41 protein-coding genes (1 of these 41 running past the window's edge) are annotated in these 57,671 nt (G+C 54.9%); 24 read left to right on the forward strand and 17 right to left on the reverse strand.

Annotated features, from left to right (window positions below; translation table 11 throughout):
• Positions 1-83 precede the first annotated feature (83 nt).
• Both DSD30_RS10770 and DSD30_RS10775 read right to left on the reverse strand, forming a co-directional pair.
• Positions 84-974, reverse strand: a complete 891-nt coding sequence (locus tag DSD30_RS10770) for a hypothetical protein (protein ID WP_198662909.1) — start codon at positions 972-974, stop codon at positions 84-86.
• Positions 975-1,495: 521 nt separating this feature from the next.
• Positions 1,496-2,827, reverse strand: coding sequence for a tyrosine-type recombinase/integrase (locus DSD30_RS10775; RefSeq protein WP_114009723.1), 1,332 nt, complete (start codon positions 2,825-2,827; stop codon positions 1,496-1,498).
• Between the two features lie 207 nt (positions 2,828-3,034).
• On the opposite strand from DSD30_RS10775, the gene DSD30_RS10780 reads away from it, so the two are divergent.
• Positions 3,035-3,337 carry a DUF6538 domain-containing protein gene (locus DSD30_RS10780; protein ID WP_114009724.1) on the forward strand — a complete coding sequence of 101 codons (303 nt, stop codon included), beginning with the start codon at positions 3,035-3,037 and terminating at the stop codon, positions 3,335-3,337.
• A 526-nt stretch (positions 3,338-3,863) separates the two neighbouring features.
• On the opposite strand, the gene DSD30_RS10785 is transcribed toward DSD30_RS10780, so the two are convergent.
• Together DSD30_RS10785 and DSD30_RS10795 are read right to left on the reverse strand one after the other, a co-directional pair.
• Positions 3,864-5,606, reverse strand: a complete 1,743-nt coding sequence (locus DSD30_RS10785; RefSeq protein WP_114009725.1) for an ATP-dependent nuclease — start codon at positions 5,604-5,606, stop codon at positions 3,864-3,866.
• 904 nt (positions 5,607-6,510) lie between these two features.
• On the reverse strand, positions 6,511-7,431 hold the full coding sequence (locus DSD30_RS10795; protein ID WP_114009726.1) for a LysR family transcriptional regulator: 921 nt from the start codon (positions 7,429-7,431) through the stop codon (positions 6,511-6,513).
• Positions 7,432-8,021: 590 nt separating this feature from the next.
• On the opposite strand from DSD30_RS10795, the gene DSD30_RS10800 reads away from it, so the two are divergent.
• The 5 genes from DSD30_RS10800 to DSD30_RS10820 all read left to right on the forward strand — a co-directional run bounded on the left by DSD30_RS10800 (position 8,022) and on the right by DSD30_RS10820 (position 16,634).
• A complete protein-coding gene (locus DSD30_RS10800; RefSeq protein WP_198662910.1) occupies positions 8,022-9,425 on the forward strand; it encodes a tetratricopeptide repeat-containing sulfotransferase family protein in 1,404 nt (467 codons plus the stop codon).
• A 270-nt stretch (positions 9,426-9,695) separates the two neighbouring features.
• A complete protein-coding gene (locus tag DSD30_RS10805) occupies positions 9,696-10,388 on the forward strand; it encodes a Crp/Fnr family transcriptional regulator (RefSeq protein WP_198662911.1) in 693 nt (230 codons plus the stop codon).
• 397 nt (positions 10,389-10,785) lie between these two features.
• The gene (locus tag DSD30_RS10810) at positions 10,786-12,339 is read left to right on the forward strand and encodes a multiheme c-type cytochrome (protein WP_198662912.1); all 1,554 of its coding nucleotides are present in this window, start codon (positions 10,786-10,788) and stop codon (positions 12,337-12,339) included.
• 150 nt (positions 12,340-12,489) lie between these two features.
• Complete coding sequence (locus tag DSD30_RS10815) at positions 12,490-14,586, forward strand: cytochrome b/b6 domain-containing protein (RefSeq protein ID WP_114009728.1); 2,097 nt, start codon at positions 12,490-12,492, stop codon at positions 14,584-14,586.
• 335 nt (positions 14,587-14,921) lie between these two features.
• A complete protein-coding gene (locus DSD30_RS10820; protein ID WP_198662913.1) occupies positions 14,922-16,634 on the forward strand; it encodes a methyl-accepting chemotaxis protein in 1,713 nt (570 codons plus the stop codon).
• A gap of 72 nt (positions 16,635-16,706) precedes the next feature.
• Here the strand turns inward: DSD30_RS10820 and DSD30_RS10825 are convergent, their stop codons facing one another.
• The 3 genes from DSD30_RS10825 to DSD30_RS10835 form a co-directional block, all read right to left on the reverse strand.
• Positions 16,707-18,719, reverse strand: coding sequence for a glycosyltransferase family 39 protein (locus tag DSD30_RS10825; RefSeq protein ID WP_114009730.1), 2,013 nt, complete (start codon positions 18,717-18,719; stop codon positions 16,707-16,709).
• Complete coding sequence (locus tag DSD30_RS10830) at positions 18,716-19,741, reverse strand: glycosyltransferase family 2 protein (RefSeq protein WP_245418446.1); 1,026 nt, start codon at positions 19,739-19,741, stop codon at positions 18,716-18,718. The genes DSD30_RS10825 and DSD30_RS10830 overlap by 4 nt, the downstream gene beginning before the upstream one ends.
• Before the next feature lie 174 nt (positions 19,742-19,915).
• Positions 19,916-20,605, reverse strand: a complete 690-nt coding sequence (locus DSD30_RS10835; protein WP_114009731.1) for an SOS response-associated peptidase — start codon at positions 20,603-20,605, stop codon at positions 19,916-19,918.
• A 194-nt stretch (positions 20,606-20,799) separates the two neighbouring features.
• On the opposite strand from DSD30_RS10835, the gene DSD30_RS10840 reads away from it, so the two are divergent.
• Together DSD30_RS10840 and DSD30_RS10845 are read left to right on the forward strand one after the other, a co-directional pair.
• Positions 20,800-21,339: an acyl-CoA thioesterase gene (locus tag DSD30_RS10840; RefSeq protein ID WP_114009732.1), complete on the forward strand. Its 540-nt coding sequence runs from the start codon at positions 20,800-20,802 to the stop codon at positions 21,337-21,339.
• Positions 21,340-22,231: 892 nt separating this feature from the next.
• Positions 22,232-23,626: an MFS transporter gene (locus DSD30_RS10845; protein WP_114009733.1), complete on the forward strand. Its 1,395-nt coding sequence runs from the start codon at positions 22,232-22,234 to the stop codon at positions 23,624-23,626.
• Here the strand turns inward: DSD30_RS10845 and DSD30_RS10850 are convergent.
• On the reverse strand, positions 23,619-26,525 hold the full coding sequence (locus DSD30_RS10850; protein ID WP_198662914.1) for a sensor domain-containing protein: 2,907 nt from the start codon (positions 26,523-26,525) through the stop codon (positions 23,619-23,621). The genes DSD30_RS10845 and DSD30_RS10850 overlap by 8 nt on opposite strands.
• A 280-nt stretch (positions 26,526-26,805) precedes the next feature.
• Positions 26,806-28,548 carry a methyl-accepting chemotaxis protein gene (locus tag DSD30_RS10855; RefSeq protein WP_114009735.1) on the reverse strand — a complete coding sequence of 581 codons (1,743 nt, stop codon included), beginning with the start codon at positions 28,546-28,548 and terminating at the stop codon, positions 26,806-26,808.
• 640 nt (positions 28,549-29,188) lie between these two features.
• On the opposite strand from DSD30_RS10855, the gene DSD30_RS10860 reads away from it, so the two are divergent.
• The 5 genes from DSD30_RS10860 (at position 29,189) to DSD30_RS10880 (ending at position 35,799) form a co-directional block, all read left to right on the forward strand.
• Positions 29,189-30,463, forward strand: a complete 1,275-nt coding sequence (locus DSD30_RS10860; protein ID WP_114009736.1) for a multidrug effflux MFS transporter — start codon at positions 29,189-29,191, stop codon at positions 30,461-30,463.
• Positions 30,464-30,607: 144 nt separating this feature from the next.
• Positions 30,608-31,651, forward strand: a complete 1,044-nt coding sequence (locus tag DSD30_RS10865; protein ID WP_157967653.1) for a DUF2157 domain-containing protein — start codon at positions 30,608-30,610, stop codon at positions 31,649-31,651.
• Positions 31,644-32,891 (forward strand): DUF4401 domain-containing protein, encoded by a 1,248-nt coding sequence (locus tag DSD30_RS10870; RefSeq protein WP_157967654.1) that lies wholly within the window; start codon positions 31,644-31,646, stop codon positions 32,889-32,891. Before DSD30_RS10865 ends, DSD30_RS10870 begins: the two co-directional genes overlap by 8 nt.
• Complete coding sequence (locus tag DSD30_RS10875) at positions 32,884-33,399, forward strand: GDYXXLXY domain-containing protein (RefSeq protein ID WP_114009739.1); 516 nt, start codon at positions 32,884-32,886, stop codon at positions 33,397-33,399. Before DSD30_RS10870 ends, DSD30_RS10875 begins: the two co-directional genes overlap by 8 nt.
• Positions 33,400-33,609: 210 nt before the next feature.
• Positions 33,610-35,799, forward strand: a complete 2,190-nt coding sequence (locus DSD30_RS10880; RefSeq protein WP_114009740.1) for an ATP-binding protein — start codon at positions 33,610-33,612, stop codon at positions 35,797-35,799.
• An 81-nt stretch (positions 35,800-35,880) separates the two neighbouring features.
• On the opposite strand, the gene DSD30_RS10885 is transcribed toward DSD30_RS10880, so the two are convergent.
• Positions 35,881-37,683, reverse strand: a complete 1,803-nt coding sequence (locus DSD30_RS10885) for a P-loop nucleotide/nucleoside kinase family protein (RefSeq protein WP_114009741.1) — start codon at positions 37,681-37,683, stop codon at positions 35,881-35,883.
• Between the two features lie 368 nt (positions 37,684-38,051).
• Here DSD30_RS10885 and DSD30_RS10890 point away from each other — a divergent pair, with 368 nt between their 5' ends.
• A complete protein-coding gene (locus DSD30_RS10890; protein WP_114009742.1) occupies positions 38,052-38,429 on the forward strand; it encodes a hypothetical protein in 378 nt (125 codons plus the stop codon).
• Between the two features lie 280 nt (positions 38,430-38,709).
• Here the strand turns inward: DSD30_RS10890 and DSD30_RS10895 are convergent, their stop codons facing one another.
• The 4 genes from DSD30_RS10895 to DSD30_RS10915 all read right to left on the reverse strand — a co-directional run bounded on the left by DSD30_RS10895 (position 38,710) and on the right by DSD30_RS10915 (position 45,848).
• On the reverse strand, positions 38,710-41,424 hold the full coding sequence (locus DSD30_RS10895; protein ID WP_114009743.1) for a bifunctional acetate--CoA ligase family protein/GNAT family N-acetyltransferase: 2,715 nt from the start codon (positions 41,422-41,424) through the stop codon (positions 38,710-38,712).
• Positions 41,425-41,782: 358 nt separating this feature from the next.
• Positions 41,783-42,619 (reverse strand): universal stress protein, encoded by an 837-nt coding sequence (locus tag DSD30_RS10900; protein ID WP_114009744.1) that lies wholly within the window; start codon positions 42,617-42,619, stop codon positions 41,783-41,785.
• Positions 42,620-43,185: 566 nt separating this feature from the next.
• A complete protein-coding gene (rsmD, locus tag DSD30_RS10910) occupies positions 43,186-43,815 on the reverse strand; it encodes a 16S rRNA (guanine(966)-N(2))-methyltransferase RsmD (protein WP_280955312.1) in 630 nt (209 codons plus the stop codon).
• 29 nt (positions 43,816-43,844) lie between these two features.
• Complete coding sequence (locus tag DSD30_RS10915) at positions 43,845-45,848, reverse strand: pseudouridine synthase (protein WP_114009747.1); 2,004 nt, start codon at positions 45,846-45,848, stop codon at positions 43,845-43,847.
• Between the two features lie 60 nt (positions 45,849-45,908).
• Between DSD30_RS10915 and DSD30_RS10920 the strand changes: the two genes are divergently transcribed.
• Positions 45,909-46,391 carry a nucleoside deaminase gene (locus tag DSD30_RS10920; RefSeq protein ID WP_198662915.1) on the forward strand — a complete coding sequence of 161 codons (483 nt, stop codon included), beginning with the start codon at positions 45,909-45,911 and terminating at the stop codon, positions 46,389-46,391.
• A gap of 23 nt (positions 46,392-46,414) precedes the next feature.
• Here the strand turns inward: DSD30_RS10920 and DSD30_RS10925 are convergent, their stop codons facing one another.
• Complete coding sequence (locus DSD30_RS10925) at positions 46,415-46,633, reverse strand: helix-turn-helix domain-containing protein (RefSeq protein WP_114009748.1); 219 nt, start codon at positions 46,631-46,633, stop codon at positions 46,415-46,417.
• A gap of 132 nt (positions 46,634-46,765) precedes the next feature.
• Entirely contained in the window at positions 46,766-47,341 is a 576-nt protein-coding gene (locus tag DSD30_RS10930; RefSeq protein WP_114009749.1) for a DUF2975 domain-containing protein, read from the reverse strand.
• A gap of 308 nt (positions 47,342-47,649) precedes the next feature.
• On the opposite strand from DSD30_RS10930, the gene DSD30_RS10935 reads away from it, so the two are divergent.
• From DSD30_RS10935 to DSD30_RS10960, 6 genes are all read left to right on the forward strand, one after another.
• Positions 47,650-48,327, forward strand: a complete 678-nt coding sequence (locus tag DSD30_RS10935) for an outer membrane protein (protein WP_114009750.1) — start codon at positions 47,650-47,652, stop codon at positions 48,325-48,327.
• 364 nt (positions 48,328-48,691) lie between these two features.
• On the forward strand, positions 48,692-49,663 hold the full coding sequence (locus DSD30_RS10940; protein WP_245418447.1) for an alpha/beta fold hydrolase: 972 nt from the start codon (positions 48,692-48,694) through the stop codon (positions 49,661-49,663).
• Between the two features lie 141 nt (positions 49,664-49,804).
• A complete protein-coding gene (gene mutL / locus DSD30_RS10945) occupies positions 49,805-51,778 on the forward strand; it encodes a DNA mismatch repair endonuclease MutL (RefSeq protein WP_114010387.1) in 1,974 nt (657 codons plus the stop codon).
• Positions 51,779-51,951: 173 nt separating this feature from the next.
• Positions 51,952-52,302 (forward strand): diacylglycerol kinase, encoded by a 351-nt coding sequence (locus tag DSD30_RS10950; protein ID WP_114009751.1) that lies wholly within the window; start codon positions 51,952-51,954, stop codon positions 52,300-52,302.
• 16 nt (positions 52,303-52,318) lie between these two features.
• Complete coding sequence (locus DSD30_RS10955; protein WP_114009752.1) at positions 52,319-52,843, forward strand: hypothetical protein; 525 nt, start codon at positions 52,319-52,321, stop codon at positions 52,841-52,843.
• Between the two features lie 183 nt (positions 52,844-53,026).
• A complete protein-coding gene (locus DSD30_RS10960; RefSeq protein WP_114009753.1) occupies positions 53,027-53,806 on the forward strand; it encodes an isocitrate lyase/PEP mutase family protein in 780 nt (259 codons plus the stop codon).
• A gap of 75 nt (positions 53,807-53,881) precedes the next feature.
• Here DSD30_RS10960 and DSD30_RS10965 read toward each other — a convergent pair whose 3' ends face one another.
• On the reverse strand, positions 53,882-54,514 hold the full coding sequence (locus DSD30_RS10965) for a hypothetical protein (RefSeq protein WP_114009754.1): 633 nt from the start codon (positions 54,512-54,514) through the stop codon (positions 53,882-53,884).
• A 334-nt stretch (positions 54,515-54,848) separates the two neighbouring features.
• Between DSD30_RS10965 and ispH the strand changes: the two genes are divergently transcribed.
• The 3 genes from ispH to DSD30_RS10980 form a co-directional block, all read left to right on the forward strand.
• Positions 54,849-55,856 (forward strand): 4-hydroxy-3-methylbut-2-enyl diphosphate reductase, encoded by a 1,008-nt coding sequence (gene ispH, locus DSD30_RS10970; protein WP_114009755.1) that lies wholly within the window; start codon positions 54,849-54,851, stop codon positions 55,854-55,856.
• A gap of 77 nt (positions 55,857-55,933) precedes the next feature.
• A complete protein-coding gene (locus DSD30_RS10975; RefSeq protein ID WP_114009756.1) occupies positions 55,934-56,899 on the forward strand; it encodes a homoserine kinase in 966 nt (321 codons plus the stop codon).
• 188 nt (positions 56,900-57,087) lie between these two features.
• Positions 57,088-57,671: the 5' portion of a hypothetical protein gene (locus DSD30_RS10980; protein ID WP_114009757.1), read on the forward strand. 61 nt of this gene lie beyond the right edge of the window; only the first 584 of its 645 coding nucleotides appear in the window; it begins with the start codon at positions 57,088-57,090; the stop codon falls past the right edge of the window.

Genomic DNA, 57,671 nt, shown 5'->3' on the forward strand with positions numbered 1-57,671 from the left:
GGTCATGGCGAATGTGGCTGTGTGTGCGAGATGGAATGGATAGGTGTAAGCAACCAAATCCTACAACAAATCAACCATTTACACTACATTCGCCAGCCAAATTCCCGACCTTCATGCATAAGACGGGTTAGACCGGAAGATATGTTCTCAAGTTCACTGGCCGCCCGGTTATTGGCGTAGAAATACAGGCGGTGCTTCTTTGCATGTTCTTCACCCACATGAAAATAGTCAAACGAGAACTCTATAGTCTCTGACCCTATAAGTATCTCTTCAGTGCATTTGCCGCCGACTGACAAAGAATCGTGGAAATACTGATAAAGGTTAAACTTGACCCCTTCGATTGTTAGCACAAAGTGTTTTGGTATTTTGCGCTGGATGAACTCAATGAGAAAATGATTCAACACAGCGGAGACAATATCTTCAGCCGTGTGATTGTATTGGCGCTCCTTACCTTCGAGCAAGAAGTAGTCTTCGAAGTCCGCTTTAGGGGAACGCATAAGAACAGTTACGCCGGTATCATATCTATGCTCCCCAGCGCCATCAGCCTCAGAAACGGTTATTAGGTTGTCTTCATCTGAGAAAGGATCATACCTATAGCAGCCTTTCGTCATTACGCCGCTGGCTTGCTCTTGCCCCGTGGAATAGAACACGCGACTGAAGACCTTGAACGCCATGAAGCGCCCAAACCCTTTGCCACCACGTTCGTATTTATTGCCAGTGAGGGGAGTCAGAAATGCAGCCAAATTAGTCTTGTCAAAACCATTTCCGTTGTCCACCACGGAAACTTCACGCATCTGCGCGTCAAATGTAACCTCAAGCCGTCCGTGTTCTTCCAAGTCACTCTCGAAACGATCTTCGATTGAGTGCATAGCGTTCCAGATCGCTTCATACATAGGAAACAGAAAGCCACTTAACCCGTCAGGCAATTGCGCCCTTCGAACTTCGGAAGAAAGGTCAATTGCTCTATGCTTCATTTCAAAATGTCCAATTTGGGAGTTAATTCTCTGAGGAAACTATCTATCTTCATCTTCACTTCAACTTTGGGAAACCAAAAATAGTGAGGATTGGTCCATCATAAAATCCTCAAAAGTTTAATCTGGCTTGTCATAATCTCAAAAGTAGAGCTTACATAGCTGATTTCTTGACTTCAATTGGTATTCAACAAAAAATCCCCTATTAGTTGCAATTTGCGCGGTTGTATACAATATTTACACGCGGTGCCATGCTCTCTGTGCGATCGATTTGGCTAAATCTCACGTAAGCTGCTGTAGAAATTCCACTCTTTTCAGATGACTTAGCTTGCGGTCCTTCTGCCAAGGACCACTTCGACCAGATGCAATAAATGATCTATCCGAACGGTGCACAACCACATAATGCTCGATCAGGACATAGGTGCCTGCAACAGTACTTAGGCGTTTCGAACGGCAACTTCGCCTGAGCGGATCTAAGTGCTGTTGCTATGACGGATGTCAGTTTCCAGTCCATGAGTGCCAATTTAGATCTCTTGCCGTACCCAAGTCTTCTCCATCGCTTTCCGCTTTCTCTTCAAAGCTGAGCCTCGACCATAGTTGGCAGCGCTGGATTGATCTGAATGCCCCATGATTTCCCTTGCAAGGGTTTCGGGGCAGTCTGTGTCTCGCAGTAGGTCCTTAAATCGGTGGCGAAGGCTGTCGACCGCCTTTTTGTCGTCTTTGATGACCTTTCTCAGCCGCTTCATCAGCGTTTGAGAACAGGAGTCTTCCCCGCGTACTCGGTCATATCGTGGGAACAGTGGTTCATCTGGGTGATTACCCTTCAGTTTTTGGAGACCAACCGTAAGATCTTCAGGAATTGGGACATCTCGCTCACTTCCCGAAGTTTTTAAACCTCTATCCCCATAGGAACGGATCGCAATGAAATTGTTGGCGACATCGAGATCACGGCACCTTAGGCCGACGATCTCACCCAATCGTGCACCCGTGTCTCTCATGGTTTGCCATATCAAACCCAGATCGTCATCGGTATCCATGATAGGAGCCAGTAGCTTCATATCGTCATTGTCCAATGGAAGGCGTTGGTCTCGCCTATGTTGAGAGTTCGGCACTTCGAGTTTGTGAAACGGGTTGATCATCTCGAGGTCATATTCGCGAATGGCTTCATTCACAGCAGCACTGATATCGTTCAGGCGACGGCGGACAGATGATGGAGCAAGCCCCGCATTGAACATATGATCGCGAACTGCTCTTGCATCAATGCGACGCAGGCGAGTGAGCATCTTGTCGTTGACCATGGCCTTTCCCAACGCTTCACGCAAAACTGTTTTGTGACGTTCAATGGTTGTGACGGTTACCTTCTCCCTTCTGGGATTGGCTTTAATGCGTCTTGCTTGGTAGTCATCCAACGCGCTCTCAAGTGTGACTGGGATTTGCCCTTCTGAAAGACCTCTAATCAACTCTTCGGGGACCAACGGTTCCGCTGGCTCATTTGCTAAATCGTCAATGAGAGCGCCAAGCGCGTTAGTGGCACCCATCTCTTCCTTGTTCTTCACGTCTACACCCATTGCCACAGCGGCGACGGTTTGAGCGCGAAGTCCATATTCTTTCATCTTATTAAGGATGATCGCTTGGTGATTGCCTCCCTCGTTTGGCTTTTGGGAGAACAGGGTCGTAACCAGTCCCTCCAACTCAGCGGCCTTTTTGAGCATGGTGGTGTAGTCTTTGCCTAAGCTCTCCTTGATCTCCCTCTTTCCAACGTGTTTGCGCAACGGTTCTGGAACTGTTCGACGGTATCGGTATATACCTGTTTTCGTTACAGATACGTAGGGCGGAAGCTGGCGGAATTTGGGCATATGACTGAACTGCTTTGTACCAATTTTTGTACCAGTTTCTTTTGAGGAATCGCAGAAATCAAGTGATCTCAAAGGGTTGGTTGGCTAGTTCGAATCCGCCTCCGGGCACCATTTTCCCTTTATATTTGAAATTCTTGTAGAAATTCGGGCTGTTATTCGTCGTGATGTAGGGCTATGCGTACATCCATGAGAGCGAATAAGTCCGAGATGAGCATCAGGAAGAATCTGCGTCAACGAGTCGGTGGCGGCTGGGCCGTCGTCTTCTATGTGCCTCATCATTTGCGCAGGCTTCTCGATAAGCGCGAGATTGTCAGAGGTCTGGGCACAACGGTTCTCAGGGAAGCAAACAGGCGTAAGACAGCCAAGCTTGCTGAGATCTACCGCGAGGTGATGCTGAAGGTCGATCCTGTCCAGTTGGGCATTGAAGAGGCCAAGAAATACTATCCTTTCCCCGGATGGAGCCAGCAGGACCAGACAACAAGTGCGACCACAATTGCGGCAAGGCGCTGAACAAGCTACGGCGTGAGAACTTCCCCGATCAGGAAGAGTTCGATGTCCACTCGATCCGCCGACGCTTCTCGTCTGCCTGTGAGGATGCAGGGATCGATGAAATCGTCTGGGATACCCTCATGGGCCACTTTTCAGGCGTCTCGCCAAGAAGGTCTACAACCGCCGCCACGACCCAAGGAAGAGAACGCGTGAGGCTATGCGGTTGATGTGGCAGGAGTTGGGGGAGGGGTGAAATGGTGACCCCGGCGCGATGGATACCCCACCCCTAGATACCATCGTAAATTATTGAAATATATAGTATATTAGATTATTCGCAACAATCGATTCGTACCACGTTTTCGTACCACGTTTTGAACTGGCGAAAGCCCCTCTCCCAAACTGTATCTCGATAGCTTCTTCGGGCGGAAAGGAGATCATAACCGCATTGCAGTCAGCAACTGACGAACTCTACCGTACAGGCATTCAAAGCTCTGGCCTTTACAAACCCCAGGATAGCACTGATTTATCTTATAAACCCTAGGTTAAGTCATACATCCATCGCCTGGGGCACTGTTTCCATGGCTTCGCCGTGTGAACCGCCTTCCTCCTTGACCGCTTCTTGCAGGGGTGCGTGGGAACCTTTGTGCACCAGCTCAACGAAAGATCGGAGCCCATCAAGTTTGGGATCGTCAAACGGCACCGTGGTAAGCAGCTTGTTTACAAACTTTGGGCCGTGCGAACCAAGGCTGCGACAGAAGTTCTCAACTTCTCCCACAGGAACCAAGTAGATCCCAATGTTTTCAAGCCTCTGTTTTAAAGTGTCGTAATCGCTCTGCGCGTTGCCAGCGGGAATTCCATCCACCCCGAAGCTCTTGACCTGGTTCCAGGCTGAGGTTTGCTTCATTGCTTCGATAATATCGCTTCTCGGCGGTTTACCGTCTGTCCAACCCTCAATTTTCGAGATCATTTCCTTTTTGATCTGATCAATCGACTTGTTTCCCCTCCCACCCTTGACAGCTTTATCGACACGCTCCCAGAGGTCATCGAATTCATCCCACGAGCCGCCAAACGCCAAGACTGTCTCCTTGACCAAAGACTTGTCGTTAAGGAAATCGATATCGAAGACGGCTTTGATCGGAACCCCAATTTTCCGGAGAACTTCCGCGACTTTCCTAATCCCGTGCTTGCCGCCTGTAGGGACATATGCTGTATCCTTCCATGGGTTGCTGTCCTTCGAGGCAAGATGGTCCGCGATCGCATTGAACAGGCGGCAGTCGCTGTCGTCTTCGCAGATGATGGTTTCCTCATGGAAAACACCCTCAAGCGCATTTGAATATCTGAGCTCCGGTTGCGACCATAGCTCCTGGATCACCTGTGGAGCGGCTTCTGAGACGAAGTTGGCATCTCCTTCACGCCGAATACGTAGAACACGGACTTCACCCTTTGTCCCCTCCAAAAAACCACGCATGATATCGCTACTGTGAGTAGCGACAATTAGTTGGCCACTGACCTCTGACGCCAGTGTTTCTCCGAGGCGGCGCATTTGCGGCGGGTGAAGGAAGGCTTCTGGTTCATCGAGAAGGGTAATGCTCAAATCTGACACGACAGCTTCGAATAAAATTCCAGCGTAGCTTTTCATTCCATCGCCCTGCTGGTCCAAGAGAGGATTTGATCGAACTGCGGCTACATAGGCGTCGCCTACTCGGTCGGCCAATTCTCCGTCTGGCAAATCGCCAACATGGATCGGCAGAACACTGCCACCTCGGAAGTCGAACATCAGGTCCTTTCCGAAGGCTTTGCGGAACAGTTCGGAAATTTTGCTCATCAACGCTTCATCGTCGTAGAGAACGTGTTGCGGCTTGGATTTTTGTTGTCCAGGTGAGATGCTGCTTTGTTGCGCGCAGATTTTCAAGCGGTTATTCGCATCGATGTTCTTGATGAATCCTGGAGCCAATCCGTTTATCAATCCTTCATTGCTCCAAAACTTGACGTAATCCGCGTTCAAATGCCAGTCTTTGTATCGGTAGTGACCTCCAACTAATTCTCCGTTCTCTTCCAGGAATGCAGTCAAATTTGCCGCCGTACCTGCCTTCTGGATTTCCACTTCACTGACGACTATGGGCCGTTGACCGTCAGGATTTTGGGTCAGAGCCAGCATTTCCCTCAGAGACTGTGATTTCCCACTGTTGTTAGGGCCAACCAGGATGATCTTGTCATTTGGATGAAATGTGAACTCTTGCTCACCTGAGAACTTAATCTTTGAAATTGAGGCCGTCGGCTTGCTTGTCATTCTAACGCCCCTTTATTTTTGGCACTGCTCGGCTGAAACACAACGTTAAATCGCAGCTATGTCACGCACAGCGCAAGCCAGTGACTGAAGATATATACAACTTTGTCAGAGGGATAAAATAGAGGTTAGCGCCAAGGGCTCATTGGAAAAAGACTAGTCGAAGTCGGCCGTGAAACCGCTAACCACGGAGAACAAAATGTGCCATCAACATAGTGCTAAACCAAAAGTGTCTTTGTTGTTACTGAAAACTGACGCCAGTTTGACCCATTTCGTTATCTATGTAAGGTTTCGTTTTCCAGAAAAATTTGCGAGTCAGTATACGTAGAGCTGAATGCTCTGTGTCCCCCTTGCCCCATACTTGCGGCCCTCAACTTCCATCGGCTGCAAACTTCATTCGCGTTGGCGTTGCCAACCTCAGCTTCCGTCCGCGCCTCACCATATCCCTTAGCCCATACCTCAACAGTCATTCTCTAGTACCCAGAAAAGTGTGTCCCTATGGATTGATATGGAATTCTGGACATGATTCTATGCGGTCGTCACCCCTGAGGGCAACTTGAGACTGCCATGACCACTGCCCTTTGTGCTCGCATATCAACCGCCGACCAGACCCTTGACCATCAGATCCCCCAAGCAGAACAGGCTGGCTTCCAGTTATATCTGGACCCGTGAAGGTGGGCTGTATCTGACGTGATCCACGTCACCAAGCGGCCGCCTCCAACTATCAATTTCACTCAGGTGGGTTTTGCTGCTCGGTTTGAATCTTCTGACTCAGGGCATGCGTCAGAGCGCGGGCAACTGGGCCGTTGGCTGTCAGCATCGGCGTGACGGGGGCATGACCAAAAAGGCAAAAGCCTTTTCTCAAGCCCCGCTTCAAAACAAGCCTGCACGAGCGCTGTGCGAATGACTATACATCTTCCATTCTGTGGGAAGAGTCTGGGGACCCAAAGCCCAGAAAGCCGTCATACTCTTCGCGTATCACTCGCAGCATGGACTGTACCTTCTCGGTGCGATGCAAATCGACATGGGTGACCAGCCAGACCGGCAAGTCCCAGCTGCGCTGCACCGCCTTGATGCGCTGTATTTGGCCGCTATTCTTGGCGAAATAATTGGGAAGAAAGCCGATCCCGACGCCAGCTGTCACCGCTTCGAGTGCAATCCTTGGATGCTCGCAATGCACCACGAACCGGTCTGCGGGTACATTTTCATCCAGCCAGCGATGAAACTCATTGTCTGCAAAGCGTTCGAGATTGCGGATGAAATCGTGGTGTTTGAAGTCCTCCACGCTTTCAGGCATGCCCATACGCTGGATATAGCTGTCATGGGCATGCAGGCCAAGCTGGGCATTCTTGAACAGGCTGACGACATAGTCCGGGTTGTCTGGCTTGACCATGTCCACATGAAGGGCAATATGGGCCTCGCCATATTCCAGCTTGAGCAAATCATACTGATTGAGCACGGTGATTCTGACACCGGGATGCTGCGCACGGAAGGAAACGATGGGGCGCATCAGCATGTGCGACAAGGCGGGAGTCGTGGTCAGGATCAGTTCTCCGGACAATTCTGCATTCTGCATGCGCGCCCGTCCGGCGAAATCGTTCAACAGGTCATCGGCACGGCTGACAACTGATAAAAAGTCCTTTCCCTGCTCTGTCAGGACATAACCACGTCCATGACGCATGAAAAGCTTGGTGCCGAGCCTTGATTCAAGGGTTTCAACATGGCGGTTGACGGTTACCCTGTGCACTCCCAAAGCTTGAGCCGCAGCACTGACTGTGCCCAATTTCGCCACTTGATAGGCTGTTTGGATCTCGACCCAATTTTCCATGCATGCCCTTTCTCAGAGTTGCGACCTTACAAGTTACAGATATGTTAATCTCACACACAGTCAACATTCCGATAGGTAATATCTATGCGCAGTGCATGCGCATTTCCGTATCTTGTTGATACCGCTATAGCGTCCTTATTTAAGACAACGCGAACGACACATACCTTTCGCACATCTGGGCTTAATAAGCAGCGCCGCCTTGGCCCCAAACCAGAATGCGAAGCGGAAGGTTGCGACTTTCATCGGACTACGAGCTTTCTGTTTCGGTTCATCGCGACGATTTGATCAAGAAGACACAAAAAACAATTTTCTTCAAAAGGTTAACTAGATCGCGCCGTCGATGCTGCTCGTTATTTCTGATTGGAAACCGAATTTTCAGGGATGCTGGCATTCGAATGAATAAAACGATTATCGACCACAATCTGAAGAGTGCAGGGGTCTGCTTGATAAAAGGAGATCTCCTCGCGTCTCTCGAGAAATACGTAAAGATCCTAAGAGAGCTTCCCGGCAATCAACAAGCTTTGGAAGGCGCTGAAAAAGTGAGAGCCACCATTCACTCCAGTGTAAGTCAGCCATCCCCGGCGCTTGTCATGCAGGTCAAAAGCCTACTCGACGCGCAAAACTATCCGGCGGCAATCCAGAAGCTGGAGATGCTGACCCGGCAGTTTCCGCATTCTGCCGAATTGTGGCGCCTGTTGGCCAAGGCCGCAATGCGGATGGGATCACTGAAAAAGGCTGAAAGTGCCTTCAGCAAAGCCATTTTGATAGAACCCGATCGGGCCGACGACCATTTTGCCCTGTCTGTTCTATATGAAGAAGAGGGCAAGCTGATCAAGGCAGAGCAATCTTTGCGGACCGCCATCGCACTGAAGGCCGACTTTCATCAGGCCTATACCAATCTGGGCACCATATTGCAGAAACAGGGCGCTCGGCGCAAAGAAGCGATCGAGGCTTACCGGACGGCCATTGCGATTGAGCCGCGCGATGCTTTGGCCCATCAATATTTAAGTCAGATGATCCAGTATGACGAAATTGATGGGCAGATTGCTCAGGTTGCTGCCTTGTTGAAAAAGGGCGGTCTGGACGATGCGCAAACCTGCCACTTGCACCATGCCATGGCGAAGATGAAGGAAGATACCGGCCAGTTGAAGGAGGCGCTGGATCACTACAAGGCTGCGGGGCGCTTGCGACAAAAATCCCTTGGTTACCGCTTTGAAACGGATCAGATGCTTTTCACGGTGATCAGGAAGGCTGCACCTGCCATCAAAGCTGCCGCCCTCAAAGCGCCGAAAAGGAAGGCCAAGTCTACGCCTATTTTCATTCTTGGCATGCCGCGCTCGGGCACGTCTCTGGTAGAGCAGATTATTTCGAGCCACTCCGATGTCCATGGCGGCGGTGAACTGCGCTTGCTGGGACGTCATGGCCGCAAACTGAGCCTTGGCCAACAGCGCCCAGACAAGCTGGCACTTGAGCGTTTCCGCAAGGCCTATTTGACCGATCTCGCCAAGGTCGCGGCCAGCAGACCATTCGTGGCCGACAAACTGCCGCAGAACTTCCTCCAGCTTGGACTGATCTGCAGTGCCTTGCCTGAAGCCAAAATCATTCACACCATGCGCGATCCAGCCGCCACCTGCTGGTCGAACTTCAAGATCAATTTTCAGGGGCCATTTTTGGGCTATAGTCATGACCTGAAATCGGTTGCCGACTATTACAGGCTCTATCGTGAGCTGATGCTGTTCTGGCACGCACTGTTTCCGGGGCGCATCTATGATCTGGATTATGAACGCCTGACCGTCGAACAGGACGCTGAGACCCGTAAACTCATCAATTATCTTGATCTGGGCTGGCAGGATGCCTGCCTGTCGCCGCATCAAAACAAGCGGGCGGTGAAAACCGCTTCGGTTGAGCAGGTACGTCAGCAGGTCTATCAGGGCAGCTCGCAAGACTGGAAGAAGTTCGAGCCCTATCTGCAAGGGGCCTTTGACGGTCTGTAATCAGCGGTCCCGGATATCCTCCATTTGTTACCACAGCTAGTCACCACAGCTAGTCACCAAAGCACCGTGCCGCATGATGATTCATGCGCGCTGGATGCCATCACCTATCCGCCCGTCGGGATGACCGAAACGTTGCTGCCACGGGCGGGAGAGGCGTTGTCCCACAAGGTCAGACAAAGGCAAAGTGGATCGCTGAGCGGTTGACGGTTGAACAACGTGAAAAAGCCGGTACAGTGTCGAAAACTGACACGAAGACAATGGAGCAGATGCGTGCTAACCACCTCATTGACACCGGATGAAATCGGTACGCTTCGTCTTGCTCCAATCTTTCGGAGCCTGGCCGAGGAAACGCTGGATGAGTTGCTTCTGTCCGCGCGGCCACGCCAATATGCCCGTGGCAAGACTCTGTTTGTCCAGAATGAACCAGCTGATTGCTTCTATGTGGTGCTGGAAGGCTGGGTCAAGATTTTCCGCATCAATCCCAATGGCGAAGAAGCCGTGATCGGTGTGTTCACCCGCGGCCAGAGCTTCGCTGAAGCGGCAGCCTTTACCGGGGGGGAATTTCCTGCGACGGGTGAGACGGTGACGGATTGCCGGTTGTTGCGACTGGAATCCGCGCGCTTGATCGCCACAATCAAGAAAAATCCCGAAATGGGTTTGGCCATGCTGGCCTCCACCTCCCAGCACTTGCATATGCTGATTCAACAGATCGAGCAGTTGAAGGCCCAAACCGGCGTGCAGCGGGTGGCCGAGTTCCTGCTTGACCAGACATCTTCCCGCGTAGGCAGCTGCATGGTGCAGCTACCCTATGACAAGGCCCTGATTGCAGGGCGTCTGGGCATCAAGCCTGAGAGCCTCTCTCGAGCCTTCAAGCGCCTGCGCGAGCATGGGGTCGACATTCAGCAGAATCACGCGGTGATAGACGAGCTGCGCGCATTGCAAAAGCTGATTGACAAGGACTGAGGGATCACGCACCCGGTTTGACCATTCGACCCATCGATGCCGCTTGCCCCACTTATCAACAAGTGCGCGAAACATATGGGAAATTGTTTCATAACGGCCATCTGCAACAGTCGATAATGTCCAAAAATATTGTAGCTGAGAAAGTGACAGTTGCACAATAAGTTGGCATTTTTTGAAACAAGTACGTATTTTACCTATTTTGAATTGCTGCAATAAAGGGCAGCGCGACTTAACATATATCAAGAGTCGTACCGCCCACTCCCCTAACATTACACTGCTGTAATGTTCCCTTTTCGCATTTTCCTGACCAATCAAAAGGTGAATTTGGGGACGATCGCATCGTTTTGCGGGCCCTTTTCCTGAGGCGCGCAGGCGATAAACGGGGAAGGACCATACGATGCCAATGAGTTGGTTCCGTGTAGGCTGCAGCGGGTTGAAGATGGCGGGGATTGCTGTTTCCGTGTCACTTCTGTTTGCTGTCACCTCGGGCTATGCCCAGGACAACAAGTCCGCGGCCACCGCGGCCGTGGGCAAAAGCGAAATGAAGGCGGAGGAGCCAGCTCCTCGTCCAACGCCGACTTTCGAAGTGCTCTCCAAGGAAAGCGCTGTTTGCGTTTCCTGTCACATGAAGGAAAATCCCGCTCTTTACCAACAGTGGGGTGAATCCAAGCATTATGGCGCCAATGTTGGTTGCTATGAATGTCACAAAGCCGAACCGGGCGATGCAGATGCTGTGCGCCACAAGGACTTCCTGATCTCCACCATCGTGTCTCCCAAAGACTGCTCGACCTGCCACGCGCGCGAGGTTGAGGAGTTTGACAAGTCGCACCATGCGACCGGTGGCCTGATCATCGGATCCCTCGACAACTTCCTTGCCGAAGTGGTTGAAGGCTCTATCCATGGCAACATGGCCATTCGCGGTGAATCTGCCGCTGCCGTTCAGGGCTGCTGGCAATGTCACGGCTCTCCGGTCAAGGTTCTGCCTGATGGCAAACTGGACCCGGCAACCTGGCCAAACAGCGGGATCGGCCGTTTGAATCCGGATGGCACCAAGGGGGCTTGCGTTGCTTGTCACCAGCGTCACAGCTTCAGCCAGGAACAGGCCCGTCGGCCTGAGGCTTGCGGCAAATGTCATCTGGGACCGGATCATCCTCAGAAGGAAATCTACGAAGAATCCAAGCATGGCATCGCCTTCTACGGCAATGTCGACAAGATGAATCTGAATTCTTCCAAGTGGATTCCGGGCGAGGACTATAGTGCAGCCCCAACCTGCGCCACCTGTCACATGTCCGCCACCAAGGATCTGCCGATCACCCATGACATCGGGGACCGCATTTCCTGGACTTTGCGTCCGGCCATATCCGCGAAAATTGACGAAAAAGCCAAGAAAATGGGCAAGGACGTCAAGAGCTGGATTGATCGCCGCAAGGACATGAAGTCTGTCTGCACCTCTTGCCATCAGGTCAGCTGGGTCGAGAACTGGTATGAGCAGTTTGATTCTGTCGTTCATACCTACAATGACAAGTTTGCCAAACCCGGCAACACGCTCATGAAAATGCTTCTCGATGCAGGCCTGAGAACCAAGACCGCGTTCGACGAGAAAATCGAATGGACCTGGTTCTATCTCTGGCACCATGAGGGCCGCCGCGTCCGCCATGGCGCAGCAATGCAGGCACCGGACTATGTCCAGTGGCATGGTTTCTTCGAAGTGGCCGAACGCTTCTATATGGAATTGATTCCGGAAGCCCGCGAACTGCTTGAAGAAGGCAAGAAACACGGCAAAACCGCTGAGGTCGAGGAAATCGAGAAATTCATCGCTGAAGTGCTCGATCGTCCGGAACATATGTGGTTCGTCGGCAAGACCGCCCCTGGCAAGAAGGCTCATGCTGAAATGCGCAAGCAGTTCATGAAGGAGTTCAATGCCAAGAAAGGCTATGGCGACAAGAAATAGGTCCCTGCGGGAGGCAGTCTCTGCCTTCCGCCATTCAGGGAGATGACGGCGTGAACGGTCGCCATCTCCTTCTTTGCCATCGTGCGCCTGACCAAATATTTGCTCTTTTTGACCGCACCTGAAACGCTCGCCAAGAGAAGGACCAGTTTCATGTATGCCACGCTTCGATCGCTTGCGCGCACCGGCCACCAGATCGTGATCGGATCCCTTCTGTTGCTGGGTGCCCTTGGCATCATGGTGCCTGACGCGCTCGCCCAATCCGGGGCCGATGCACAAAAAAGCGCGACGAATGGCGCGGTATCGCAACCCATTCAGGGGCTTGAACCGATCGCGGTTGACAAGGACACGCCAAATGCCAAATGCACCAGCTGTCACGGGGTCGCGGGCTTCGCCGTGCCGACCGGTGCGGATGGTGCGACCGAAAAGAGGCAATTGTCCCTCAACGCAGAAGCCTTCCATTCAAGTGCCCATGGTGAGCAGCTCTGTGTCAGCTGTCACACGGATATCAAGGCCTTGCCGCATCGCAAGGAGCTGGACCGTGCGGTCGATTGCGTCACTTGTCACACTGACGTGCATGAAAAGACCCAAGCCGCCATCAAGGCCAAGGAACAGGGCATCGACGGCGATACCATTGCCAATGTGGTCAAGCAGATCGACTTCTACATGGCATCGATCCATGCAGCGCCCAACAAATCGGATCCGTCCAAACCCAATGCCACCTGCATCGATTGCCACACCGCGCATTATGTCTATCCGATGGAAAGCAAGGAAGGCGAGACCTATCGCCTGACCACGCCGAATGTCTGCGGCCGTTGCCACGACAAGCAGTTGAGCCAGTTTACCGACTCCGTGCATGGGGTTGCCGTGATGCGGTTCGGCAACAAGGACGCAGCTGTTTGTGCGGACTGTCACACCGCCCACCAGATATCAGATGCGGAAAAAGATCCGGCCAAATTGCTGATCACCCAGAATTGTGGCTCCTGCCACGACGACGCCTATATGAGCTACCGTCACACCTATCATGGGCAGGTGGTCAGCCTTGGCGAAACCCAGACGGCGAAATGCTTCGACTGTCACGAGTCCCACACTGTTCGCGCTGTCAGTGATGTGCGCTCCAAGGTCCATCCGGACAACAAGCTGAAGACCTGCAAGCAGTGCCATGAAGATGCACCGGACGGCTTTGCCTCGTTCCATGCCCATGGCAACACCCATGATTTCGAGAAATATCCCTATATGTGGATCGCTCAGAAATTCATGATTTTCCTGCTGGTCAAGGTTTTCTTCCTCTTCTGGCTTCATTCCGCCCTTTGGTTCTATCGCGAATGGAAAGACAAGAAAGAGGTCAAAAAACGCCTGCTGGTCAATGGCGATCAACTGGTTGAGGTGCCGCGCCCCGAGCCAAAAGAAAAAGACCCGCTGGCGGGCAAGCATGTGCGTCGTTTCAAACGCTGGGAAATTTGGGCTCATGGCATTCTGGCGGTCGCCGTCATTATGATGGTGATGACCGGCACGACGCTGCTCTATGCCGAAAGTGCCTGGGCGCCTTACATGATCAAGCTGCTTGGCGGGGTCAAGGTGGCTGGCATCATCCATCGCGTCTGTGCGACGGCCTTTGCCATCGTCTTCTTTGGCCATATCTTCTATGCCTTCATCAACGTGCTCTTCATCAAGAAGGACTTCAAGTGGTTCGGGCCTTACTCCCTGTTGCCACGCTGGCAGGATGCGAAAGACATCTGGGCCATGGGCAAATGGTTCTTCGGCAAGGGGCCACGCCCGGTCTTCGATCATTGGACCTATTGGGAGAAGTTTGATTACTGGGCTCCATTCTGGGGGATGTTCATCATCGGCATTTCCGGTGCGATGCTGTGGTTCCACAATATCACCGCCGCCTACCTGCCCGGTTGGGTCTTCAACATCGCCACGATCGTTCATGGCGAAGAGGCCTTCCTGGCGGCCGTCTTCCTCTTTACCGTGCACTATTTCAACTGCCACTGGCGACCGGACAAGATCCCGCAGGATATCGTGATCTGGACGGGCACCATGCCGCTTGAAGAATTCAAGCATGAACGCACCGTGGAATATGATCGCCTCGTCGCTTCTGGCGAACTCGACAAATATATCGTTGAGGCGCCATCCAAGCGCATGACTTTCTGGTCGAAAGTGCTTGGCATGTTCCTCATCGTCGTCAGCGTCATCTTGCTGGTGCTGGTGATTTGGGGCTTCTTTGAGGTGATCGTCTTCGACTAGAGCGCATATCCCGGCATGCGGTCCGGCCAGATCTGACAAAGGAAAGGGCGGTTGTCATCGGCAACCGCCCTGTTCTTTTTCGCGCTTGTCCGACTGCCATGCCGATGGCCAGAAAAGACAATCGAGCGGGTCGGTACTATTTCCTGATATGTTGGAACTGGTCTTGTGAAACGTACGCTTGTTACTTTGTGTTTCACGGAGTAGTTGAGAAAACACCTATTGGTTGCAGTGCTTTATGGAAAATTACTCTAGATATTTTGTCAGCCGTAAACGCATTGTTAGCTTTATTTCGGGATTTTGGACAGTATTGCGTGAGCCAATTTACCGGGGGCCCTATGAACCAGCAGAATTGCAAGGAAGCACTAGACTTCCTCGAAAGCGGAATACCACAAAATCTGAAGACAAACGCTCTGGACAAAAATGTAACCAAGGATTTGCCGGATGTTTTGACCGAATTTTACACGGCTCTCGGCAAGAGCTGCATTGCAGAATTGTTGCCAGACAGCCCAAGCGGGATCAGCAATCTCAAAGGGCGTCAGCAAACCCACTGGGAGCGGCTCTTCTCTCAGCCATTTGATGAAGAATCCGAAGCGCGGGCCTCCAAAACAGGTGCGATCCACCAGCGCATCGGCCTGCCGACGGAATGGTATGTCGCCGCCTATGGTCGCGCCCTGATGAAGATGATTCCAAGTGTCACCAAGAAATACAGTTTCCGCAGCAAGGAACTGGACGGTGTGCTGGCCAATCTGCTCTATCGTGCCTTTGCCGATATGAGTGCTTCGATCTCAGGTTACGAGCGGGCCTCGGTGGACATGGCCACCAAAGAGCTGCGTGAAGCCAATCTTTCCAATCTGGGTAAGATGTCCCACTCGATTGCCGAGATCAACGATATCATGTTGCAGGTTGCCCTGCTGCGCAAAAACTCCGAGGATGTGGCCCGCAACAGCCAGACCATTTCCGCTGCCGCGACCGAAATGGTTTCTTCGGTAGAAGAATTGTCGCGTAACACGGACGGGGTCAGCTCAGAAGCCAATGAAACCAACTCCAATGTGATCAATGGTCAGGATACGGTGCGGAAAATGTCCAGCACGATGTCCCACATTGCCAACTCGGTGGATGAGACGTCCCGCCGCGTCGACGAGCTGGCAACCGCTTCCGAGCAGATTGATCAAATCATTGCGGTGATCGAGAATATTGCCGCCCAGACCAACCTGCTGGCGCTCAATGCCACCATCGAAGCGGCACGCGCCGGCGAAGCTGGCAAGGGCTTTGCTGTTGTGGCCGCTGAGGTCAAGGGTCTGGCCAACCAAACATCGCGATCCACCGAAGACATCATTCAGAAGGTGGCGCAGCTGCGCGAGGGCATGGCCAACATCCAGAAAACCATGGAAGCCTCGACCAATGCGGTGCTGGATGGCGAAGCTGCGATCAACGAAACCTCGGACCTGATGGAACGGGTATCCGGCCAGATCGGTTCGGTGTCCGGCAACATGCTGGAAATCTCCCATATCCTGTCCGGTCAGAAAGATGCCAGCGCCGAAGTGGCCGCCAGTATCGGCAAGATCGCAGACATTGCGACGGACAATGATGATATGGTGTCGATGGTTGCCAAGTCCCTGTCCGAAAGCACGGACTATTTCTCCAACAGCGCCCGTGACATGTTCGAGGAAGACAATGCAGCTTCGCTTTGCTACGTCGCCAAGATTGAACATATCCTGTTCAAGCGACGGGTTCTGAATACCTGTACCGGAGATGACAACTGGTCCACCCACGAGGTGCCTGATCATCACAATTGCCGTCTTGGTCAGTGGTATGACAAGATCACGGACCCGGCCGTGAGAGAGCTGCAGTCCTTCAGGGATTTGGTCGAACCACACAAAGAGGTGCATGACAGCGCCAAGCGTGCCCTTGAGGCCCATGCCTCCGGCAACGATGCCAAAATGCTTGAGGCGTTGAGAGAGCTTGATATTTCAAGCAAGAAAGTCGTCGATCGGCTGGACAAGCTGGCGCTGGATCTCATCGAGAAGAGCAAACGCGACGCGGCCTGACCATAAGGGCCTCAACGACGCTTACCCAAAGACGGGCGGCCATCAGGTCGCCCTTTTCTGTTTTCTGATAACCTATTGGCAAGCACTCGGGTCTGGCGGCACCATGGCCCAGCCGATGCGGAATGGCTTGTCCTTGACCTTCCATTGAAAAAGTTGGATACCGGAAGCGGCGATCCGTTGCGGGTCAAACGCATAAGCCTCTGGCAGGTGCGGCTCATCGCCGTCCTTCTGTTGCCACAGGATCATCACCCCTTTGCAACGCACCTGTGCAGGCTCTGCCCATGGACTCTTACCCCAGTCCTCCAGATGCACCAGAGACGGACGTGTCGCGGCATAGAAGGAAACATTGCCTCCGATCCAGGCATCGCCGCCGACATAGGCCAGGGGCTGATTTTGCTGGCTCTGCCACAGGCTGGCAAAGTGACTGGCGATCTGTGCACCCGGCCAATCCACCCGCAGGGGTTTCTTGATGACGTATGAGCCAAACAAACCCATCGAGGCAATCACGATGAGGGTGCCGAAATAGACCCCCGCCCAGCCGATTGCCATGAAGCGAAACCGTTCCCTGAAATAGGCTGTTTTGAGGCTGCCCAGCAGCGCCAGCGCCGAGAAGGAAAACATCGGAGCCGCCCACATTGGCCGCATTTCACTGCCATTGACCACGGACAAAAGGATCGTCAGCGCAATCGGCACCAGAGCAATCCAGATCAGGTAGCGCCGCTCGAGCGTTGCCGCAAAGGGGAAGAAGACGCCGGCGCTAATCCCCTTGCGCCAGAATGGTAGCAAGCCGCCGCCGATGGCAAGGACCAGCAGCAACGCGCCGTGATGGCCAATCTGTATCCCGATGAAGCCAAGTGATCCAAGCAAACGAGCCACGATGCCTTCAAGTGGTGCCGAACGGGCCGACATATAGGACAGGGACTGAAAATCGCTGTCGATCAACCAATAAAGATGCGGCGCGGCCACCAACAGGGCCAACAGGGCGGCCAACCACAATCCCCAGCTTTTGAGCCGTTGCCGGGCACTTGGCTCAACCAGCAGGAACAGCAGCAAGGCCACCACGAGGATTGCCATGGAATATTTGATATAGACCGCGAAACCCGTCAGCAGCCCCAGTGCCAGCCACTGCCACAGCTTGTCGTGTTTGAGCGCATACCAACCACAAAGCGCCATCAGAGCCCAGACAGGCACCTGCAAGACATTGTGATTGAATTCCGGCGTTGGGAAATTATAGAAGTAAATCAGCGATGTCAGGAACACAGACAGCAAGGCGGCTTGTGCACCCAGAACCGCCCGCCCCAAGCGCCAGATGGCCCAGAAAGCGATGATCATTGACAGCTGGCTGAGCAAATAGGCAGGCCATGCGCTGCTGCCAAACAGCATGGTCGCCCCTTCCAAAAGCCAAGAGGGCAGGGGCGGATGCTTGAAGTATCCAAGCTGCCATTCATGGCCCCATGTCACCAATTCGATCACATCCAGCGGCAGATTGCGGTAGAACAGCGTCGGCACCAAGGTCCAGATCACCAGATGAAGCGCCATGAACGTCCAGAAGCAGACAGAGGGATGCTTCATCACCCGGTCATGCAGGCCGCTGTTGACTGGGGCAAGGTCTGCTGCATCTGCAGTATCTTCACTCTTGTCAAAAAGGGGGGCGGTTGGTTGCGCGGGCTGCGCGTCTGGCTCCGAAGTGTCCTTGAAGCCCCAAAGGCGGCTTGCAACATAGGAGATGGCCGGAACAATGGCCGCGGCAATCACGACACTGGCCACCTTGCTCACCAGCCCGCTCTCTACAAGGCTCAGCAGCACCAGATTGTTCACGCCAAAGGCGCTGGCGGAAATGACGAAATAGCGCCATATCGCCTGTTTCAGCGGTGCGCCTCTCTGGAAAGTCCAGACGAAATGACCCGTGAAGGCGAACAGGAAAGCGGTTAAGTAGGCGACGAGATTGGCGACAAAGACAGGGGCAATATTGAAATGGACCAGCGACGCAGCCACCCCCATATGGACAAGGGTGGCACCAATCCCGACAATGCCGAACCGCATCAGGGTGAGCAACTCTTTGGCGGAAATGCGCGAGAAGGTCACTTGGATCCGTCCTGATGGTCAAGGGTGGCGATTACCTCACGCACCAGATAAAGCGGGCGCTCTTTCACTTCGATGAAGATCCGGCTGACATATTCTCCGATCACGCCCAGAGAAATCATCTGCACTCCGCTCAAGAACAGTACGATGGTGACCAGCGAAGGGTAACCGGGAACATCAGCACCGAACAGCAGGGTTTTGGCAATGATGAAGGCGCCATAAAGGAAGGAGATAAGGGCCAGCACAAATCCGGTATAGGTCCAGACCCGCAGAGGCACCGTCGAATAGCCGAGCATCCCGTCCAGCGCAAAATTCCAGAGCTTCCAGTAATTCCAGCTTGTAGTCCCGACCGTGCGTTCCGGTCGGGCAAAAGGGATCTCTGTCGTACGAAAACCGACCCAGGCAAAAATGCCCTTGAGGAACCGGTTGCGCTCCGGCATCACCTTGATGGCCTCGACCACCTGCCTGTCGAGCAGGCGATAATCGCCCACATTGTTCGGCAGATGGGTTGGGGAGAGCTTGTTGAACAGCCAATAGAACAGGCCCGCACTGTTGCGCTTCACCGTCGTGTCCTGCGACCGGTCAACCCGGACCCCATTGACCACATCAAAGCCCTCGCGCCATTTGGCAATGAAATCCGGGATCAGCTCGGGCGGATCCTGCAAATCCACATCCATCGGGATCATCACGTCGCCGCTGGCGAAATCAAGCCCCGCCGACAGGGCCGCTTCCTTGCCGAAATTGCGCGACAGATCAATCACCTTGACCCGTCCATCCTTGGCGCTCGCTGCCCGTAGCGCCATCAGGGTGTTGTCGCGACTGCCATCATTGATGAAGAGGATCTCGCATGCCTGACCCGTGGCCTCGACGATCGGGAGCACCGCTTCGAGAAAAGGGGCAATGCCGTCCTCTTCGTTGAAAACGGGAACAACCAGAGACAGGGTTATGGTGCGGCTGCGATTCATGTCCGGACCCTTGACGGTCTGAACAAAGGTTTTCTGTTGATCGGAAGGAGAAGAGGTCACATCAGGTCTCTTTGATCTTTGGCAGGACAGTCCGCCCCAAAGGCGGGTCAGATTGTCCGTTTCCTACGCTGTTCCGCGCTATGATTCAATCCTCTTTGCCCATTGTGAGGGGGATGGAGTCGGGCGAAAGGGGCAAAGAGCCTGCCGAAAAAGGGAAGAGAATCTGATAACCCGTCAGAAAAGGGAGGTCTGGGCATGCACCGGCTCGATCAGCTGTTCACCCTCGGCCTTGCTGTTGCCCACGGCCCGGTCGACCCGATAATGGATCAATTCGCTGTCGCGATGCTCGGACAAGGTGGCTTGAGCCTCCTCCACGGACCGGAAAGGATCAAGCCAGGCCTCATAGGCCTCTTGCTTGAGGATCACTGGCATCCTTGGATGGATGGATTTGATTTCGGGCACTGCAGGAGCCGTCAGAATTGTGCAACTGAGCAGGTCCAGTCGCTCATTTAAGGCAAACAGTCCGGCAAAGGAAAAAGGTTCGAAATCGGGCAAATGCAGCAGATGCGGGTCTTTCTTCTTATCTTGCGGATTGGTGGTCCATTCATAATAGCCATCGGCCGGAATAAGGCATCTGCCGCGTTTGAAGGCATCGCGGAAGGAGGGCTTGTTCATCACCTCCTCCGATCGGGCATTGAAGGTGGGGTAGCGACTCTGCACCTCTTTGGCCCAGTGAGGCACCAGCCACCAGCGCCCCTCCAGCAAAAGATGCTCATGGGCCAGATTGGCGACGAACAGGATATCTTGTGTCGGTGCAATATTGAAGCGGGCAGGGACATTGCGGTTCACGTCTTCAGGCCGAACCAGATTATACATCTGGTGGATTTCAGACCATGATTTTTGCAACGTGAAGCGTCCACACATTGATTCCAGTCTCCCTGTCGTCTTCAATGGCGGCGATCTTACAGACTGTTGGCCCGTCTTCATAGTCTCAGGTCAGCCCGCCTGCTCCCCTTGCCCGGTGCTACAAAATCGGCTACAACCAAGTGCGAAATAACCTTTGCGTAAAGGGAAGGGTCGCCCCCCATCCCGCGCACCCAATCTCTCAAGGCCTTGCCATGTATCCCGTCAGCCGGTTGCTGCTTGCCATCCTCGAAGCCAAACGCGGTCAGAAAAAACAATCTCTGGCCTTCGACGCTGTGAGTGAAATTTCTTTCCGCTGCCGCCCGTGGGACCTCGACATGTTCATGGAAATGAACAATGGCCGCGTTTTGACGCTCTATGATCTGGGGCGTTTTGATCTTTCCATCCGCTGTGGCCTGATGGATGTGCTCAAACGGCAAAAGTGGGGCCTTGCGGTTGCGGGTAGTTCCGTGCGCTATCGCAAACGGGTGCGGCTGCTCGACAAGGTGACTATGCGCAGTCAGGTTGTCGGCATGGATGAGCGCTGGTTCTATATTGCCCAAAGCATGTGGGTGGCAGGGGAGCCGACGTCGTCGGTTTTGTTGCGCACCTGTATCACCGCTCGGGGTCGCTCCATTCCAACCGCTGAGGTTCGCACGGCGATTGGCGCACCGGACTGGCAACTTGCCATCCCCGACTGGGTCACCAGTTGGAATGAAGCCGACAAGATCCGGCCATGGCCTCCTGCGCCGTAAAAACCGATGGGAAAAACCGATAGGAATAACCGGTCGGCAGTGGACCCTGTGCGATAGTGTCGCTCCTGGCTGCGGTATAGTTGCCAGAGAGGCATACTTTTGCTTTTACGCAATAATATGTCTCCAAAGTCGTCAGTATGCTGCAAAAATGTCCATGTTGATCTCATTTTTGCATTTGTTGTTCGCAAGCTATGCATAATTATGAAAAGAAATGTCTATTATTAGTCCTGTCATCACCCATTGGGGGGATGCCAATCATGCAACCACAAGCCATATTATTAGACATAACCTGTTACTTTGAATAACCAGTTTGTTTCTTTCTTTTTCGTAGGTGTTGCCTTCGAATGTGAACATAATCGCGACAATGATACACAACACCGGGCTCCCGTAAGTCCGGTGTTTCTTTTTGTGTCGAATTTTTTGCTGAATAGCGGTGATAGCGGCCTTGCATTTCCGCTAGCAAAAGCGTTACGAGGGGCTGTCGTCCCTTTGCTCCGTCTCACCGTTATATCGGGTCGCTATCTTACCTTCTTGTCGACGCATTTCCTCCGCAGTTTTGCGATCACTCAAACGTTCAGCGAGCCCAAAGCCGGATGGACGCGCGTGTGATTGTTCCTATCAGCACCTATGGCAAGGGAAATGCACATGAAAGGCATTGGTGATGACTTGAGAGGTGTAATCGATGCTGAAGAGCCGCGACAAGAAACGAAGATCATGCGCCAAGGTCACGCTTTGAAGCGTACCAGATAGCATCGGCGATTTGCCGTGAAGAAAATGTCCGCCATGTTGATGGACAAATTGTCATCAACATGGTGATTAGAATCTATGCCAGCCACCAGATTGCCGGACAGATCCGGTCTGATGGAATCGATTTCGAGAATGGGTGAGTGCCATGACCAAGATGATTGCTCCGGTCGCGTCTCTGTTATTTTCTGTTGCCTTGCTGTTGATTGGCCACGGGCTACAAAGCACGATCATTCCGCTTGCCTCGCGTATTTTGGATTTTGGCGAGTTGATGATCGGTCTGGGTGCCTCGGCCTACTTTCTTGGTTTCGTCATGGGCGCCATCATCACTCCGCATGTGGTGGTGCGTGCCGGCCATATCCGTGGCTTTGCTGTCATGGTGTCCTCGATGTCAGCGGCAGCTCTGCTGCACCCTTTGGTGGAAGATGCCGAGGCCTGGATCCTGTTTCGCTTCATCACCGGCTTCTGCATTTCCGGACTCTATCTGATCATCGAAAGCTGGTTGAATGAGTTCGCCGATAATTCCAATCGTGGCCTGATCATGTCGATCTATATTGTGGTCAACTATGCTGCATTCACGTCCGGTCAGTTGATGGCAACCCTGACACCACCAAGCGGTTTTTTGCTGTTCGTGGTGGCCTCGATCATCATTTCCGTGGCCGTGATGCCCGTTGCCATGACCAAGGCGGCCCAACCAGCCCCGATTGCCATCGTCAAGCTCGAATTGGGCAAGGTGTTCCGAACCTCGCAAGCCGCAATCATTTCGGCCTTCATCATCGGCATGGTGGCAGGCTCGCATTTGACCTTCGCCCCTCTATATGCCATCGACAAGGGGTATGATCCCCTGACGCAGGCCCCGGTATTTGCGGCCATGCTTGGCCTTGGCGGGATGTTGAGCCAGTGGCCTCTGGGGCGTTTTTCTGATCGCGTCGACCGTCGTCTGGTCTTGTTGATGATCAGCATTGTCGGCGTTATCAGTTCCATCGGCATCACCTTGCTTGAGGATGTCGATTTCATCGTCTTCCTGATGGTTGGTGCCTTGATCGGCGCAGTGACCCAGCCGGCTTATTCGCTGGCCGCCGCCCACGGCTATGACCATGCCAGCGAAAACGGCTATCTGCGTATGGCCGCAGGGTTGCTTGTTGCATTTGGGGCAGGCTCGTCTCTGGGCCCATTCCTGACCGCACTTTTGATGCAGAATTTGAGCCCGGATGCGCTCTTCCTCTTCCCCGGCTGCCTGTTGGCCTTTCTCGCCTTTTATCTTTGGCAGCGAATCCTGCGCAAGGATGCTGTGGGCGACGATCAGAAGGAAGACTTCGACATGGCTGCAACATCGGCCTCTGTGGGTGCCGTCGTGGCGCCGGAACTGCCATCGGAAGAGGACCGGTATGTGGTCGTGCCCGATGACTGGGAAGGCGGTGAGACGTCAGAGGACGAGGCCGATTCCCCGGAGGCTGCAGCAGAGGTTCTATCGGATGAGACCGTTGGGGACGATAGCGAGTCGGAACCCGCTACCAAGAAGAGTTTTGATCCGGTTATATAGCCGGATCAAATCCCGCCCGTGCATTGACCGCCAACGGAGGAGGGGAGATCTGTTGAACCCGCGGTTCGCGTGGTTTCAGCGAACCAATATTGCGCTGGTCACGCATCCAGGATGTCATTTGATCAAAGCTCAGGGGACGGGAAACCAGATAACCCTGAATGGAGCAGTTGGCAATCTTTGAGACCGCCTCCAGCTGCTGAACGGTCTCGACCCCTTCGCACACCACCCGAAGCTGCATCAATTTTGTCATCGACATCACCAACTCAAGGATGGCGCGTTGCTTGTCGCCATGAGGAATGGCACTGATCAAGGAGCGATCGATCTTGATCCCGTCAATCGGCAAGCTGGACAGATGGGTAAGGGAAGCATAGCCCGTCCCGAAATCATCAAGTTCCACATGCACGCCCGCCGCTGACAGGCGATGGAAGATTTCTTCAATATTGCCTTCGGAATCATCCAGCCAGACGCTTTCGAGCAGTTCGACAGCCAGCAGATCCGGATTGACGTCATATTTGTTAAGGCTATCGCAGAAATCGTCAACCAGTGTCGCCTTCTGGATGTGGCCCGGAGACAAGTTGATCGCGAGCCGCCCGAAGGACAGGCCTTCGTCCATCCATTTCTTGGCGGCCATCATGGCCTTGTCGAACACTGTTCGGCCCAGCGCAGCGGCGAGACCGTGGCTTTCCACCACCTGCATGAAAAGCCCCGGAGGCAACTGGCCTCGCTCTGGATGGTTCCAGCGTACAAGGGCTTCGATTCCGACAATGCTCTCATCAAGGGCACTGATCTGTGGTTGGAAATAGAGTTCGAACTGATCCATTTCCAACGCCGAGCGCACACCGAGCTCAATGCGATTGTCGCTGTCGACCTTTTCCTTCATTTCCGCAGAAAAGAACTGATAGCCGTCGCGTCCCATCCGCTTGGTCTTGTACAGGGCCAGATCGGCATAGATCATCAGCGATTCCAGATCTGTGGCATCATCTGGATAGGTCGCGATGCCCAAACTGGTCGTCGGCCACAATGTCGTGTCTTCATAGGGAACCGGGACGGCTACAAGGTCGGTCATCTCCTGACAAAGCCCTTCAAGATCGAAGTCGTCATCCAGAAGAACGATGGCCACAAATTCGTCGCCGCCCCAGCGATAGGGACGGAACGCCGGTACTTTAGAAGACAGGAACGACAAGCGTGATCCGGTAACCTTGAGCAAATGGTCCCCCGCCGCGTGACCCATTGTGTCATTGACGCGCTTGAATTTGTCCAGATCGATCTGGACAATGGCAAACTTGGTGTTCTGATCCCCTTTGCGCAGCAAGGCTTCAAGATCCTGTTGCCCGTGGGCCCGGTTCGGCAGGGTGGTCAATGAGTCGAAATAGGCGATATGCTCAAGTGCATCCCGTGTGCGCTTCAGCTCTTCCTCACGCGCCCGCTGGGCGGTGACATCGATCATCGTCGTGATGATATTGCCGTTGGAAACACGTTTCTTCTGCAGCACCACTTTGGTGCCGGGGCGCAGAGTGAGATTGCTTTCCATATGGTCCTGTGTGAGATGCTCATCGACAAGCCGCTTGATCCAGTGATCGAGATCAGGAGCGTCGTTTGAACTCTTTTTGTCAAAGACGAGCAAGCCTTTTTCACAACTCAGCCGCATGAAGGTTTCAAAGGCCATGCCAGGCAGGATTTGATCGGCAATCGGGGCATGAAACTCGCGAAACGCCCTGTTGGCGAGCTGCAAATAGCCTTGGGAATCCCATATCGCCAAACCATTATGCATCGAGTTGATGGAATTGAGCAGTTGCTCATGCGTGCTGGCCTGGATGCGCTGGGCGACCTGCAGTTTTTGCGCGGTCTGCTGCGCTTCTTCATGCTTGGCCTTCAGATTGCGGATCATCGCGTGACGTTCGGTTACGTCAATGTGGGTCAACAAAAGGCCCTTGTCCCTCAGGGGCCAGCCCTTGACCTCCAGAACCTGCTCGCTCTTGCCTTCGCAAGTGAAGACATAGGGCAAGTGGGCACGGGCCTGATCGAGATGCTCTTTGATCCTAGCATCGATCTGCTCCGAGGTCATCTTGATGCCGCACAGATCATTCTGGGCATTGTAGCGCAAGACATCTTCAAGGCTGGTGCCAATGGGAAATGTATCCGCAGGGACGGACAACAACTCGTGGAAGGCTGCATTGGACAAGGTCAGTTTGAGATCCTTGTCATAGACCGAAATGGCGCCCGGGAAATTGTCAAAGATCGACTGCAGCAGATGGTTGGACTTCGCAAGTTCGTCTTTCTTTTCCTTGATCGACGTAATTTCCGTGCGCACGGAAATCAGTTCTTCCAGTTCGCCCTTTTCATTCAAAACAGGCGCGACCGTGGTCTCCACCCAATAAAAGCTGCCGTCTTTGGCCCTGTTGCGCACGGTGCCTGACCAGACTTCACCTCTATGAACCGTCTCATACATCTTCTGGAAAAAGCTGTCATCGTGGTAGCCAGAATTCAGGATGCGATGATTGCGCCCCAGCAGTTCCGCTTCGCTATATTGCGAAATCTCGCAGAACTTGTCGTTGACATAGGTAATCCGGCCCTTGGCGTCGGTCATCGACACGATGGCATGGGAATCGATACAGAGCTTATGGGAGGTCAGTTTCTTGACAAGCTTGCGCGCCTTGTCCTGTTCTCTGAACATAACCTCAAAACGGGACATAACATGGGTGTGGTTGTGACGCGCCAACGCAACAAGACCGACAATGGTTGCAAGCAACAGGCCAGCGGCCGTTCCGGTCAAAAGGATGGCAATGAGACGATCCGTTTGAAACAGAGCGGCGACCAGCAGACCGGCACTTGATATCATGGCTGCTACAGGCCCGATGCTGGTCCAGCGATCTCGACCGATCGATCTCAGTGTTTTCATCATTCAACCCCGGAACGTGACGGTAACCACCCGTCTCGTCATGCTATTTGCATCCCGTCAGGCAAACCAAAGGGCTGTCATATCTCGCCAATTCACAGCCTTGTTGCCTCCATTGAAGGTGAGAATGCCCGAAAAGTATTGAAATATGGATAAAGCAACTGAATGGACAAACCCACTTGTTCACACACCAATCGAGAGTAAAGCTTGTCTAGATGCAACAAAAAAGCGCAATCACCTCAAATGATTGCGCTTTTGACTGATGAGACTTGAAAGGACCGGATCAGGCTGCCTTGTCACTTCTGTCGTCTTGGTTCTGTTCCCGAATGGTGTTCAGGAAAGTCTCAATCTGGGCAACAAGAACATTCATCTCCTTGCACAAACCATCGGCATTTTCAGACATCATGGCTGCCGACTGGCCGTTTTCATTGGCCAGATTGTTCAGCGCGTCCGCATTGTCCGAAACCTCACGACTGCCTGCGGCAGCCATGGCGATATTCTGGGAAATTTCGCCCGACGCAGTGCCTTGCTCCTCGACGGCCGCTGCAATGGTGCCTGCAATGGCAGTCATCCGGTCAATGGTTTTCTCGACCAGCCCGATGGCATCCACAGCGTTGGCAATATTGCTCTGGATAGAGTTGATCTGGCCAGAAATTTCCTCCGTCGCCTTGCCTGTCTGTGCTGCCAGTTCCTTCACTTCAGAGGCCACCACAGCAAAGCCTTTGCCTGCTTCGCCAGCGCGTGCCGCTTCGATCGTGGCATTGAGCGCCAAAAGGTTTGTCTGTTCTGCGATATCCTGAATAAGGCCGACAATTCGGCCAATCGCCTGCGACGCATCGGACAAGGTCGAGACCACTTCGGTCGCTTTCTTGACTTCTTCGACCGCCGAGCAGGCAACATTGCTGGAATCGGATACCTGATTGGCAATCTCGACAATCGAGGCCGTCATTTCTTCCGATGCACACGCCACGGTCTCGACGCTGACGCTTGATTCCTCCATAGCAGAGGAGATTGAGTTGACCCGTGAGCTGTTTTCATGAGAGCGGGTGGCCAGCAGCTTGGTTTCGTCACCCAGCTGGGCAACCGCGGTCTGGACACTGTCAACGATGGCACCCACCTGTTGGTCAAACTGGTCGGCCATATCGAGCAGCATCTGGCGCTGCTTGGCCTCGGCCTCTTTCTTCTGTGCTTCCTGCTGGGCGCGCAGTTGCGCCCGCTCGCGGCCATTGTCACGGAACACCAGAAGGGCCTTGCTCATGGACCCAATTTCGTCACCGCGCTCGGTATAGGGAATGTCCATGGAGAAACTGCCCTTCGACAGCATCAGCATGGTCTCGACGATTTTTGCCACCGGACGGGTGATGGACATTGCGAGCAGGGTGGATGCCAGCGCAATCACCAAGAAGATGACCAGCGTGCTGGTAAACAGGCTGCGCAGGTTGGACCAATAGGTTGCATTGAGATCGTCAATGTAAGTGCCCGTGCCGACGATCCAGTCCCATGGCTCGAAATAGGAGACATAAGCCATTTTCGGCTGGGGATCTTTATCGCCAGGGCGAGGCCACATATACTCAACCAGTCCGCCATCGGGCTGCTTGCCGGTTTTGACAAACGCGCGGAACAGATACAGGCCATTTGGATCGGTCGTGTTGCTGTAGTCTTTGCCGACGGCCGATCTATCGCCCCCATGCATGACCATGCGATGCTTGGTATCATTGATCCAGAAATAGTCGCCTTTGTTGTATTTCAATATGGCCAGCGCATCCGTGACAGCCACTTTCGCGTCGGCTTCGGAAATTTTGCCTGCCTGCATATCAGCATATTGCGCTTCGATCGTAGACATGGCGGCTTCGACCAGATGCTTGAGCTCACGCGTTTTCGAGTCTTCAAGATCAATGCGGCTAAAAATGACCGATTGAAGGGTCAGAACACCGATGCCGATGATTGCAAGAAAAACAATGAAGTAAATTTTAGCCGTCAAGCCTCGGAAGGATGCAGGCAAAAAGGAAAAGAGCGATGAGAGCATGTTTGCAATCTCCGTTGCATATCACCGAGCGATGGCTTCTTCCGGATAGGGGGAGTCAACCGATGATTGTCCGTCGTCAGACTTATCGATTTTCGTTAACAAAGTCGTAAGCGCATCCTAACTTTCAGTAGAGGGGGCTTTATGTCTAAGTTAATAGTGGATTGTTGCTTGATAATTCTGACAATATAAATGCCAATATGTCCGTGAAACGAGAAATTCAGCCGTTTGGATTGTAATTCATTGTTGAGGATATGGTCTGAAATGACGGGTTGTTGTGTTACAATCCGAATTGGTTGAATGATCTGTTGATTTACGTAGTATTTCTGATGTAATTTTAGGGTGTAATGAATATTGGTGTCTATAACGTAAGTAAGAATGCTAACTGTAAATTTATCTCATGTTAAATCGTTGCAACTGCAGTTTGTAATAATTTTGTGCCGAAATTGCGATCCCATTTGACCATTTATAACCTATGGTTGTTGTTGTCCAAAATCCTGATCATCGATCTTGCGTGCCGTTGTCCATGAGACTGGGGCCAAGAAAAGGGATGCAAAGCCAGCTCCGACCTGCTAGCAAGAAATGTCCTTTTGATCGGCAACAAATGTTCCAATGCCCGATCTTCATCCGTCAGGAGACTTGAATGCAGAACAAAGCCACAAATTCGGTGGATGACTTGTCCGAGCATGGCCAGATTCCTTCATCGAAGGCTGTTGAGCCGAACTTGGCCTTTGGAGAATTCATCGTTCTGATGGCGCTGTTGATGTCTCTGGTGGCGCTCAGCATTGATGGTATTTTGCCCGCATTGAAGATTCTCGGACCGGAAATGGGAGAGACCGCGCCGCAACAATTACAGAAGGTCATCACATTCCTGTTTGCCGGTCTTGCAATTGGACAGATGATCTATGGTCCCATCTCCGATCAGATTGGGCGCAAGAAGAGCATCTATATTGGTCTGACCCTATTCTTTGTTGGCAGCGTCATCAGTTGGGCCTCCGTCAGCTTTGATCAATTGCTGCTGGGCCGTTTTTTGCAAGGTCTCGGTGCCGCCGGGCCGCGCATTGTCCTGATAGCGCTTGTGCGGGACCTTTATGCCGGTCGGACCATGGCGCGCGTGATGTCCTTTGTCATGGGTGTTTTCATCTTTGTGCCGGTTATTGCCCCGATCATGGGCCAAACCGTTGCCCAGCTGGCAGGCTGGCGATCGATTTTCTTCTGTTTCATGATCCTGTGTGTCATCAGTGGTCTATGGCTGATGGTCCGGCAGAAGGAAACGCTGTTGCCCTCAAAACGCCGCAAGCTGACCCCATCCACCATCTGGCAAGGGATAAAGATCGTCCTGACGACTCCCAGCTGTGTTGGCTATATGATCGCTACAGGTATCGTCATGGGGCCGTTTTTGCTCTATCTGAGCACGTCGCAGGATCTGTTTCAGAATACCTACCATGTGGGGGACCTGTTCCCCTATTTCTTCGCTGCCTTGGCCCTGTCGATTGGGGTGGCCTCCTTCTCCAACTCCAAGCTGGTGATGCGGTTTGGCATGCGCTTTCTGGCCAGAACGGCATTGTCGGTGATGGTGGGCCTGACGGCCTTGGCTCTGCTGGTCTCGGCACCCAATGGTTTTGTGCCGCCATTGTGGTTGTTCATGTTGCTGTTCAGCCCGCTTTTCTTCTGCATGGGCCTGCTATTTGGCAATATGAACGCATTGGCGATGGAAGAGGTTGGCCATGTCGCTGGCATGGGGTCGGCGGTTGTTGGCTCCGTCTCCACCATCATTGCCATGCTCTTGGCCTCCTTGTTGGGGCTTTTCTATGATGGCACCATCATCACCTTGGCGGCCAGTTTCATGTGTTGCGGAGCCCTCAATCTGGTCATCATCTGGATCACCGAGCGTCTGCGGTCTGTTGCTCCGGCCTAAATGTCAGGCTGGCCCAATTTGCGCCTCACTCCTCCGCTTTCATGTCTGCATGCAAGGCTCGTGGGAAGGATCCTGTCAAACGGCTCGGGATGCGACAAGGCAAGACCGGCTCGAAAGGGCCGCAAGAGGTGGGGATCTTCTAAGATGCAGAGGCAGAAAAAGCCGCAACAGGCAGAAGCCGTCGATCTGTCAGATATCGTGATTGACCGCTCCATGCTCGATGCGCTGGCAGCAAAGGGCTCCATCGATGCGGATCTGCGCCGCGCCAGCCTTGAATGGCTTCATCCACCCCATATGTGGGCCCAGTGGGTCGTCCGTTTGCTGTTGGCTTTTGGCGCCGCCTTGGTCCTGACTGGTATCCTCTTCTTCTTTGCCTTCAATTGGGCGAGCCTGCCTCATCTGGCAAAACTTGGCCTCATTCAGGCAGCCTTGCTGACTGCCGCCCTTGGTGCCTGGTGGTTCGGCACAGGCCGGATCGTCGGCCAGTTGCTGCTGATCACCGCATCGGTTCTGGTCGGGGTCTTCATGGCAGCGTTCGGCCAGATCTATCAAAGTGGCGCGGACGCCTGGACATTGTTTGCCATCTGGGCTGTTGCCATTACCCCATGGACAATCCTCAGCCGCTCGCCATTTCACTGGCTGGTTTGGTTTGTGCTGGTCAATCTTGCTCTGTCCCTCTGGTGGGACCAGACCATCGATGCAGGCAGCCACAAGCAAGACATGCTGGCCATGCTGATGGCTGCATTGAATCTGGGCCTGCTCACCGTGCGTGAAGCGCTGACCCGGGGCAAACCAACCCACTGGCTTGCCCCGCTCTGGACCCGCTGGCTGCTGCTGGCCGCGATACTGGTATCGAGTTTCCCCTTCCTTTATGAGGGCTATTCCGATCCAGCTGACAGCATGTTGCTGCTGGCCGCCGCAATAATCGCTTCCATCGTGATTGGCGCCTTGTTTGTGAATTATCGGCTGGCGGTGCCGGACATCCCGGCGCTGGCCATGATCCTGTTGCTGGGTTGCCTGCTGGCTGTGCTGCTCTTTGCCAATCTGCTCGATGCTCTGGATATGTCGAGCCTCGGCATCACCTTCCTCACCGCTCTTGTCGCCATCGGCGTCTTTGCCTTGTCTGCGGGTTACTTGCGTGGCCTGCTGGCCAAAGCCGGCGACCGGGAAGGAGGGGCCAATGTCTGATCTGTTCCAATGGACGACCAAAGGCAGGGATGCCCGTCAATGGCTGACCCATATCGATCAAAGCCATGCCCTTGTGTCGACAGAGCAAAAACGCACCATCCTGGATGGCCTTTTTCTGCTGCATGGCCAGCAGCGAGAGGAAACGCCGCTCTATTTGCGCGCTCTAACCGGCATCGGTGCGATCATTGCCGGTTTTCTGGTCGCCTATCTGCTCTATCTGTTTGGCCTCTTCAGCAGCCAACCCATCAGTCTCGCCATGAATGGTGTCGGTCTGATGATTGCCGCCATGCTGCTATATCGCCTTGGGATCGTAAAGACCGGTCTTGCGCAAGACTTCGCCCTCCAACTGGCGCTCACCTTGTTACAGGCGGGCAAGCTGGCCTTGGTCGCCGGGTTGGTGCAATATTTTGAACCCTTGCTCAATATCGGCTGGATCTGGCCGATCGTTGCAGCCCTTGGGCTGGTCGGCATCCTGAGTTTTGGTTTCTTCCCATCGTCGCTGGAGCGTTTTCTGGCGGCCATGGCCTTTCTGGTCGCCCTTTGGGCTGCCATGGTCAGTGATGGGTTGGACACATCCGGGGTGATGTCTTTCTCCGGTCTTATTCTGCTTCATCTGTTGGCGCTTGGAGCCTTCCTGCGCTGGAGCGCCTGGCGTCGGCATCTCACCTCGCTCTATGATGCATTGCTGGTGTCGCTCTGTATCGGAGTGGGTATCGTCGCAACCTTTGTTGATTGGGCCGCCTTCGTCCTGCCAGATGCTGTCAGCCCTGCTTCGGGCCTCAGCTTCAATGCCTTCTTCTACACCTCGCCAACCCAGATTCTGATGACCGTGGCACTGATCGCGCTGATCGTTTGGGCGGGTCGGGGACGTTGGGTGCAATCCGGCCCCATCACGCTCGATCATCCCCTTGTGCTGACTATCATCGGGGGGCTTCTTCTGGGGGCATTGTCCGATCCCGGAATCCTGCTGGCTCTCGGGCTCTTGGTGCTTGGATATGCGACGCACCGTCCAGCGCATTCGATATTGGGCTTTCTCTTCGCGCTCGGCTTTGGCGCCCGCTTTTATTATGCGCTCAATCTGACGCTGCTGGAAAAATCGGCCATCCTCGTCGCTTCGGGGCTCCTGCTACTGGCCGCTGCCGGCTATATTCAGTGGCGCGGCTGGGCACGGAAGCCCGCTGACTTGTCAAGTCCTCCTCCCTCGTCAGAGGAACAGCAAGGAGACAAGCACCATGCGTAACTTTGCCATTCCACTGATCCTGTTGCCGATCCTCATATTCTTCAATCTTTCCATCTTCCTCAAAGAGGATCTGCGCCGCAATGGCGATCTGATCCTGATCGAACTTGCCCTTGTCGATCCGCGCTCGCTGATGCAGGGCGACTATATGCGCCTGCGCTATAAACTGATCGAAGAGGCGAACAAGACATTGAATGCTGAGGTCGGGGAAGAGAGCGCCGACACTCAAGTGACAGCCCTTGTGCTGGCGTTGGCTCAGAACAAGCAGGCGACCTTCAAGCGCCTGCATCATGGTGAAGCTCTGGGTGACGGCGAACAGCTCCTGTCCGTCCAGCATCGTCGCCTTGCTAAGCCTCAGAGGCTCAAATTGACCCCAACGTCTTTCTTCTTTCAGGAAGGCCATGCCTCACTCTATCAAGAGGCCCGCTTCGGCCTGATGCGCGTTGCTGCGGATGGTGCTCATCTGCTGGTTGGCCTTGCAGACGATGAGGGGCGACCCATCACGCCCTGACCTGCCATCGCGAAAGCCTGATATCGAGGCCGGGTTGCCTTGATGTCATGCGCCATTTCCGGGCCAATTAGCCAGTGGTTAACCATATTTCCCCTATGCTGAGATTTGATTGGGTGCGCCAATATCAAGGCGTCCTGACTTTACCTGCGCAAAAGCCTGACATCGAAACAGGTCTCAAATGGCAGCAGGCGTCAACGAAACGGGTTTGAAATGCTGGAACTTGCGCAATTGCTGATGACGATTGCTGGCCTTGGTCTCCCGATGGGGGTACTGTTGCTGCTGTCTGGCCGTGTGAAAAGCCGTAACGAACTCGACACCGTGACCCGCATCATGACGGCCTTCTGCTTGTCGCTGGTCTGCTTCTGGATGTTCGGGTATGGCCTGTTTGAAGGCGAAAGCTATCTCGGCTTCGTCGGGTCCGGCTTCCTGTTGCTCGATCAGATGGAACTGTTCAATGGCGCTGAAGATCTGCGCACCGTCTATCTGTTTTCGATCCCGCCCATTCTCGTCACAGCAGCCATGGTTGAGCGCGGCAGTTTTGTTGGTGGGACCATCCTGTCGGTGTTTGTTGCGATTTGTGTCGTGCCGATCGTTGCCCACTGGGCGTGGGCATCTGGGGCAGGGGAGCCCGGATGGCTCGCAGCGCAGGGCTTCATCGATCATGGCGGCTCTGTTGTCATCTTTGTGTCTGCAGGCTTTGTCGCGCTTGCCGCCAGCAGTACGATCGGCCCACGGCACAACCGCTTTCCGTTGCAATCAGACCGACCCCGCGGTCACAGCCCCACCTATCAGGCAATTGGCGTCATTCTGATGATTTTTGGGCTGGCTCTGCTCAGTGCCGGTCAGGTTGAAACCATCGGAGCTATGCCTTCGTTGATGTTCAAGGTGTTGCTCGGTGCCAGCTTTGCTGCCATTGCTTCCATCTGTCTGCTGCTCATCCGGCCCCAATCGGGCATAGGGTCGGCCATCGATCTTTTGGCAGCCTCGCTGGCAGGAGCGGTGGCTCTGGTTGCTTTTGCTCAACACAGCACCAATGCCAATGCGGCGCTCACCGGTCTGTTTGCCGGTACAGTTTGCATCGGTTTGCGTCATGTTCTGGTGACCATCGAACTTGATGACCCCGGCGATCTGATCGCTTCTTTCCTGTCGGGCGGTCTTATTGGTGGTTTGCTCGCGCCCGCCTTATGGCAGGGCGGTGGCCTTTCCTCGATTGACCAATTGATGGTGCAGCTGTTGGGCATCGCCGTCATTGCTGCTTGGTCCTTCGCATTGACCTATGTCGCAGCCCAGATCATGACAATGGTGACCAATCTGCGGGTCAGCGAAGAAACCGAGGCCCTTGGTCTGTCCCGTGCTCACTTCGGACTGCAAAGCGAGCTCGATTTTCTCGTCTCGCAATTGCTCGTCTCGACCGGCAAGCAATATGGAACACCAGACAGCAACACCGTCCATCTGACCCAATTGTCCTCCAGCTTCAGCGACGTGGTTGTCAAGCTGCGGACGGAAACCCATCGGGCAACGGACCGTATTCAGGCCACCAGCACCGATTCCAAACAGGCCGCACTGATGACCACCAGCATCCGTCTGGCTGAGGACACCCTGCGGGTCAAGGCCGAAGATATTCTGTTGCTGCTGGAAAACACCCTGAAAGGGCGGAACTCTCAGTTGGGAGGGGCCCAGTTTCAGGCGTGGCTGTCTCAGGCGCTCGAAATTCTGATGGAACCGGTGATGCGCGATCTGGAGCAATTTGCTCGGCATTTGCAGCTTCAGGCGAATTTGCAGGAAATCGAGACCATTGTCATCACCGCTGCGGATGGCATTGCCCGTTGCGCGCACCGCATTGAGTTGATGCGCGATCTCACTGACGCCAGGGCCCGCGGCTTCTTCTCTCGCGATCATGAATGCGATCTGGCCGAGATGCTGCAAGAGCAATCCACCTATCTCACCGCTTGTGCCGAGATCCGCAACAGCCCGATCCAGATTGACAGTCCGGGGCCTTCCGGTCTCTTTGCGGCCGGTGATCACAATGCCTTCAATCGTATTCTATATCTGATGGTCGAGGCGGCGCTCAATCGCCTGAACAGCAAGGACGCCCAACCGGTGCGCATCGAACTGCGAGAGCAAGGCCACGGGCATGGCATCGTTCTGGAATGCCTTGATACCGGTTCAGCCCTGTCGCCACGGCAAATTCGCGCAATTTTAGAGCCATTCAAGGAAGAACATGCGCTCGATTCCATCGGTCTGGGGCAGGTACTGCCCTTAATGCTGGTGGCGCGTCTGGTCGATGCTGTTGGTGGCGAAATCTCGATTTCCAGTCAGGAAGGCCTTGGCACTCTGGTCCAGTGTCGCTTCCGCAGGATTCAAGCCAAGATCGATCGTGAGCGGCAGCCCGCTGCCTGATGCCGGGCTTGACCGAAGGCCTGCGCATCCAATGCCGTCACCCTTTGGCTGTAACGGCATTGGCCCCATTTCAGGCGAGGATCAATGCAAGGTGCCCTCGGTGCTTGGCACCCAAACCGGATTGATATGACCGAGCACCTGATCGACCAGCATACTGACTGATCGGGAGGCGTCCAGTTCAACCCAGTTGGTCCAATCGAGCTTTTCCCCGGCGCTGCCAAGGATCAGATTGCTGTCTCGCGAGAGGCTGTCCTCAAACGGGGGCTTGCCTGCAACGGCGCGGCTGTGGTGCTCCAGATCGCGGATAAAGGGCTGCACCCGCTCACCATGTCCACTGGCTTTCTGTTCTCCCACCGGGTCAAACAAATGAAAGGCCTGCAACTGGATTGACGGGCCGACTTCCTGCTGCAACAGGGTCAGATTTTGACGGCTGCTCGGGCTGTCGAACGCACCCGACAGAATGACCGAATAGCCAGCCTCCAGCGCCATTTGGGCCTTGGTTGCCAGTCGCCGATAGACCAGATGCCAGACTGACCGGCGATGCGCCGATGGGGGCAGATCGCTTTCATGGCGAACATCATACAGCGACAACAGTTCCTGATAGGCAGACATGTAAGCCGCGCCGGGCATCCGACCGATGATTGGCGCCAACAGACGCGCCAGATGCGACCGGTTGGCCTGTGTACTGCCTCCAAGCACAAGCAACTTGGCTTCATCCTGAACCAGACTGTCGCGAGCCGTCTGCATATAGCCGCGGAATTGCTCCTCCTCTTCACTATTGCCGGAAGAACGCACGGATAGCAGCTCGGACAGCTGGCGGGCCTTTTCAAATGCGCTGACAAACAGATAGAGATCCATCGCCTGCAAGCCATCCACCGCATGGCTGTCGAGCAGATTGTTGCAATAGTGGGAAAAGACCCAGTTAGCCTGACGGTTAAGCCCACGCGCCCGCATTTCAGCGACCAGCGAAGCAAGGTCATAGAGCGGATCGCCAAACCATGCCTGACTGCTTGACTCGATCTGACCGACCGCAGGATTGACCAACCGTAAGCCCTTGGGGGTTTGAACCACATTCTCAAGACCGACATTGCCGTGAATCTCGACGAACAAACCACCCTTGCTGCGGTCCTCAAGATGAGGTTGCAAGGCACCCAGCCGATAGAGTGCACGATTCAGGCAGGCACGGAGTGTCTGTTTCTTGGTCTTCTGCTCCATTTGCCGAACCACCGGCGAGAAACGTGCCAGCATCTGCGCCAGATGTTGCTGCCAGACGTCGGCCTTCTGATAGTTCACACTTTGGGCGGCTTCAGGGCTTTTTGCGATCAAATCGGCGAGCTTATGGCATTCGGTGAAGTTCGGGCGATAAATCTCGACACTTTTACTCAGGCTCTTGGAAACGTCGTAGCGACGCATCTTGATAAGCCATTCGATCACCGGATCCGTATTGGTCCCGGCCATCCGCACGCTACGATTGCTGCCATCCTCGGCCGCAGCATGATCGATATAGGGGCCGTCCTCTCTCAGGCGGACCGGCACAAGACCCAAATACAGATCTGGTGCAAAGCTCTTGCCCAACTTGATCTCTTCAAGGGCGCGCTCACGGCGTTGCACAAGGCTCAGACGGTGGGTTTGCTCCAAGGGCATTTCGCGCCGCAGCTTGTAACAATGCCTGTCGGTCAGGAACAGCACACAGTCGGCAGCGTCAACCCGCTCGACCGTCTTGGTCATGGTATGGCTTTTGACATCATCCAGAAAGGCCAGCAGACCCACATCCCCCACCAGCGGCAGGGCGGCCACAGACGAGCGACCGCCGTGATGCACGCGATCGTCCTGTTTGCCATCTTGCGGCTTTTGAGCCTCAATTGGGGATATGAGAGGGGCCATCCAATTATGTCCGAAAAGGGGTATCAATATCGAGGTGGGTCTCAAACGCAACGAAGGGGTGCCCACAACAAAGGTTGGTTCAACATTGGCGGTTGGAAGAAGGAATCGCATTGATAGAAATCAAGGTAAGTAGCCGACCATATGCGACAATTCCAATATCAAATGTCTCGCCATATCCTGCGAAAACCGTCTGGAAATCAGCGCTTTAAGTCAATTGGGAGTAGGCTGCACAAAACCCGAGATCGTGCGGCAATTTGGAGCGCTGAAGTAAACAATATTTACTGTGGAAATAACTTGCTGCGGTTTTGTTTGTCAGATTGCTTGATATGCATCAATATAGAGCCATTGCACAAAGTAAGGAGGACGCGATGTCTGATGGAATCATGAAGAAAGTTCGGCTTAATCTGGCTCGCAACGCAGAATATCCTTCTGGCAGTGCACAGCATGGCTATGAGTTTGTTGCACCACTGGATGCGGACGGCCATATCGATGCGGCGGTTTGGAAAAAACACCGGACACAATGCCGGGTGCGCCGTTTCTGGCAGGGCGAAAAGGATGAACATGGTCATCTGATCCATCGCCCCGGAGGCAGCTGGGCCTTCACCTATGACATCGATGGGGAAGATGATGACGAGGCAGGTTATCGCTTTGGTCTGCATGCCTTCAAGCCCGGAGAATATGTCTCGATCAAGGATGAAGACGGCGATTTATACACCTTTCAGGTCGTCACCGTTGACACGCTTTGAGCGCAAAGTTTTTTTGTGCGATTTGAGAACGATCAATGCGTGGGTCATCGCGAAATGCAATCTAGGGTAGTTCACAGCTTTTCTAATTAGGCCGGTCTAATTACCCTTTCAGGTCCCCACCTACACCGGCCGATGTCATGCTGAAACGGATCAGACAAAACCGTAAGGCATGACAAATTGGAGAGAACGGACTGAGGCCGATGCGGCGATCGGTTTCAAAAAGATTGGGAGTATGGGCAATCCATGCTCCCTTTTTCTTGGTGCGAAGCGCCGTTTCTTGTCATTTCAAGGCGTTGATCTTGTCGCTGATATTGGGCACATCAAATACCATGTGAACGAGGTCAGGGTCATCCGGATCCATGCGTGTCTTGAACCCGAGCGCCTCGCACATTTCGCGCATGGTGCGGTTTGTGCGCAGCACCTCTCCCTCAACCTGATTAAAGCCGTCTTTCTCCGCATATAGCAGGATCAGTTTCATCAGCTTCCAGCCCAGTCCCAGACCCTTGAGGTCAGAGCGGACCATCACCGCATATTCACCCCTGTTGTGATCCGCGTCCCCCATCAGTCGAACCGAGCCGAGCATGTCGCCAGTCTCCTGATCAAGGGCGATAAAGGCCATCGAGCGGGCATAGTCGATTTGCGTCAGGCGGGCAATGAAAGCATGATTGATCGACCGGGCTGCGGTGAAAAATCGCAAGCGCAGGTCATCATCGGTGACATGATCGAAGAAATCCGGAAACAGGCTTTCATCTTCCGGCCGCATCGGCCGGATAAGGGCAGAACGCCCATCCTTCAACTTGTTCACCTGCTCCCATTCCTTGGGATAAGGTTTGACCGCAAAGCGCTTGTGCGGATGAATGCCGATGCTGGAAGGTGCCACATGAACACTGGCATCGGTGATCACATAGCCATTGCTATCCGCCAGCAGGGGATTGAGATCGAGGGCGGTGATTTGGGGCAAATCAGCCACCATCCTGCTCAGTTTGACGAGGATCGAAGCCAGCTGTTCCCGATCGCACGGAGGGGTGTCGCGATAGCCTGCCAGACGACGGCTCACCCGGGTTTTCCCGATCATTCTCTTCGCCGTCAACATGTCCAGCGGCGGCAACTCCAGCGCCTTGTCGCGGATCACCTCGACAGCAGTGCCACCACGGCCAAACACCATAACCGGGCCGAAAATTGCATCCACATGCATGCCTGCAGTCAGCTCAACCGCGTGAGGCCGCCGGATCATGGGATGCAGTGTGACGCCATGAATGCGACCGTCCGGATAGGCAGCCCGTGCCCGATCCATCACAGCAGTGGTTGCCTCGCCCACGGCTTCCGGTGTCACGAGGTTGAGCACCACTCCGCCAATGTCGGATTTGTACCTCACATCCGGGCTGTCAATCTTGACCACCACCGCCCCATGGCGGGCAATCAGCGGGATAGACAATTGCTGGGCTTCTTGTGCATTCGCAGCAGGGATCGCGGCGGCAATCGGCAGATCATAGGCTTCAAGAAGGGCAGACACTTCCACCGCCGTCAACCGTTCTTCACCGCGGGCCAGCGCGCCGCCAATCACCTTGCGGGCAACCTCAAGGTCAGGTTTGCTGTCGTCAAAAGCAGGCGGCATTCGCATCAACTGATCCTGCGCCTGCATATATTTAATCACATAGGAATAGCCCCGCATGGCATCAGCCGGGGTGGCATAATGGGGGATGTCGGCCTCTTCGAACATGGTCCAGACCTTGTCCCCGCCGCCCAGCCAACAGGTAAAGACCGGCAGCCGCCGCTTGCCGTTTTTCTTGCGTTCAGCCAACAGATCGATGACGGCTTGCGCCATTGCGACCGGATCATTCAGTGCCGTCGGGCAATGCATGATCAGGATAGCGTGGCTGTTCCTGTCCTCCATCAGGATTTCGAGGCTTTGACGATAGGCGTCCGGCCCGGCGGTCCCCAGAATGTTGATTGGATTGGACCGCGACCATTTCGTCGGCAACACCGCATCAAGCTGGGCAATCACCGCATCATCCAGTTCGGTGAGCGATCCGGCCTGATCGACCAGGTCGTCCGCAGCCAATGCCGTCAGGCCAGTGCCGTTGCAGATGATGGTTAGGTTCGCCCCGCGCAGCTTGCGCACATGGGTGAGAGTTTCGACCGCATCGAAAAACTCATCCAGATCATGCACCCGCAATAGCCCCGCCCGATCGAAGGCCGCCTGATAGACGGCATCCTCACTTGGCAAACGATTGTTGCGCCAGGCTGTTGCGGAGACCCCTTCAGTGTGCCGCCCGGATTTCATCACCACCACCGGCTTGGCGCGGGCAGCGGCCCTGGCCGACGACATGAATTTTCTAGCATCCTGAATGGATTCCACATAGAGCAGAATGGCGCGGGTGAAAGGATCCATGGCAAAGTGATCCATCAAGTCACCAAAATCGACGTCGGATTTTTCTCCCAGTGATACAACGCCGGAAAACCCGATCTGTTTGCGGGTTGCCCAATCGACCACCGACGTGACAATGGCGCCGGACTGGGAAATCATGGCCAGATCACCCTGCAGTCCCGGCAAATGGCAGAAGGAGGCATTCAGCCCAGTCCTTGGCGCTAAAATGCCCACGCAGTTCGGCCCGACAACCCGCATGCCATAGCCCGCAGCAATTTGGGCAACATGTTTGGCGATTGATCGATCGGCACCGCTCGATTCTGTCGTGATGATGATCGCGCCGCGACAGCCTTTCTTGCCCAACGTTTCGATGACATCGACAACCGACTGGGCTGCGACCGCCACCACCGCCAGATCGGGCTTTCCCTCCAGTTCCTCAAGGGAGGAGAGAACGTCATGCCCATCGATCTGGCCACCTTTGGGATTGACCAGCGTCAGCTTGTCTTTGAACTTGCCCGCAAGAAGATTGCGTACAATCGCATTGCCAATGCTGCCTTCCCGTGCGGAGGCGCCAATCACTGTGACATTGCGAGGTCTGAAAAACACGTCGAGATTATAGCTGCTCATGGTTTCTACGAGGTCCTGTCCAGTGTCTGGTCGTTCATCCGTCGGGTCATCAGGAATAGAAGGTCATCAAACTTCAATGCCAAAGCTCACCGGAAGTGGTTGATAGAATTGGGCCTTGTTGCGCGGTCAGCCTCCCACAAATGGTCGTCCGTGGCGAGGACCACTTTCGGTGATAGGGAGACTTACGGCGCTATCCTGTCTTAAAGCTGTCTTTGTGCTCACTTGATCCCGGGCTGGGTACAAAAAAGGCCGAAGCCACCAACGGCTTCGGCCTCAATCTCTCGTCCTTCATGCATCACCTGTCATGCAGGTTTCCGAGCTCACATGGGGCAGGGGCATGAGGAACACTCCGGTGATATCAGTGCGCCATGATGCAAGGCACGGTCATCGATTGCAGCATGCCACGCGTGGCACCGCCCAGAATGAATTCACGCACACGGCTGTGGCCATATCCACCCATCACAGCCAGATCAATCTGGTTGTCGGAGATATAGTTGAGCAGTGCATCAGAAACCCCGGAGGCCGGTGCCGGAATTTTCTCGACGCTGACCTTGACCCCATGACGAGACAGATACACGGCAAGATCGGCGCCCGGATCACCCGGAAGATGCAGCTTCTGGGCTTCCACCATCACAACCAGCACTTCATCGGCCATTTCAAGGATCGGCATGGCCGCATGGATGGCGCGGGCTGCTGTTTTGGAGCCATCCCAGGCAACCATGACCTTCTTGGCGGAGAAATGCTCCGTTCCGACATAAGGCACGATCAGGATTGGTCGGCCGGAATCAAACAGAGCCGCTTCAATCAGTTCGGCGCGCAGAGGCTCGGGCCGGTCCGGATTGTCCTGACCCACCACCAAGAGATCGCACATGCGGGTATGATTGACGAAAGTGTCCAAACCGCCAGGCGTCAGATCCATCAGCCGTGTTTCGAAGGCGTTGGCTGACCGTTCGCCATACTCGCTGAAGCGTTCCAGGGCTGAGTGAGCCTTTTCCTGAGCCCGGTTACGGGCATCGGAAATGAACTGATCTGGCACCGGCTGCACCATCAGGGCAGGAACGACGGGCTCGATCAGCGGGGAAACGCCGGTCAGATGGGCATCGAGTTTGTTGGCTAGCTCACTTGCAATCTGCACCGGAGCAGTTGTCAGATCGGTTTCGATGTCCAGAAGGCAGATGATTTCTTTGATGGCCATTTTTGGCCTCCTCTCCCAAATGTGTCCGGTGAATGGGGAGCCGGACTTGATTGGCCTGCAGACGGATCGTCCCGAGCTTGTCTGTCGCTCAATTTTGATTGGATCCTCGAAGCCGCAGGCGGGGCTTCTGAATAAACTATGGCCTATCGCTTCGGACCCCTGCTTTGATAGGGATCAAGCGAAAAGGGAATTTGCAAAGGCGTACAAACCACTTTCGTCGTAGAGCTGCGTAGCTGGCCTGTACCGCGTCATGGTGGCAATCTGCAAAGCGGTGATTTGTCAGGGTACAAACACCACCAAAGCCGCCACCTGCTAGGGATAAAATCGGACAAGTGTCTGGTCTGGCGGTATTTCTTGATGATCACGAGATGATGGACATTTTTTTGCCGCTTCATGACCAGTTCGAGCGGGCGGCCGCGGTTATGGCGTCGATGTCTCCATACAGGGGGCAGCTCTGCTCCTCATCAGGGTCCTTTGAACTGGTCGGTTGACAGCACGTCACTTAACGCTGTGGTGCCATCGTCCCACTGATCGCACCAAGGAGGGGATTTCGTTGTTTTGAAGGCCTACTCCTGACCAAGATACCGCAAGAAGACCAGTTGGGTGTCGCCATAGTTGCGTTGATCAAGGCTTTCAAAGTCCTGCGGGATCGCCAATTCTGCCTTGGCATCCTCTTCCCAGACAATCAGGGCGTCGGGGACCAGCCAGCCACCATCAACCGCACTTTGCAGCGCTTGCTCGCCGAGAGCCTTTAGGTAAGGCGGGTCCATGAAGACCAAATTGAATGGCTCGATTGTGCCTGCCGCTCCAAGTTTGGTTGCGTCACGCCGAAAGATCTTGGCGACACCATTCAGACCCAACGTCTCCATGTTGGAGCGGATCAGGCCGCGCCCCTCGATGCCATCCTCGACAAACAAAGCGGCTTTTGCGCCGCGTGACAAAGCCTCACACCCAAGCGCTCCTGTTCCGGCAAACAGATCCAGCACCCGTGCATCCGTCACCGCATGATCATAGGAATGGGCCAGAATGTTGAACAGGGTCTCCCGCACCCGATCCGTCGTCGGGCGGATCGACTGGCTTTTCGGACTGGCGAGGGTCTTGCCTTTGAGGCGGCCACCAACAATGCGCATGCTTTGGCTTTCTCTTGAGAAGGAGGGCTGGGATTGTGTTTGTGAAGAGAAGGAAAAAGGGGCGATGTCGCCCCTTTTTGGTCTTTCAGTGTGGGCTAGTCGCGTCCGCGCGGCCCGCCGGGTTTGCCACCAAACTTGCCAGACGGACGACCACCAGACGGACGACCGCCATCACGACCGCCCGGACGACCACCAGAAGAGCGTCCACCCGAAGGGCGCCCCCCATCGCGGCCCCCATCGCGGTTGTCAAATGAACGGCCACCTTTGTTGCCAAATTTGCCAGCTGGTTTGCCACCCGGTTTGCCAGTTGGCTTGCCTGTTGTTCTTGCGGCAGGCTTGCGCTTTTCGATGCGAGCATTCGGGTCGAGCAGATCCGTCTTTTGCGGACGACCACCAACCTTGCGGACTGATTTGCCAACCGGCTTTTTGCCATCGGCCCCTTCTTCACGATAGGTGAAGCTGGTCCGGCGTGGCGCTGCCGGGTCAAACGGCTTGCGTTCGGCATACGGAATGGCATTGTAGCTTGGGCGTTCCGGACGATCACCACGATCACCACGATCATCGCGATCCCGGCCAAAGCCGCGACCACCGCGCTCTCCGCGATCACCCCGGTCAGGACGGTCACCCCTGTCGCCACGATCAGGGCGATCCCCACGCTCACCGCGCTTGCCGTCTTTGGTGTCGGAAAAGGCGCGTGCCCCTTCCTTGGCCGACATGAAGCCTGCACGCGTTCCACCGGACGATTTGCGATCCTTCTTCTCCGGCTTGACTTCTTCTGGCTTGGGCACTTCGGTCATGATCGGCGCATCGAAATCGGCCCCGGATTCTTCCACCAGACGCTCACCGAGCTGGTCGCGCAGCACACGGCTCTTCACTTCCGATGCCGAACCTTCCTTCATGTCGAGCAACTGGAAAGGACCATAGGAGACGCGGATCAGACGGTTCACTTCAAGGCCAAGATGCCCCAAAACCTTCTTCACTTCGCGGTTCTTGCCTTCACGCAGGGCAACGGTGATCCAGACATTGTCGCCGACTTCGCGTTCAATCTGCGCGTCGATCGAGCCATAGAGCACGCCTTCCAGAGCCACACCCTCGGCCAGCGTATCAAGCTGGGCCTGCGTGACCTTGCCATAGGCCCGCACGCGATAGCGACGCAGCCAGCCGGTGGTCGGCAATTCCAGAACCCGCGCCAAACCGCCATCATTGGTCAGTAGCAACAGGCCCTCGGTGTTGATGTCCAGACGCCCGATGGTGATGACGCGCGGCAAACCCACCGGCAGCTTTTCAAACACCGTTGGCCGACCTTCCGGGTCGGACGTGGTGGTCACCAGACCACGCGGCTTGTGATACATCCACAAACGGGTCCGCTCTCGCACCGGCAGCGGTGCGCCATCGACCAGTACCTTGTCTTTGGGGTGAATATTGATCGCCGGGCTGTCAAGCAGCTTGCCATTGACGCTCACGCGGCCTGCCTTAATCCAGTTTTCTGCGTCACGACGTGAGCACAGGCCCGCACGTGCCATGATTTTGGCAATCCGTTCGCCTTCTTCCAGAGCACGGGTCGGTGGTGTGTAGGCCGGGCCTTTGGGCTTGTCGGCTTGGGCGGCTGGACGATCTTTAAATGGGCGATCTTTGAAAGGACGGTCCTTGATCGGGCGATCCGGACGGCCACGGCCTTTGTCATTGCGTGGGCCCCGATCATCGCGCGAACCTCTGTCGCTGCGTGGGCCCCGGTCATCGCGGGAGCCTTTGTCGTAACGGGGGCCTTTGCTGAACCCACGACCCTCTTTGCGGTCATCAAACCGGCGCTCTTCCGACCGGTTTCCGGTCCGGGGCTCGGTCTTGCGATCACCTGGCTGGCGCAAGGCGCGCTCATCCGGCGTCTCACGGCGTGCATCGACGTTCGGAGACCAGCCGTCATCCTTGCGGTCGCGGCCGGAAGGCTTGGCGTTGGGTTTGTCCTTCGTCCATGACCCTTTTTTCTTGAAAGATCCGGACTTTGATGAATGATGGGCGCCATCCCGGCGCGCATGTTTGGATGCGTCTGGCGACCTCGCGTCGGCAGAACGGCGTCCTTTTTGAGCAGATTTGCGTTCCATGGCGAAAGCCTTTACCACAGGTTCATAAGAAAAATCGAGAAGAAAGTGGAAAGGTCAGCAATGTGCAGACCGCATGGTTATCAAGTTGATCGGGCGCAGCGCAAAAGCTTCATGGAATTGGCGCTTGATGAGGCGCGTCAGGCGGCTCTGTTTGGCGAGGTGCCCATCGGTGCTGTGCTGGTTCATGACGGGCAAGTCATCGCCAAGGCTGGCAACCGAACCATCGCGCTGAATGACCCCACAGCCCATGCAGAAATTCTGGTCATCCGGGAAGGCTGCACCCACTTCCAGTCCCAAAGGCTGCCCGATTGCGATCTCTATGTGACGCTGGAGCCTTGCCCGATGTGTGCTGCGGCCATTTCCTTTGCCCGCATCCGGCGGCTTTATTATGGGGCACAGGATGTGAAGGGTGGCGCGGTCGAAAGCGGTTCTGCCTATTTCAGCCAGTCCATCTGCCACCACGCGCCGGAGGTCTATTCCGGCATCAATGAAACCCAATCAGCGCGTTTGTTGCGGGATTTCTTCCGCCAGCGCCGTGATTGAAGCGATCTGATCGCAAGGGCCACTCAGGTCTCATCCTCATCTGGCTGATAGATGAGAATGTCCCCGGGCTGACACTCGAGCACTTCGCATATCTTGCTCAGGGTTTCAAAGCGAACCCCCTTCACCTTGCCCGATTTCAACAGCGAGACATTCTGTTCGGAAATGCCGATCAGCTCCGACAGGGCCTTGGACTTCATCTTGCGCCGGGCCAGCATCACATCCAGTTCGACGATTATTGCCATCGTGCCATTGCCCTCCTTGTCTTTGTCCCTTTGTGGCCGGGAAGGACCAAGCGGGGGCGGGATTCGGGGTCTGCACCATTCATGTCACATGATTCCTCGTATTCTCCAATGATCGCACAGTGGGGCAAAGCCTCAAATGAACTGGTTGTTTTCTTCCTGCAGGCGAGCCGCTTCGCGCATCACCCAGCCCAGCGTCATGAACATCACACCGAAAATGATGAAGAAGATCTCGCCGCCCTCCAGTTCAATCGCCAACTGTCGCTGGCCCTCAGGCAGATCAAGGGTGGTCAGCACAGAGGCCACGGGTTCCTCCAGAAAATCCATCACTCCGAAGACGACAAACCAGATCCCACACCAGACCATCGCTGACAGGGTCTTGGAGGAGAAGAAATCAAGGATTTGCAGCCGGGCAAAGACGCTGCGCATATACCAGAGCGTCATCAGAAACGTCCCGACACAGGCATCATAGAAGAAAGCCAGTGTCCAGCGCTGAAGCTGTGGCACATCCCCATAGGTGCGTCCGCTATCGCCAAAGTCGATCACTTCATTGCCTGCTTCGAGCCAGTCGGGATTGAGCAGCAGCAACAGCACCAGGATGCCAATCAGAAAAACCAGCGCCATGAAGGTCGTCAGAACCCATTTCATGATGCCACTGACCCGCGCGATGCGGCCAATCCGGACATGCTGTTCACCCGATTGCTTCGCCATATCTGTCTTCCCTCAAAGAGTGCCTGAACATTTTCGCCAGAGAAATTGCGGAAATGCTTGGAGATTTTTGTGAACCGGCCACGCTTTTAGCGCGACCAATGGAAAGTGGACAGTGATTTTTTGAAAAAACCACTTGACTTATGAATGAACATATATGATTTAAAAATTATCGTCAAACGATAATAAATAAGAAATAAACAGTGATTTATGATCGTTTGAAACTTGGTGGGCAGTGCCGACCGTCTCTATCGCGAGTTGACTAGAAAATACATCTGAAAGGGCGCTCAGTATAAGAGCGTAATGAAATCATGGCTTTGAACACCATTTCCTCTCTGTCCCTTGCCGCTGCCGCCGGTTGTCTCGTTGCATCTCTTTTGCCGATGCACGCCCAGTCCGCGGATTTCCCTGATATGCCCGGCCTCTACAGCACGCAAGGCCCAGCTCCTCAACTTCGTTGGGAAGGGGGGTATGTCGGCGCACAGGTCGGTGGCGGTCACCTCTTTGGCGAAGTCAAGGCAACCGGCACCAAGGAATATGTTGGAGGCGGCACTGCTGCCGGACTCTATGCGGGTTACAACTGGCAGATGTCACGCGCCGTCCTCGGCCTTGAAGGTGACTTCACCTATCTGGGCCACAAAAAGACCCTCAACCACGCCACTTTGGGCACTGTTCGGGCCAGGAATAACTGGTCCGCAGGCCTGAAGGGACGCGTCGGTCTGCCGATTGATCGCTTCATGCCTTACCTGTCCGCTGGCGTGAGTTTGGCCGACTTCGAACTGAGTGCCAACGGTGCCAAGAAGGACACCACCAACTTGTCGGTCAATTTCGGGGCCGGTGTCGAATATGCCCTGTCCGACACGGTCCATCTGCGGGCTGACTATTCGATCAATGGCGTCAACGACATGCGCAAAAATTTCGGCGGCACCAGCGTCAAGAGCACCGCCGGCAGTCATCGTCTGATGCTCGGCGTCAGCTATCAGTTTTAACCGAGAACCCGGCAGGCATGGGGACCGAGTGATGAAGTTGCTGGCCAAAAGAAGAGACCATCCACCCCAAGGGCTTTTGTCGCGGCTTATTGGCTGGCTCAGTCTTTCAAGCCTTTTGGCAGCCTTGATCCTCATGATTGCCTTGCTTGCCGGGTAACCCTTTTTCTCCAAGGAGAGAGACAATGAATGCTTTGTTTTATCTGAAATGCCTCAGCCTCATCTGTTTGCCGAGCTGGAAAATGAAATGGCAGGCACAAAAGGAATGGCGCTTCTTTGGCTAAAGCCCAAGGGCCTCTCCCTTGTGCCTTTGGCTCACCCTTGGCAGGATGGTTGTCACCTTTCCTTGCCAACGGACCCTCAAGTCATGAGCAATCTCCAGTCGCCTGCCACCACCGCTTCTTCGCCTTCACGTGACACGTATGATGCTCTGCCCGACATGTTCCCCGGTTTCGAGCGTGCATCACTCACCATTGATGACCAGACCTTTTTCCTGCGCACTGGTGGCCATGGCCCGCCTTTGTTGCTGTTGCATGGCTATCCGCAAAATCATGTTTGCTGGCATCGGATTGCCCCCGACCTTGCTGATCATTTCACGCTGATCATCCCTGACCTGCCCGGCTATGGATACAGCAGCCTGCCAATGGCCACCCCCGAAGAAAAGCCAAGCCACGAAGCCTATGCCAAGCGTCACTGGGCCGATTTGTGTGTCGGGCTGATGGCCCGGCTGGGCCATGAGACCTTTGCTGTGATCGGCCATGACCGGGGCGGGCGCGTCGCCTATCGCATGGCCCTCGATCATCCAAAGTGCGTCACCCGGCTCATCTGTCTTGATATCATCCCGACCCTTGATATGTGGCAGGGCATGAACGCTTCGCGCGGTATGGCGGCCTATCATTGGCAGTTTCTGGCCCAACCCTATCCGCTGCCCGAACGGCTGATTGCAGCCGATCCCGCCATGTATCTCGACCATACCATCGCCAGTTGGGCTTTGAATCGTGATCTCTCGGCATTTGATGCCGATGCGATGGCCCATTATCGCGCAACCTTCACCACTCCGGACCATATTCATGGGGTCTGCGAGGATTACCGCGCCGGGTGGGGGATCGACCAGCAGATCGACCAAACCGACCGGGAGAGGGGCAAAAAGATTGCCTGCCCGACCATGGTGATCTCTGGCCCGGCCAGCAAAACCTCAGATGCAGATGGCCAACGGGCCATCTGGAGCCAATGGGCAAGTGATCTCACTTGCCACACGGTGACCGCCGGGCATTTCGTTGCTGAGGAAGCGCCCGAAGACTGCCTTGTATTGATACTGGACTTCCTTTCTCGCGCCTGACATGTCAACGCAAAGCGGACCCGATTGCGCTACGGGGATGGCCTGTGGCATCTTCGCGCTCTCATGGGATGCACCGTGCTGATTCTGTTTGTCAGCCTTGCGTCCCCTTTGACCACCAGCCCCCGCAAAGAGCCCGTATCCATGACCGAGACCGTCTCAAGCATCCTGCAGCTGGATGAAGCCACCATCAACAAGATCGCCGCTGGCGAAGTGGTGGAACGGCCCGCAAGCGTCGTCAAGGAGCTGGTGGAAAATGCCATTGACGCAGGCGCGGATCGGATTGAGGTGATCACGGAGGGCGGCGGCAAAAATCTCATTCGGGTGATCGACAATGGCAAGGGCATGACCCGCGCCGATCTGGGCCTTGCGATCCAGCGTCATTGCACCTCCAAGCTCGATCCGGATGATCTGATGGATATCCGTCATCTGGGCTTTCGTGGCGAGGCCTTGCCTTCCATTGGCTCCATCGCCCGCCTGACCATTCTGTCACGCCACGCAACCGAACCCCATGCCTGGGAAATCTCGGTGGAAGGGGGCCGGGAAACAGACCCCAAACCGGCAGCACTGACTGCGGGCACCCGGATCGATGTCGAAGATCTGTTTTTCACCACCCCTGCGCGGCTCAAATTTCTCAAGACCGACCGGGCGGAAAACACCGCCATCTCTGATGTGGTCAAACGCATTGCGCTGTCCAATCCTTCCATCCGCTTCACGGTCACCGGCGCGGACCGCTCGCGCCTTGACTATCCGGCTGCCAAAGGCCCGGACGCCCATCTGGTGCGTATGGGGCAGGTGATGGGCAAGGCGTTCCGTGATAATGCAGTGGAGATCGATGCCTTGCGCGACACGGTGCGCCTGACAGGCTTTGCTGGACTGCCAACGCTGAACCGCGCCAACAGCCTGCATCAATTCATCTTCGTCAATGGACGCCCGGTGCGCGATAAGATGATGCTCGGGGCCCTGCGCGGTGCCTATTCCGATTTTCTGGCCGGTGGTCGCCATCCATGCGCGGTTCTGTTCATCGATCTCGACCCTCACGAGGTCGACGTCAATGTTCACCCCACCAAGGCTGATGTCCGCTTTCGTGATGCGGGCCATATTCGCGGGCTGGTGGTCGGGGCCATCCGGCAGGCTTTGCTTGAAGCGGGCCATCGCTCCTCGACTACGGGCGGCGACAACACCCTTGGGGCCTTGCGCCCGGACGGCATGCGCGACACCCAGATGGCACAGGGTCACAATTCTGCAGCCCCTTTCCGCCCAGCCCAACCCGATCGACCGCAAGCGCCGATGGACTGGGACTGGCGGCAAAGCGTCTACCGTCCCACCCAAGATCAGGGTGAGGCGGCGACACCCGGGGCAGCGCCCGCCATGGCGGAGCAACCACAACAGGGTTTCTCACCATTTGCGGATAGCCATGATGGCGGAGTTCCCGCAGCATTGGATGTCCCACCCATGCAGGGACGCATGGCTGACGTCGCTGGCCCATCCGCCGACACGCGCGCCAACATGGCAGAACCGAGCCATGAGCAACTGGCCCGCCCGCTTGGGGCCCCACGCGCCCAGATTTTCGAGAATTATATTCTCGCCCAGACCGATGATGGCTTGGTGATTGTCGATCAGCATGCCGCCCATGAGCGTCTTGTCTATGAAAAGCTCAAGGCTTCACTGGCCAAAAAGACCATCGCCCGACAGGGTTTGCTGATCCCCCATGTGGTTGAAATGGAGGAAGACGACGTCGCTCGCCTTGAAGAGGCCAGCGATCAACTGACCGAGCTCGGCCTGACGCTCGAAGCCTTCGGCCCCGGTGCGGTCGCCGTGCGCGAAACCCCTGCCATTCTGGGTAAACCCAATATCGAAGCGCTCGTGCGTGACATCGCCGACGATCTGGCCGAATGGGACAAGGCCACCCGGATTGAAGAAAAGATCCTCCATGTTGCCGCCACCATGGCTTGCCACGGGTCAATTCGCTCCGGTCGCCGATTGCGTCCTGAGGAAATGGACGCCCTGCTCAGGGAGATGGAAGCCACCCCCCATTCGGGCCAGTGCAACCATGGCCGCCCCACCTATGTTGAACTAAAGCTTGGCGATATTGAACGCCTGTTTGGCCGTTCCTAAGCCTTGGAATATTGCACCTCTCTTGATCGGCGGCCCTTTCGTCATGTCCCTGTCACACAAAACAGGGAAAGGAAGGTCACCTTGGCGCAGCTACAGCCAGCGTCAGACGATCAAGGCCCCAACTCGGTCATTCATGGGCTGGGGCTGGAGCGAGGATAGAGGACAAAATCGGCATGCGGCATCTCCAGCACACCTTCATGGCGGCGCAATATTCCTTTGCGGGCTTCAGGCGGTTGCTGGAGGAAACGGCGGCGCAGGCAGAGATTATCTTCTTTGTTGGGCTTCTCGGTCTTTATGCGCTTGTCGGGGCCAGTCCGTTGCAGTTTGTCATTCTGAGCTTCCTGTTTCTCACCACGATCGCTCTGGAAGCGCTGAATACTGCCATTGAGGTGCTTGTGGATCACCTGACAAATGAATATGCGGAATTTGCCCGACAGGCCAAAGATCTAGGTTCCTTTGCCGTCTTTTGTAGCTTGACTATGATGAGCCTTTTCAGCCTTTATGTCCTATATCTGAATCTTTGAGGACTGCTGCGCATCCATGAGAAAATCAAACCCGCATGTCACTTCCACCCGCAATCATCTTTCCCCTCTTGTCCGGGCGCGAAAAGGTGCGCTGGGCGTTGCCTTGATGTTTGGCGCCTTTCTGGCCATTTTCGGACCCCGCTCTGAAGTCAGCGTCATGTTGCAAGCCATGATCCTTGCTGGTGGCTTTGTCTGTTTCGGATTGGGCTGGGCCGGTATCTCGCAGGCCTTGATGGGATGGTCGAAACAATATGACTACGATTTCGAGAAATGCGAAATCCGTCAGGTGTCCGGCACCATTTTCGGACGCTCGCGTCCCTATGTCGTGCCCTTCATCCGCATTGAGGGCCTCGAAGTCCAACCGGGCAACATCACCGGTGAAGGGGCTTTGGAAGGCGAGGGGATGATTGAAGTCATCGCCCCTGACGGTCGTGCCTTCGTTCGCGCAGGTATGTTCGAGACCATGGAAGATGCTGAAGAAATGGCTGTAAAATTGCGTAGTGCAATCGTCGCTGCCAAGAAAGCAGTGGGGATTGAGTAAAATTACGGCAACCATTTGCATCAGGAATCATGCTGATGCATCTTTTGTCGAAAAAAATTTGTAGAATTGGCGTCAGATTTGAGCCATCGCAATTGCCTTGCACCATGGAAGCATGTTTGATGGGGGCTAGTCTTAAGACTCTGCACCCTTCGGCTAAGATCTTCTAGCAAGGAACCCAGCTCCATGACGATTAAAGTCACCGACCGGCAAATCGAGAAAGCCAAGGTCTTCCACTCCCTGCATGTCAAGGGGCGTCCCCTTGTCCTGTATAATATCTGGGATGCGGGTGGCGCCAAGGCCATTTCCGATTGCGACGAGAAAGCGGTTGGAACCGGGAGCGCATCAGTTGCAGCTGCCCATGGCTATGGTGATGGCGAGGAAATCCCGCTCGATCTGGTCATGACGATCGTCGAGCGCATTACCGCGACCGTCGATCTGCCAGTGACCATCGATTTTGAAGGGGCCTATGCTCAGACCCCGGAAGGGGTTGCGGAGAATGTCTTGCGTCTGGTTGCTGCCGGAGCCATCGGCTGCAATTTTGAGGACCAGATCATTGGCACCGAAGACCTCTATTCCATCGAGGAGCAGGCCGCACGCATTCGCGCCATCCGCGAAGCAACGGATGCTTTGGGGTTGCCCTTCTTCATCAATGCCCGCTCCGATATCTTTCTGCATGCCCATGATGACAACAAGCACAAGGACCTGATGAGTGAGACCAAGGAGCGCGCCATTGCCTATACCGAGGCTGGCGCTGATGGTTTCTTCGTGCCTTGGCTGCGCGACAGTGACCTGCTGGCTGAGTTGTGTAACGACCTGATTCTACCGGTCAACGCCTTCAAACGGCCGGGCATTGCCTCCAACAAGGATCTGGCCAAACTCGGTATCGCCCGCATCAGCTACGGACCGTCCCCTTACCGTGTGGCGATCGTCGATCTGATCCGGCGCATTCACGAAAAGGACTGAACGGCGTCTTTCCGTCACAACAAAAAAAAGCCCAATCCGCAAGGACCGGGCTTTTTTGATGCATGCAGAAGGCGATCACTTTGATTGGCTGTCAAAACCGACAAGGACCTGCACATTGCGCTCGGACGGCGTCACGATGGCGATACCGCTGTCGACCTTGGCAAACAAAGCGGAACGGTCCGGCGTGTTCAGCGACACCTTGATCTTATGCAGCTTGGAATAAAGGATATTGTCCTGCTGGCGCACAACAATGCGCAGCGGCAATTCGGCTACGGTTTTCTGGGTTGAACGCGGCCCGCCCAGAACGCGTCCGGCAACGCCGACCTTGATGAACATTTCCGCGCCCAACATGGCGCATTCGCGGGCCGTCTGGTTGATGACGCCTTGATAGATCAGATTCTGGTCTTTGCTGCCAACACCGCGCTTGTCGAACCGTTGGACCACATTGGTGTCCCCCAGAATGGACACCGAGGGGCAATAGCCGGCAAACTTTTTCGGATTGCTCAGCATCATCCGGGTTGTGTCGTCGACAATTGCGCCCGCATTGGCCGCTTCGGCCTGCGTCATCTCAACGCCATTGGCCGATGATGTTTTCTCGGCTTTGCTGCCAAAGGTCGGCAGGCTCACACCACTGGCACAACCCGCCAGCAGGAGACCCAGGGCGCTGACAGCACCAATTGCGCGAAGTTTGGAAAGGGACACCGGCATTCTCAACTCTTTCTATACTCAAAACCCTGAACTCCATAACAGGAGCCATGCAGACAAGGGCACGTGACGCATTCTTGACCCAGCGAAGGGAAATAGACAAGGTCACGCTGCCAATTCGGCCACTCTTTTAGCATAAAACTGGCAAAAGGCGATGCTTTAGACACATGTCAGCGCCATTTGTCTTTGTTGCTGACTTGACAGAAAGGGGCGCAATGCCCTTGTTATCCTCAAGGGTCAAATCAGCGAGGTTTGCGGAGCCAGTTTCCGATCCGGCCTCATCCGAAAAGAGCCAGCTCGTGCGGGTCAACCAACCGGGCGCAATAGGGAATCAGCAATGACCGAGACAAAGCCACCACTTGATATCTATCTCTGTGCCCCGCGCGGATTCTGTGCCGGGGTGGATCGGGCGATCCAGATTGTCGAGTTGGCCTTGGCAACCTATGGCGCGCCGGTCTATGTGCGCCACGAGATTGTCCATAACAAATTCGTCGTCGAAAGCCTCAAGGCCAAGGGTGCGGTCTTTGTCGAAGAACTGGACGAAGTGCCGGCAACCAAACAGCCCGTGATTTTCTCTGCTCACGGGGTGCCGAAATCCGTGCCGGAAAATGCCCGCGAGCTGAATTTCTTCTATCTCGATGCCACCTGCCCGCTGGTCTCCAAGGTACATAAGGAAGCGATGCTGCATGACAAGCGCGGCCATGAAATCATCCTCATCGGCCATGAAGGCCATCCGGAGGTGATTGGTACCATGGGTCAGTTGGAAGAGGGCGTCGTCAAGCTGATCGAAACCGTCGAGGATGTCGCCGCCTTCGAGCCGCGCGACCCGAACAATCTGGCCTGGATCACCCAGACCACCCTTTCGGTTGATGATACCGCCGACATCATCGCGGCTCTCAAGGATCGGTTTCCCGCCATTACGGGACCGAACAAGAATGATATCTGCTATGCCACCACCAACCGGCAGGAAGCGGTCAAGATCGTTGCGCCGAAGGCCGACGTGATGATCGTTGTCGGTGCACCGAACAGCTCAAACTCCAAGCGCCTGCGCGAAGTGGGCGAACGGGCTGGCTGCCGCCAGTCACTCCTTTTGCAACGGGCCTCCGAGATCGACTGGGACAGTTTGGGGGCCATTTCTTCGGTGGCCATCACAGCGGGTGCTTCCGCTCCGGAAGTGCTGGTTGAAGAGGTGATTGAGGCCTTCCGCACCCGCTATGATGTGACCCTCGATGTTGTCGTCACGGCCAAGGAAGACATCATTTTCAATATCCCGCGTGAGTTGCGAGAAGCGGCCATTGCCGCCGGTGTGCTGGAAGAAGGACCAAAGGCGGTTGCGGTCAACTGACCGGGCCACCATGCCATTGGAACCGAGGCACACGATCAAGACAACAAGACAGACAAGAAGAAAGAAAGGGACTGCGCATGGCGGTCTATACTGAAGTCAGCGACGAAGAACTCGATGCTTTCGTTAACAGCTACGATATTGGCGCGCTGACCTCCTACAAGGGCATCGCCGAAGGTGTCGAAAATTCCAACTTTCTCGTTCAGACCGAAACCGGTCGCTATATCCTTACGCTCTACGAAAAGCGGGTCAATCCCAATGATCTGCCTTTCTTTCTGGGGTTGAAGGAGCATCTGTCCGAGCATGGCATCAATTGCCCGACACCTTTGCGCAACCGACAGGGCAAGAGCCTTGGCCATCTGGCCGGGCGCCCTGCAGCCATGGTCACCTTCCTTGATGGCATGTGGGTGCGTCGCCCCAATGTCGATCACTGCGAACAGCTGGGTGTCGCGATCGCCAACATGCATGCGGCAGCGGCCGATTTTGAATTGACCCGCGAAAATGCCCTGTCGGTTTCCGGCTGGCGTCCGCTTTTTGCCATGTGTGCCGACCGCGCCGACTCGGTGGAAGCCGGGCTGAAGGCCGAAATCGCTGCAGAGCTCGACTTCTTTGAAGCCAACTGGCCGACCGATCTGCCCAAGGGCGTGATCCATGCGGATCTGTTCCCGGACAATGTGTTCTTCCTGCGCAATCAGCTCTCAGGCCTGATCGACTTCTATTTTGCCTGCAATGATCTGCTGGCCTATGATCTGGCCATTTGCATCAATGCTTGGTGCTTCGAGCCTGACGACATGTTCAATGTCACCAAGACCCGAGCCCTTTTGAAAGGCTACCAGTCGGTGCGCCCCCTGACCGAGGCGGAGCATAAGGCAATTCCGCTGCTCGCCCGTGGTGCGGCTCTGCGTTTTCTGCTGACCCGGCTTTATGACTGGCTGACCGTACCGGAAGGTGCTCTGGTTGTGCCGAAGGATCCGCTGGAATATCTCAAGAAGCTGCGCTTCCATCGCTCGATCCGGTCGTCCGCCGATTATGGCATCGGGATCTGAGCAAAGCGGCAAGCCCGATATCATCAAGAGGGTATGATCAACATGGCGTGATCATGCCCGCTCTTGTCTCGTGCGGCCTTGGCACGATATAGAGGAGGGGAGGACGTTCCCCTATCTTTATCAAGCCGCTCTGCCTGCGCCTTTGGAGCGGGTCGAGACGGAAGCAGACAGGCAAAGGGACTGAAGCGATGAGCAGTTGTGGCACCGGCACCAAAGCCAAGGATGATCCATTCCTCTTTCGCAATCATTTCCCGCTGCCGGTGCGTGTCATGGTCGGTTTGTTCGGCCTTGTTCTTTGGCTTCTGCCCTATTCCCTGCTGATTGCCCCGCAATGGAACCATTTCAGCTGGTTGTTGATCCCCTTTGGCCTGATCGGTGTGGCCGGGGCTGTCGGAGGCGGCTTGTTCATTGTCTCGTCACTGATTGGCGAAGCACGCGAAACCCGCCTTGATCTGGTCTGCCAACAACTGGTTCAGACCTCGCGGGACTGGCTGCTGAGGCGCCATGAGGAACGGGTGCCATTCGCCGATATTTCGATCATCGAGCTGCGTAAACCGGCTTGGGCAAGAGACGAAGAAATCTTTTCCATTCACGCCATGCGGGACGACGGCACCATGTTGCCCGCCTTCGGGGCCTTTCCCTCCCAGCAGGAAGCCGAAAAGATCACCACCCTGATGGGGCATCGTCCCAACGGCCTGTCAGCGCTAGATCAGAACTGGACCAAGGCCGAGTTGGCGGCACTCAAGCGCTCGATGGAAGCACAGACCGCTCG

It is taken from the genome of Cohaesibacter intestini (genome assembly GCF_003324485.1).
Lineage (GTDB): Bacteria > Pseudomonadota > Alphaproteobacteria > Rhizobiales > Cohaesibacteraceae > Cohaesibacter > Cohaesibacter intestini.

Coding starts and splice junctions, on each gene's coding strand:
- mutL (WP_114010387.1), top strand. CDS start 49,805: ATGACCGAGACCGTCTCAAGCATCCTGCAGCTGGATGAAGCCACCATC.
- DSD30_RS10770 (WP_198662909.1), bottom strand. CDS start 974: ATGAAGCATAGAGCAATTGACCTTTCTTCCGAAGTTCGAAGGGCGCAA.
- DSD30_RS10775 (WP_114009723.1), bottom strand. CDS start 2,827: ATGCCCAAATTCCGCCAGCTTCCGCCCTACGTATCTGTAACGAAAACA.
- DSD30_RS10965 (WP_114009754.1), bottom strand. CDS start 54,514: ATGCCGGTGTCCCTTTCCAAACTTCGCGCAATTGGTGCTGTCAGCGCC.
- DSD30_RS10845 (WP_114009733.1), top strand. CDS start 22,232: ATGACCAAGATGATTGCTCCGGTCGCGTCTCTGTTATTTTCTGTTGCC.
- DSD30_RS10960 (WP_114009753.1), top strand. CDS start 53,027: ATGACGATTAAAGTCACCGACCGGCAAATCGAGAAAGCCAAGGTCTTC.
- DSD30_RS10800 (WP_198662910.1), top strand. CDS start 8,022: ATGCAGGTCAAAAGCCTACTCGACGCGCAAAACTATCCGGCGGCAATC.
- DSD30_RS10930 (WP_114009749.1), bottom strand. CDS start 47,341: ATGGCGAAGCAATCGGGTGAACAGCATGTCCGGATTGGCCGCATCGCG.
- DSD30_RS10850 (WP_198662914.1), bottom strand. CDS start 26,525: ATGAAAACACTGAGATCGATCGGTCGAGATCGCTGGACCAGCATCGGG.
- DSD30_RS10860 (WP_114009736.1), top strand. CDS start 29,189: ATGCAGAACAAAGCCACAAATTCGGTGGATGACTTGTCCGAGCATGGC.
- DSD30_RS10890 (WP_114009742.1), top strand. CDS start 38,052: ATGTCTGATGGAATCATGAAGAAAGTTCGGCTTAATCTGGCTCGCAAC.
- DSD30_RS10870 (WP_157967654.1), top strand. CDS start 31,644: ATGTCTGATCTGTTCCAATGGACGACCAAAGGCAGGGATGCCCGTCAA.
- DSD30_RS10925 (WP_114009748.1), bottom strand. CDS start 46,633: ATGGCAATAATCGTCGAACTGGATGTGATGCTGGCCCGGCGCAAGATG.
- DSD30_RS10835 (WP_114009731.1), bottom strand. CDS start 20,605: ATGTGTGGACGCTTCACGTTGCAAAAATCATGGTCTGAAATCCACCAG.
- DSD30_RS10840 (WP_114009732.1), top strand. CDS start 20,800: ATGTATCCCGTCAGCCGGTTGCTGCTTGCCATCCTCGAAGCCAAACGC.
- DSD30_RS10795 (WP_114009726.1), bottom strand. CDS start 7,431: ATGGAAAATTGGGTCGAGATCCAAACAGCCTATCAAGTGGCGAAATTG.
- DSD30_RS10785 (WP_114009725.1), bottom strand. CDS start 5,606: ATGACAAGCAAGCCGACGGCCTCAATTTCAAAGATTAAGTTCTCAGGT.
- DSD30_RS10855 (WP_114009735.1), bottom strand. CDS start 28,548: ATGCTCTCATCGCTCTTTTCCTTTTTGCCTGCATCCTTCCGAGGCTTG.
- DSD30_RS10880 (WP_114009740.1), top strand. CDS start 33,610: ATGCTGGAACTTGCGCAATTGCTGATGACGATTGCTGGCCTTGGTCTC.
- DSD30_RS10885 (WP_114009741.1), bottom strand. CDS start 37,683: ATGGCCCCTCTCATATCCCCAATTGAGGCTCAAAAGCCGCAAGATGGC.
- ispH (WP_114009755.1), top strand. CDS start 54,849: ATGACCGAGACAAAGCCACCACTTGATATCTATCTCTGTGCCCCGCGC.
- DSD30_RS10810 (WP_198662912.1), top strand. CDS start 10,786: ATGCCAATGAGTTGGTTCCGTGTAGGCTGCAGCGGGTTGAAGATGGCG.
- DSD30_RS10940 (WP_245418447.1), top strand. CDS start 48,692: ATGAGCAATCTCCAGTCGCCTGCCACCACCGCTTCTTCGCCTTCACGT.
- DSD30_RS10950 (WP_114009751.1), top strand. CDS start 51,952: ATGCGGCATCTCCAGCACACCTTCATGGCGGCGCAATATTCCTTTGCG.
- DSD30_RS10935 (WP_114009750.1), top strand. CDS start 47,650: ATGGCTTTGAACACCATTTCCTCTCTGTCCCTTGCCGCTGCCGCCGGT.
- DSD30_RS10780 (WP_114009724.1), top strand. CDS start 3,035: ATGAGCATCAGGAAGAATCTGCGTCAACGAGTCGGTGGCGGCTGGGCC.
- DSD30_RS10955 (WP_114009752.1), top strand. CDS start 52,319: ATGAGAAAATCAAACCCGCATGTCACTTCCACCCGCAATCATCTTTCC.
- DSD30_RS10815 (WP_114009728.1), top strand. CDS start 12,490: ATGTATGCCACGCTTCGATCGCTTGCGCGCACCGGCCACCAGATCGTG.
- DSD30_RS10915 (WP_114009747.1), bottom strand. CDS start 45,848: ATGGAACGCAAATCTGCTCAAAAAGGACGCCGTTCTGCCGACGCGAGG.
- DSD30_RS10975 (WP_114009756.1), top strand. CDS start 55,934: ATGGCGGTCTATACTGAAGTCAGCGACGAAGAACTCGATGCTTTCGTT.
- DSD30_RS10865 (WP_157967653.1), top strand. CDS start 30,608: ATGCAGAGGCAGAAAAAGCCGCAACAGGCAGAAGCCGTCGATCTGTCA.
- DSD30_RS10900 (WP_114009744.1), bottom strand. CDS start 42,619: ATGGCCATCAAAGAAATCATCTGCCTTCTGGACATCGAAACCGATCTG.
- DSD30_RS10920 (WP_198662915.1), top strand. CDS start 45,909: ATGTGCAGACCGCATGGTTATCAAGTTGATCGGGCGCAGCGCAAAAGC.
- DSD30_RS10875 (WP_114009739.1), top strand. CDS start 32,884: ATGCGTAACTTTGCCATTCCACTGATCCTGTTGCCGATCCTCATATTC.
- DSD30_RS10895 (WP_114009743.1), bottom strand. CDS start 41,424: ATGAGCAGCTATAATCTCGACGTGTTTTTCAGACCTCGCAATGTCACA.
- DSD30_RS10820 (WP_198662913.1), top strand. CDS start 14,922: ATGAACCAGCAGAATTGCAAGGAAGCACTAGACTTCCTCGAAAGCGGA.